This is a genomic window from Bradyrhizobium diversitatis (assembly GCF_016031635.1).
GTDB lineage: Bacteria > Pseudomonadota > Alphaproteobacteria > Rhizobiales > Xanthobacteraceae > Bradyrhizobium > Bradyrhizobium diversitatis.
Window position 1 is genome coordinate 1 of record NZ_JACEGD010000037.1, and the last position, 54,988, is coordinate 54,988.

At 64.0% G+C, this 54,988-nt stretch carries 56 protein-coding genes and 1 pseudogene (1 of these 57 cut by a window edge); 27 read left to right on the forward strand and 30 right to left on the reverse strand.

What is annotated here, in order from left to right; translation table 11 throughout:
* Together H1B27_RS31340 and hutU are read left to right on the forward strand one after the other, a co-directional pair.
* Positions 1-214: pseudogene (locus tag H1B27_RS31340) on the forward strand (histidine ammonia-lyase); the annotation flags it as partial.
* Positions 215-224: 10 nt separating this feature from the next.
* Positions 225-1,892: a urocanate hydratase gene (gene hutU / locus H1B27_RS31345; protein ID WP_197968700.1), complete on the forward strand. Its 1,668-nt coding sequence runs from the start codon at positions 225-227 to the stop codon at positions 1,890-1,892.
* A gap of 260 nt (positions 1,893-2,152) precedes the next feature.
* Here hutU and H1B27_RS31350 read toward each other — a convergent pair whose 3' ends face one another.
* Positions 2,153-2,788, reverse strand: a complete 636-nt coding sequence (locus tag H1B27_RS31350; RefSeq protein ID WP_197968701.1) for a TetR/AcrR family transcriptional regulator — start codon at positions 2,786-2,788, stop codon at positions 2,153-2,155.
* 254 nt (positions 2,789-3,042) lie between these two features.
* Here H1B27_RS31350 and H1B27_RS31355 point away from each other — a divergent pair, with 254 nt between their 5' ends.
* From H1B27_RS31355 to H1B27_RS31390, 8 genes are read left to right on the forward strand one after another with little or no spacing between them, the layout of a single operon-like run.
* Positions 3,043-3,903 (forward strand): FAD binding domain-containing protein, encoded by an 861-nt coding sequence (locus tag H1B27_RS31355; RefSeq protein ID WP_197968733.1) that lies wholly within the window; start codon positions 3,043-3,045, stop codon positions 3,901-3,903.
* Positions 3,900-4,421: a (2Fe-2S)-binding protein gene (locus tag H1B27_RS31360; RefSeq protein ID WP_197968702.1), complete on the forward strand. Its 522-nt coding sequence runs from the start codon at positions 3,900-3,902 to the stop codon at positions 4,419-4,421. The genes H1B27_RS31355 and H1B27_RS31360 overlap by 4 nt, the downstream gene beginning before the upstream one ends.
* Positions 4,418-6,793 (forward strand): xanthine dehydrogenase family protein molybdopterin-binding subunit, encoded by a 2,376-nt coding sequence (locus H1B27_RS31365; RefSeq protein ID WP_197968703.1) that lies wholly within the window; start codon positions 4,418-4,420, stop codon positions 6,791-6,793. The genes H1B27_RS31360 and H1B27_RS31365 overlap by 4 nt, the downstream gene beginning before the upstream one ends.
* A 22-nt stretch (positions 6,794-6,815) precedes the next feature.
* A complete protein-coding gene (locus tag H1B27_RS31370; protein WP_197968704.1) occupies positions 6,816-8,057 on the forward strand; it encodes an ABC transporter substrate-binding protein in 1,242 nt (413 codons plus the stop codon).
* 11 nt (positions 8,058-8,068) lie between these two features.
* Entirely contained in the window at positions 8,069-8,944 is an 876-nt protein-coding gene (locus tag H1B27_RS31375; protein WP_197968705.1) for a branched-chain amino acid ABC transporter permease, read from the forward strand.
* Complete coding sequence (locus tag H1B27_RS31380) at positions 8,941-9,939, forward strand: branched-chain amino acid ABC transporter permease (protein ID WP_061883497.1); 999 nt, start codon at positions 8,941-8,943, stop codon at positions 9,937-9,939. The genes H1B27_RS31375 and H1B27_RS31380 overlap by 4 nt, the downstream gene beginning before the upstream one ends.
* Positions 9,936-10,691: an ABC transporter ATP-binding protein gene (locus H1B27_RS31385; RefSeq protein ID WP_061883496.1), complete on the forward strand. Its 756-nt coding sequence runs from the start codon at positions 9,936-9,938 to the stop codon at positions 10,689-10,691. Before H1B27_RS31380 ends, H1B27_RS31385 begins: the two co-directional genes overlap by 4 nt.
* Positions 10,684-11,403, forward strand: coding sequence for an ABC transporter ATP-binding protein (locus H1B27_RS31390; RefSeq protein ID WP_197968706.1), 720 nt, complete (start codon positions 10,684-10,686; stop codon positions 11,401-11,403). Before H1B27_RS31385 ends, H1B27_RS31390 begins: the two co-directional genes overlap by 8 nt.
* A 102-nt stretch (positions 11,404-11,505) precedes the next feature.
* On the opposite strand, the gene H1B27_RS31395 is transcribed toward H1B27_RS31390, so the two are convergent.
* The 3 genes from H1B27_RS31395 to H1B27_RS31405 form a co-directional block, all read right to left on the reverse strand.
* Positions 11,506-13,515, reverse strand: a complete 2,010-nt coding sequence (locus tag H1B27_RS31395) for a putative bifunctional diguanylate cyclase/phosphodiesterase (RefSeq protein ID WP_197968707.1) — start codon at positions 13,513-13,515, stop codon at positions 11,506-11,508.
* Positions 13,516-13,810: 295 nt separating this feature from the next.
* Positions 13,811-14,089 carry a TonB-dependent receptor plug domain-containing protein gene (locus H1B27_RS31400; RefSeq protein ID WP_197968708.1) on the reverse strand — a complete coding sequence of 93 codons (279 nt, stop codon included), beginning with the start codon at positions 14,087-14,089 and terminating at the stop codon, positions 13,811-13,813.
* Positions 14,090-14,152: 63 nt separating this feature from the next.
* A complete protein-coding gene (locus H1B27_RS31405; protein ID WP_197968709.1) occupies positions 14,153-15,268 on the reverse strand; it encodes a hypothetical protein in 1,116 nt (371 codons plus the stop codon).
* Between the two features lie 219 nt (positions 15,269-15,487).
* Here H1B27_RS31405 and H1B27_RS31410 point away from each other — a divergent pair, with 219 nt between their 5' ends.
* Both H1B27_RS31410 and H1B27_RS31415 read left to right on the forward strand, forming a co-directional pair.
* Positions 15,488-16,456: an IS1595 family transposase gene (locus tag H1B27_RS31410; RefSeq protein WP_197968734.1), complete on the forward strand. Its 969-nt coding sequence runs from the start codon at positions 15,488-15,490 to the stop codon at positions 16,454-16,456.
* Positions 16,457-16,781: 325 nt separating this feature from the next.
* The gene (locus H1B27_RS31415; RefSeq protein ID WP_197968710.1) at positions 16,782-17,084 is read left to right on the forward strand and encodes a hypothetical protein; all 303 of its coding nucleotides are present in this window, start codon (positions 16,782-16,784) and stop codon (positions 17,082-17,084) included.
* A gap of 84 nt (positions 17,085-17,168) precedes the next feature.
* Here H1B27_RS31415 and H1B27_RS31420 read toward each other — a convergent pair whose 3' ends face one another.
* Entirely contained in the window at positions 17,169-17,339 is a 171-nt protein-coding gene (locus H1B27_RS31420; protein WP_197968711.1) for a hypothetical protein, read from the reverse strand.
* A 15-nt stretch (positions 17,340-17,354) separates the two neighbouring features.
* Between H1B27_RS31420 and H1B27_RS31425 the strand changes: the two genes are divergently transcribed.
* Positions 17,355-18,236: a hypothetical protein gene (locus H1B27_RS31425; RefSeq protein ID WP_197968712.1), complete on the forward strand. Its 882-nt coding sequence runs from the start codon at positions 17,355-17,357 to the stop codon at positions 18,234-18,236.
* Between the two features lie 161 nt (positions 18,237-18,397).
* On the opposite strand, the gene H1B27_RS31430 is transcribed toward H1B27_RS31425, so the two are convergent.
* Together H1B27_RS31430 and H1B27_RS31435 are read right to left on the reverse strand one after the other, a co-directional pair.
* The gene (locus H1B27_RS31430) at positions 18,398-20,974 is read right to left on the reverse strand and encodes an autotransporter family protein (protein ID WP_246515840.1); all 2,577 of its coding nucleotides are present in this window, start codon (positions 20,972-20,974) and stop codon (positions 18,398-18,400) included.
* Positions 20,971-21,567 (reverse strand): hypothetical protein, encoded by a 597-nt coding sequence (locus H1B27_RS31435; protein WP_197968713.1) that lies wholly within the window; start codon positions 21,565-21,567, stop codon positions 20,971-20,973. Before H1B27_RS31435 ends, H1B27_RS31430 begins: the two co-directional genes overlap by 4 nt.
* A gap of 187 nt (positions 21,568-21,754) precedes the next feature.
* On the opposite strand from H1B27_RS31435, the gene H1B27_RS31440 reads away from it, so the two are divergent.
* The gene (locus H1B27_RS31440; protein WP_197968714.1) at positions 21,755-22,564 is read left to right on the forward strand and encodes an ABC transporter substrate-binding protein; all 810 of its coding nucleotides are present in this window, start codon (positions 21,755-21,757) and stop codon (positions 22,562-22,564) included.
* Here H1B27_RS31440 and H1B27_RS31445 read toward each other — a convergent pair.
* On the reverse strand, positions 22,538-23,236 hold the full coding sequence (locus tag H1B27_RS31445) for an ABC transporter permease (protein WP_061883489.1): 699 nt from the start codon (positions 23,234-23,236) through the stop codon (positions 22,538-22,540). The two genes, H1B27_RS31440 and H1B27_RS31445, sit on opposite strands and share 27 nt — an antisense overlap.
* 296 nt (positions 23,237-23,532) lie before the next feature.
* Between H1B27_RS31445 and H1B27_RS31450 the strand changes: the two genes are divergently transcribed.
* The 4 genes from H1B27_RS31450 (at position 23,533) to H1B27_RS31465 (ending at position 27,878) form a co-directional block, all read left to right on the forward strand.
* Positions 23,533-24,384, forward strand: coding sequence for a 3-hydroxybutyryl-CoA dehydrogenase (locus H1B27_RS31450; protein WP_197968715.1), 852 nt, complete (start codon positions 23,533-23,535; stop codon positions 24,382-24,384).
* Positions 24,385-24,664: 280 nt separating this feature from the next.
* On the forward strand, positions 24,665-25,129 hold the full coding sequence (locus H1B27_RS31455) for a group III truncated hemoglobin (protein WP_061883487.1): 465 nt from the start codon (positions 24,665-24,667) through the stop codon (positions 25,127-25,129).
* Between the two features lie 242 nt (positions 25,130-25,371).
* A complete protein-coding gene (locus H1B27_RS31460) occupies positions 25,372-26,025 on the forward strand; it encodes a QcrA and Rieske domain-containing protein (protein WP_197968716.1) in 654 nt (217 codons plus the stop codon).
* Positions 26,026-26,153: 128 nt separating this feature from the next.
* Positions 26,154-27,878, forward strand: coding sequence for a methanol/ethanol family PQQ-dependent dehydrogenase (locus H1B27_RS31465; protein WP_197968736.1), 1,725 nt, complete (start codon positions 26,154-26,156; stop codon positions 27,876-27,878).
* Positions 27,879-28,196: 318 nt separating this feature from the next.
* On the opposite strand, the gene H1B27_RS31470 is transcribed toward H1B27_RS31465, so the two are convergent.
* From H1B27_RS31470 to xoxF5, 7 genes are all read right to left on the reverse strand, one after another.
* Positions 28,197-28,457, reverse strand: coding sequence for a hypothetical protein (locus tag H1B27_RS31470; RefSeq protein ID WP_197968717.1), 261 nt, complete (start codon positions 28,455-28,457; stop codon positions 28,197-28,199).
* A 54-nt stretch (positions 28,458-28,511) separates the two neighbouring features.
* A complete protein-coding gene (locus tag H1B27_RS31475) occupies positions 28,512-30,824 on the reverse strand; it encodes a xanthine dehydrogenase family protein molybdopterin-binding subunit (protein WP_197968718.1) in 2,313 nt (770 codons plus the stop codon).
* 1 nt (position 30,825) lies between these two features.
* Positions 30,826-31,278, reverse strand: coding sequence for a (2Fe-2S)-binding protein (locus H1B27_RS31480; RefSeq protein WP_061883483.1), 453 nt, complete (start codon positions 31,276-31,278; stop codon positions 30,826-30,828).
* Positions 31,279-31,902: 624 nt separating this feature from the next.
* Positions 31,903-32,466: an S-(hydroxymethyl)glutathione synthase gene (gene gfa, locus H1B27_RS31485; protein ID WP_061883482.1), complete on the reverse strand. Its 564-nt coding sequence runs from the start codon at positions 32,464-32,466 to the stop codon at positions 31,903-31,905.
* A gap of 33 nt (positions 32,467-32,499) precedes the next feature.
* A complete protein-coding gene (locus H1B27_RS31490; protein WP_061883481.1) occupies positions 32,500-33,609 on the reverse strand; it encodes an S-(hydroxymethyl)glutathione dehydrogenase/class III alcohol dehydrogenase in 1,110 nt (369 codons plus the stop codon).
* A 61-nt stretch (positions 33,610-33,670) separates the two neighbouring features.
* A complete protein-coding gene (locus H1B27_RS31495) occupies positions 33,671-34,162 on the reverse strand; it encodes a c-type cytochrome, methanol metabolism-related (RefSeq protein WP_028177982.1) in 492 nt (163 codons plus the stop codon).
* 122 nt (positions 34,163-34,284) lie between these two features.
* Positions 34,285-36,090 carry a lanthanide-dependent methanol dehydrogenase XoxF5 gene (gene xoxF5, locus H1B27_RS31500; protein ID WP_061883479.1) on the reverse strand — a complete coding sequence of 602 codons (1,806 nt, stop codon included), beginning with the start codon at positions 36,088-36,090 and terminating at the stop codon, positions 34,285-34,287.
* 513 nt (positions 36,091-36,603) lie between these two features.
* Between xoxF5 and H1B27_RS31505 the strand changes: the two genes are divergently transcribed.
* A complete protein-coding gene (locus H1B27_RS31505) occupies positions 36,604-37,572 on the forward strand; it encodes a helix-turn-helix domain-containing protein (protein ID WP_197968719.1) in 969 nt (322 codons plus the stop codon).
* 60 nt (positions 37,573-37,632) lie between these two features.
* On the opposite strand, the gene H1B27_RS31510 is transcribed toward H1B27_RS31505, so the two are convergent.
* The 4 genes from H1B27_RS31510 to H1B27_RS31525 all read right to left on the reverse strand — a co-directional run bounded on the left by H1B27_RS31510 (position 37,633) and on the right by H1B27_RS31525 (position 41,765).
* Positions 37,633-38,634, reverse strand: coding sequence for a Bug family tripartite tricarboxylate transporter substrate binding protein (locus tag H1B27_RS31510; RefSeq protein WP_061883477.1), 1,002 nt, complete (start codon positions 38,632-38,634; stop codon positions 37,633-37,635).
* Between the two features lie 172 nt (positions 38,635-38,806).
* The gene (locus tag H1B27_RS31515; RefSeq protein ID WP_197968720.1) at positions 38,807-39,736 is read right to left on the reverse strand and encodes a type 2 periplasmic-binding domain-containing protein; all 930 of its coding nucleotides are present in this window, start codon (positions 39,734-39,736) and stop codon (positions 38,807-38,809) included.
* Positions 39,733-40,089 (reverse strand): c-type cytochrome, encoded by a 357-nt coding sequence (locus H1B27_RS31520; RefSeq protein ID WP_061883475.1) that lies wholly within the window; start codon positions 40,087-40,089, stop codon positions 39,733-39,735. Before H1B27_RS31520 ends, H1B27_RS31515 begins: the two co-directional genes overlap by 4 nt.
* Before the next feature lie 11 nt (positions 40,090-40,100).
* Entirely contained in the window at positions 40,101-41,765 is a 1,665-nt protein-coding gene (locus tag H1B27_RS31525; protein ID WP_061883474.1) for a methanol/ethanol family PQQ-dependent dehydrogenase, read from the reverse strand.
* A gap of 344 nt (positions 41,766-42,109) precedes the next feature.
* Between H1B27_RS31525 and lanM the strand changes: the two genes are divergently transcribed.
* The 5 genes from lanM (at position 42,110) to H1B27_RS31550 (ending at position 44,768) form a co-directional block, all read left to right on the forward strand.
* On the forward strand, positions 42,110-42,508 hold the full coding sequence (gene lanM / locus H1B27_RS31530) for a lanmodulin LanM (protein WP_061883473.1): 399 nt from the start codon (positions 42,110-42,112) through the stop codon (positions 42,506-42,508).
* A gap of 139 nt (positions 42,509-42,647) precedes the next feature.
* Positions 42,648-42,983: a hypothetical protein gene (locus H1B27_RS31535; protein ID WP_061883472.1), complete on the forward strand. Its 336-nt coding sequence runs from the start codon at positions 42,648-42,650 to the stop codon at positions 42,981-42,983.
* 216 nt (positions 42,984-43,199) lie between these two features.
* Positions 43,200-43,280 (forward strand): pyrroloquinoline quinone precursor peptide PqqA, encoded by an 81-nt coding sequence (gene pqqA / locus H1B27_RS31540; protein ID WP_008562446.1) that lies wholly within the window; start codon positions 43,200-43,202, stop codon positions 43,278-43,280.
* 219 nt (positions 43,281-43,499) lie between these two features.
* Positions 43,500-44,369, forward strand: a complete 870-nt coding sequence (locus tag H1B27_RS31545; RefSeq protein WP_197968721.1) for a DUF6662 family protein — start codon at positions 43,500-43,502, stop codon at positions 44,367-44,369.
* A gap of 189 nt (positions 44,370-44,558) precedes the next feature.
* Positions 44,559-44,768 (forward strand): hypothetical protein, encoded by a 210-nt coding sequence (locus H1B27_RS31550; RefSeq protein ID WP_028181807.1) that lies wholly within the window; start codon positions 44,559-44,561, stop codon positions 44,766-44,768.
* 21 nt (positions 44,769-44,789) lie between these two features.
* Here the strand turns inward: H1B27_RS31550 and H1B27_RS31555 are convergent, their stop codons facing one another.
* From H1B27_RS31555 to H1B27_RS31575, 5 genes are read right to left on the reverse strand one after another with little or no spacing between them, the layout of a single operon-like run.
* Positions 44,790-45,137, reverse strand: coding sequence for a hypothetical protein (locus H1B27_RS31555; RefSeq protein WP_197968722.1), 348 nt, complete (start codon positions 45,135-45,137; stop codon positions 44,790-44,792).
* Positions 45,138-45,163: 26 nt separating this feature from the next.
* Positions 45,164-45,955, reverse strand: coding sequence for a pentapeptide repeat-containing protein (locus H1B27_RS31560; RefSeq protein WP_197968723.1), 792 nt, complete (start codon positions 45,953-45,955; stop codon positions 45,164-45,166).
* 48 nt (positions 45,956-46,003) lie between these two features.
* A complete protein-coding gene (locus H1B27_RS31565; protein ID WP_061883469.1) occupies positions 46,004-46,744 on the reverse strand; it encodes an ABC transporter ATP-binding protein in 741 nt (246 codons plus the stop codon).
* Complete coding sequence (locus H1B27_RS31570) at positions 46,734-47,471, reverse strand: ABC transporter permease (RefSeq protein WP_197968724.1); 738 nt, start codon at positions 47,469-47,471, stop codon at positions 46,734-46,736. Before H1B27_RS31570 ends, H1B27_RS31565 begins: the two co-directional genes overlap by 11 nt.
* Position 47,472: 1 nt before the next feature.
* On the reverse strand, positions 47,473-48,420 hold the full coding sequence (locus H1B27_RS31575) for an ABC transporter substrate-binding protein (protein ID WP_197968725.1): 948 nt from the start codon (positions 48,418-48,420) through the stop codon (positions 47,473-47,475).
* 138 nt (positions 48,421-48,558) lie between these two features.
* Between H1B27_RS31575 and H1B27_RS31580 the strand changes: the two genes are divergently transcribed.
* Positions 48,559-48,918 carry a hypothetical protein gene (locus tag H1B27_RS31580; protein ID WP_061883635.1) on the forward strand — a complete coding sequence of 120 codons (360 nt, stop codon included), beginning with the start codon at positions 48,559-48,561 and terminating at the stop codon, positions 48,916-48,918.
* A 119-nt stretch (positions 48,919-49,037) separates the two neighbouring features.
* Here the strand turns inward: H1B27_RS31580 and H1B27_RS31585 are convergent, their stop codons facing one another.
* Together H1B27_RS31585 and H1B27_RS31590 are read right to left on the reverse strand one after the other, a co-directional pair.
* Positions 49,038-49,856, reverse strand: coding sequence for a quinoprotein dehydrogenase-associated SoxYZ-like carrier (locus tag H1B27_RS31585; RefSeq protein ID WP_197968726.1), 819 nt, complete (start codon positions 49,854-49,856; stop codon positions 49,038-49,040).
* 53 nt (positions 49,857-49,909) lie between these two features.
* Complete coding sequence (locus H1B27_RS31590) at positions 49,910-50,833, reverse strand: quinoprotein relay system zinc metallohydrolase 2 (RefSeq protein WP_061883633.1); 924 nt, start codon at positions 50,831-50,833, stop codon at positions 49,910-49,912.
* 128 nt (positions 50,834-50,961) lie between these two features.
* On the opposite strand from H1B27_RS31590, the gene H1B27_RS31595 reads away from it, so the two are divergent.
* Together H1B27_RS31595 and H1B27_RS31600 are read left to right on the forward strand one after the other, a co-directional pair.
* Positions 50,962-51,846, forward strand: a complete 885-nt coding sequence (locus tag H1B27_RS31595) for a substrate-binding domain-containing protein (RefSeq protein WP_061883466.1) — start codon at positions 50,962-50,964, stop codon at positions 51,844-51,846.
* On the forward strand, positions 51,843-52,403 hold the full coding sequence (locus H1B27_RS31600) for a PQQ-dependent catabolism-associated CXXCW motif protein (protein WP_061883465.1): 561 nt from the start codon (positions 51,843-51,845) through the stop codon (positions 52,401-52,403). The genes H1B27_RS31595 and H1B27_RS31600 overlap by 4 nt, the downstream gene beginning before the upstream one ends.
* 55 nt (positions 52,404-52,458) lie before the next feature.
* Here the strand turns inward: H1B27_RS31600 and H1B27_RS31605 are convergent, their stop codons facing one another.
* From H1B27_RS31605 to pedB, 4 genes are all read right to left on the reverse strand, one after another.
* Entirely contained in the window at positions 52,459-52,761 is a 303-nt protein-coding gene (locus tag H1B27_RS31605; RefSeq protein ID WP_061883464.1) for a copper-binding protein, read from the reverse strand.
* 125 nt (positions 52,762-52,886) lie between these two features.
* Complete coding sequence (locus tag H1B27_RS31610; RefSeq protein ID WP_061883463.1) at positions 52,887-53,495, reverse strand: hypothetical protein; 609 nt, start codon at positions 53,493-53,495, stop codon at positions 52,887-52,889.
* The gene (pedC, locus tag H1B27_RS31615) at positions 53,492-54,340 is read right to left on the reverse strand and encodes a lanthanide ABC transporter permease protein PedC (protein ID WP_197968727.1); all 849 of its coding nucleotides are present in this window, start codon (positions 54,338-54,340) and stop codon (positions 53,492-53,494) included. Before pedC ends, H1B27_RS31610 begins: the two co-directional genes overlap by 4 nt.
* On the reverse strand, positions 54,337-54,988 hold the 3' portion of the coding sequence (gene pedB / locus H1B27_RS31620; protein WP_197968728.1) for a lanthanide ABC transporter ATP-binding protein PedB/LutE. It continues 158 nt past the right edge of the window; only the last 652 of its 810 coding nucleotides appear in the window; its start codon lies beyond the right edge, outside the window; it ends in the stop codon at positions 54,337-54,339. Before pedB ends, pedC begins: the two co-directional genes overlap by 4 nt.

The following is a 54,988-nucleotide window of genomic DNA, read 5'->3' on the forward strand; positions in this document are numbered from 1 at the left end:
CGCCGCGCAAGGCATCACGCTGCGTGCGCCGCATGCAACGAGCGCACCGCTGGCTGCCGTCATCGCCGCCTTGCGCGAGCAGGTCCCCTCGCTGGGTACAGATCGCTACATGGCTGGCGATCTCGCCAAGGCCGCGGCGCTGGTCGAGGCCGACGCGCTGCCGGCTGCTGCGCGCGCGCAGCTTCCCACCGATCCGTTTCCGAGACTCGCCTGAAGAGGTCCGCATGAACCATCGACTGGACAATGATCGCACCATCCGGGCCCCCCGCGGCAGCGAGATCAGCGCCAAGAGCTGGCTGACGGAAGCGCCCTTGCGCATGCTGATGAACAATCTCGACCCTGACGTCGCGGAGCGTCCGAGCGAACTCGTCGTCTATGGCGGCATCGGCCGCGCCGCGCGCGACTGGGAGAGTTTTGACCGCATCGTTGCGGCCTTGCGCAAGCTTGATGGCGACCAGACGTTGCTGGTCCAGTCGGGCAAGCCGGTCGGTGTGTTCCGCACCCATGCCGACGCACCGCGGGTGCTGATCGCCAATTCCAACATCGTGCCGCATTGGGCAACGCTCGACCATTTCAACGAGCTCGATCGCAAGGGCCTGATGATGTACGGCCAGATGACGGCGGGCTCCTGGATCTATATCGGCAGCCAGGGCATCGTGCAGGGCACCTACGAGACCTTCGTCGAGGTCGGCCGGCGTCATTACGGCGGCAGCCTCGCCGGCAAATGGATTCTCACGGCCGGCTTGGGAGGCATGGGCGGTGCGCAGCCGCTCGCGGCGACCATGGCCGGAGCTTCGATGCTCGCGGTCGAATGCCAGCCGAGCCGCATCGAGATGCGCCTGCGCACCGGCTATCTCGATCGCCAGGCCGCAACGCTCGACGAGGCGCTCGCGATCATGGCGGACGCCGCGAAGACGAAGAAGGCGGTCTCGGTCGGCCTGCTCGGCAATGCCGCCGAGATCTTCCCGGAGCTCGTTCGCCGCGGCGTCAAGCCCGACATCGTCACCGACCAGACCAGCGCGCACGATCCGATCAACGGATATTTGCCGAAAGGCTGGACGCTCGCTGAGTGGGAGGCCAAGCGCACCTCCGATCCGAAGGGCGTTGAGCGCGCCTCAAAGACCTCGATGGTCGAGCACGTCCAGGCCATGCTGGATTTCCACGCGCAGGGCATTCCGACGCTCGACTACGGCAACAACATCCGCCAGATGGCGCAGGACATGGGCCTGAAGAATGCCTTCGATTTCCCCGGCTTCGTCCCTGCCTATATCCGCCCCTTGTTCTGCCGCGGCATCGGACCGTTCCGCTGGGCTGCGCTCTCGGGCGATCCCGAGGATATCTTCAAGTCCGATGCCAAGGTCAAAGAGCTGATGCCCGACGACAGGCATCTGCACAATTGGCTCGACATGGCCAAGCAACGCATCAAGTTTCAGGGCCTGCCGGCGCGGATCTGCTGGGTCGGCCTCGGTGATCGCCATCGCCTCGGCCTCGCCTTCAACGAGATGGTGGCGCGCGGCGAGTTGAAGGCTCCCATCGTGATCGGCCGCGATCATCTCGACAGCGGCTCGGTGGCGAGCCCCAATCGCGAGACTGAGGCGATGAAGGACGGATCGGACGCAGTCTCCGACTGGCCCCTGCTCAATGCGCTGCTCAATTGCGCCAGCGGCGCGACCTGGGTGTCGCTGCATCACGGCGGCGGCGTCGGCATCGGCTATTCCCAGCACGCCGGCATGGTGATCGTGGCCGACGGCACGCCGGAAGCTGCTAGGCGCATCGAGCGCGTGCTCTGGAACGACCCGGCCAGCGGCGTCATGCGCCACGCCGACGCGGGCTACGAGATCGCGACCGACTGCGCCCGTGACAAGGGGCTCGATCTGCCGAGCTTGGCATAATGGCTGTAGCTCTACCTCTCCCCTCTGGAAGCGGGGCTATCGCATTTGACTTGTGGTGATGGCTTGCGCGCACGCCTCGTCCTTCGAGACGGCGCTTACGCGCCTCCTCAGGATGAGGCTCATCAGCATCAGTGCCCGTTGAAACGGCTGCCGCGCACTGCGCCCTCATCCTGAGGAGCCCGCCTCAAGCGGGCGTCTCGAAGGATGGCCGCAGGGAAAAGCTCTCATATGCGATAACCCTGCCTCTGGAAGGGGTGAAGTCAAACGCCGAGCCGGGGCGTATTGCTTACCAGTCTTGGCATCGTCGTCTTCGCGCCGTCCATGAAAGTCTGGACGGCGTCTCGGACGATGGCGCCGAGATCGGGCGGGATCGGCGTCGCGTAAATGAACTTGCGGATCGCGAGATAGAAGATGCGGCCGTGCAGGCCCCAGAACAGCTCGGTCTCGCGTTCGCTCAATGGGTGAGCTTTTGGGTCGGGCAACTTCAGCTCATGACGCAGCTCGGCGGCCGCCGGCTCGATGACCTCGCGGCGGACGATGTCGAGATAGCGGCTGGTGATGCCGAACGACTTCATGCCGGAGAACACGAAGATCCGCACCCAATTGTACTCGAACACGCGTTCGACATAGTCGAGATAGAAACGCGTGAGCCGGGCCTCCAGCGGCAAAGTGCGGTCGCGGATCATCGGCCCCCAATCGGGTGACCAGCGGCTGAGATAGACTTCCTGGTAGACCCGCTCGATCAGCGCCTCCTTGCTGGGGAAGTGACGGTAGATCGCCGAATGCGTGATGCCCATGCGCTTGGCGAGCTCGCGGGTCTGGCCTTCGAAGCCGCGCTCCGCAAAGAACCGGATCGCCTCGTCCACGATCGCGCGCTCCCGATCCGCCGCGCGCATGTTGCGGCGCTTTGGCGCAGACTTGTTGCCTGTCTCGGTCCGCTTGTGGACCGGTCGTTTCGCGGTTCTCTGCGCTTTTCGGGCCATTTCGTCGCTGAATCGTGCGTCTCGGTGCCTTCATAGCCCAAGGCGCATTTGTGACCAAATGGTCATTTCCTGTTGACCGCCTCCCGGCGGCGTGTCAGGATTTTGAGACCAGATGGTTACAAATCTGGCTCCCGGCTGATGAGCCGATGGATTTCGAGGAAACGGCAGTGAAGGCGAGGGCTTTCAGCTATTTTCGTGCTGCGACGATCGACCAGGCGCTGGACGCTCATGCGCGCGCCGGGGACGATGCGCGTTTCATCGCCGGCGGCCAGAGCCTCGTGCCGGCGCTGTCGCTGCGGCTGCAGGCGCCGCGGCTGCTGATCGACATCACGCACATTGCCGAGCTGCGCGGCATCGGGCGCGAAGGCGCCTATTTGCGCATCGGCGCACTGACGCGCCACTGCGAGATGCTGACCGAGCCGCTGATCGCGGAGTTTGCTCCGCTGCTGCATGCCGCCGCACCCTTCGTCGCCCATCCCGCGATCCGCAACCGCGGCACGTTCGGGGGCAGCGTCGCGCTGGCCGACCCGGCCTCCGAATTTCCCGCGATGACCTTGGCGCTGGATGCCGAGATCGAGATCGCAGGTGCCTCGGGCAGGCGGCGCGTGAGGGCCGATGAGTTCTTCATCGACCTGTTCGAGACGGCATTGCAGCCCGGCGAACTGATAACGGCCATCTACGTTCCGCTGTTCAAGGCCGATCAGCGCTTTGTGTTCGACGAGCTGGCGCGGCGGCGCGGGGATTATGCGCTGGTCGGTTGCGGCATGCTCGCGACTTTCGCGAGTGATCGGATCGACGACATCCGCATCTCCTTCTTCTCCGTCGGCAATAGGCCGACGCGGGCGAAAGCCGCTGAGGCGGCTTTGATCGGCTTCGGCCTCGATGCGGAACATATCGCTGCCGCGCAGGCCGCGCTCGCGGGTGATCTCGCGCCGCCCGAGAACGACGAGGTGCCGCCTGCGATGCGCCTGCACCTCGCCCGCGTGTTGCTTGGCCGCCTGCTTGGACGTCTCGGTGAGGGCGCATGAGAGGCTTTGACGAAACCCTGCTGGACGAGGCCGATGAGACTGTGCGGGTCCGCTTCGTCGTCAACGGCCGCAAGGTCGCCTGCGAGGTTGCTCCCCGCGAGACGCTGGTTGATTGCCTGCGCGACAAGCTCGAGCTGACGGGCACGCATGCCGGCTGCGAGATGGGAGCCTGCGGCGCCTGCCTGGTGCAGGTCGACGGCCGCGCCGTGCACTCCTGCCTGATGTTCGCGGTGCAGGCCGACGGCGCCAGGATCGATACGATCGAAGGGCTCACCGACAGCGGGGCGATCGCCGACCTCCAGGCCGAATTCCATCGCCGCAACGCGCTGCAATGCGGCTTCTGCACGCCAAGCATGCTGATCAACGCCTACGAGCTGCTCTCGCAGGTGGCACAACCGAGTCGCGAGCAGATCCGCGACGCGCTGTCGGGCAATTATTGCCGCTGCACCGGCTATGAAGCCATCGTCGATGCCATCGACGCTGTCGCCAAAGCACGCAGCGCCGGAGGCGCGAGATGACGGCGCCGCTGACCTCGCTCGACCGCCCGAACTCCTACATCGGCCGCTCCCTGCCACGGCCGAATGCCAAGCGCCTGCTCGCCGGGCGCGGGCGCTATGTCAGCGACCTCCGTCTGCCGCGCATGCTCTATGCTGCGTTCTTGCGCAGTCCGCATGCCCACGCCAAGATCGTCTCGATCAGGACCGACGAGGCGCGCGCGCTGGAAGGCGTGCATCTCGTCGCGACGGGGGCGGATCTCGCAAAGATCTGCACGCCCTGGACCGGCACGCTCGATCATTTCAAGGGCATGACCTCCGCGCCGCAACTGCCGCTGCCGCTGGATCGCGTGGTCTGGGCCGGACAGGCAGTGGTCGCCGTCGTCGCCGAGAACCGTGCGACTGCCGAGGATGCGCTGGAGCTGATCGAAGTCGATTACGAGGATCTTCCTATTGTCGTCGACATCGACGTCGCACGTGAGGCCGGCGGCCCGCTGGTCAATCCCGGCACCGCGAGCAATATCTGCTTCCGCAGCCAGATCGACAGCGGCAAAGTGGATGACGCCTTCGCGCATGCAGCCCATGTGGTGGAGGAGGAGATCACCTTCGGTCGCCATACCGCGGTGACGCTGGAGCCTCGTGCGATCGTCGCCGACTACGATCCCGCCGCCGGCATGCTCACCGTGCATCATGGTACCCAGACGCCCTACCAGTTCCAGGACCTCTATTCGCGGCACTATGGCATCCCGGAAGCGCGTGTTCGCGTGATCGCGACCGACATCGGCGGCTCCTTCGGCATGAAGCTGCATGTCTATCACGAGGACATGGCGGTGGTCGGCCTCTCGATCCTGCTCGGCCGCCCCGTGAAGTACGTCGCCGACCGCATCGAGTCGTTCGTCTCCGACATTCACGCCCGCGACCACCGCGTCCGCGCCCGCATGGCGCTCGACGCCAAGGGCGAGATTCTCGCGATGGACGTGCTGGATCTGACCGCGATCGGCGCATTCTCGACCTATCCACGCACCAGCGTGGTCGAGGGCAACCAGGTGATCCGCCTGATCGGCGCGCCCTACCGCTTCAGGAACTACCGCGCCACGCTGGAGGTGATCTTCCAGAACAAGGTGCAGACCAGCCAATATCGTGCCGTCGGCCATCCCATCGCCTGCGCCGTTACCGAGCGCATGGTCGATATGGCGGCGGTGAAGCTCGGCCTCGATCCTTTCGCCATCCGCGCGCAGAACGTGATCCCCGACGATGCCTATCCTCAGACCTCGCCGACCGGTTACCGCTTCGAGGCGCTGTCGCATCAGGCCTGCCTGAAGCGCCTGCATGAGCTGATGAACTATGAGGGCCTGCGTGCCGAGCAGGCGGAGTTGCGCAAGCGCGGCATCTATCGCGGCATCGGCATTGCCACCTTTGTCGAGATCACCAACCCCAGCCCGGCATTCTATGGCGTCGGCGGCGCGCGCATCTCCTCGCAGGACGGGGCGATCGTCAGCCTGACGCCGTCGGGCGAGGTGCGTTGCCTGATCTCGGTCACCGAGCAGGGGCAGGGCACCGAGGCGATCATCAGCCAGATCGTGGCCGATCAGCTCGGCCTTGCGCAGGAGCACGTCAAGGTCATCACGGGGGATACCGAGGTGACGCCGCATGGCGGCGCCACCTGGGCCTGCCGCGGCGCCGGCATCGGCGGCGAGACCGCGCTCCAGGCCGCGCGCGCGCTCAAGCGCAACATTCTGGAGATTGCGGCGCTCATCCTTCAGGAGCAGCCGTCGGCCCTCGACATCGTCGATGGCGATGTCGTGGACGCAGGCACGCGGAACCAGCGCATGCCGATCGCGGAGATCGCGCGCATTGCCTATTTCCGCTCCGATACGCTGCCGCCGGGCACGCAGGCGCAGCTCACCGTCAGCCATCATTTCGCGCCGCAGGGCTATCCCTTCGCCTTCACCAACGGTGTCCAGGGCTGCTCGCTGGAGGTCGATGTCGACACGGGCCTCATCAAGCTCCTGAAGCATTTCATCGTCGAGGATTGCGGCCGCGTCATCAACCCAATGCTGGTGGACGAGCAGCTGCGCGGCGGTATCGTGCAGGGGTTGGGCGCGGCGCTGCTCGAGGAATGCCGCTACAGCGAGACCGGACAGCTCGTGAACGGCTCGCTCGCAGACTACCTCGTGCCGATGCCGATGGAGATGCCCGACATCGTCATCGCCCATGTCGAGACGCCGACCGCCGACACCGAGCTCGGTGCCAAGGGGGTCGGCGAGGCCGGCACCGCGGCAGCGTCCGCCTGCGTGCTCAATGCCGTCAACGATGCGCTCGCGCCGTTCGGTGCCGCCGTCAATTCGATTCCGATCACGCCCACCAAAGTCCTGAAAGCCCTGAAGCGTTTCTAGAAAAAAACAGTTGGAGGAAATCATGCCAAAATCCGGTTCGACCCCGAAGATAACCCGCCGCACCGCGCTCGCCGGCCTCTCGGCCGGCGCGGCCCTGCTCGCCATGCCGCGGCTCGGCCGCGCCGCCGACGAGACGATCCGCATCGGCTTCCCGACGCCGCTGACCGGGCCGTTCGCCGCCGAAGCGCGCGACCAGGTCAAATGCGCCGAGCTCGCGGTGAAGCTCGTCAACGACAAGGGCGGCATTGCCGACCGCAAGGTCGAGCTGCTGGTGCGCGACGACAAGCTGAATGCCGGTGAAGCCGCGACCCGCACACTCGAGCTGATCGAGAAGGACAAGGTCCATGCCGTGGTTGGCGCGCTCTCCAGCGCGGTGCAGCTGGCGGTCAACGAGGTCACCCGCGCTCGCGGCGTGATCTACGTTTCGATCAGCCAGTCCGACACCATCAATGAGGCCAAGGATTTCAGCAAATACACCTTCCACGAGGCGCTGAACCCGCACATGACGACATCAGCCGTGGCGCGGCAGACCCTGAAGAAGGGCATGAAGGTCGCCCATCTCGTCGCCGATTATGCCTACGGTCACGAGATGCTGCGCGGCTTCAAGCGCGCGCAGGCCGCGATCGGTGCGGACAGTGTCGGCGAGATCCTGCATCCGTTCGGCGCCGCGGACTACTCCACCTTCATGCCCCGCCTGATGTCGATGCGGCCGGACGTGCTCTGTATCTCGAATTTCGGTCGCGACCAGGCCAATGCGATCAAGCAGGCCGTGGATTTCGGCGTCAAGCAGCAGATGAAGATCGTCGTGCCTGTCATCCTGCACAATCAGCGTCTCGCCGTCGGCCCTGACGTGTTCGAGGGCGTGGTCGGCGGCGCCAATTATTACTGGGGCCTGGAGACGCAGAGCAAGTCGGCAGCCGCCTTCAACACGGCGTTCAAGGCTGCCAATGGCGGCGCGATCCCGACCGACTATGGCGCCTACGGATATTCCGGCGTCGGATCGTTGCTGGCTGCCATGCAGGCCGCCGGCGGCACCGACACCGACAAGGTCGTCGTTGCCCTGGAGAAGCTGCAATACGATTTGACCAAGGGTCCGCAGCACTACCGCAAATGCGACCACCAATCGGTGCAGTCGGTGCTGGTTCTGGAGTCCAAGAAGAAGTCCGCCATGGCAAATGAGAACGACCTGTTCGCGATCCTGGCCAACGACGCGGGCGCCGACGACATGCTGCGCAGCTGCAGCGAGCTCGGCCACGCGACCTGAAGCCTGTCACGATGGACCTGTCGCTGATCATCATGCAGCTTCTCTCCGGGATCGCCCTTGGGGCGGTCCTGGTGATCACTGCGCTTGGGCTGACGATCGTGTTCGGCATGCTCGGGGTGGTGAATTTTGCCCACGGCGCGCTGTTCATGATCGGGGCCTATGCGGGGCTGTATCTGGCATCGCTCACCGGAAGTTTCTGGTGGGGGCTGCTGCTCGCCCCCATCTTGATCGGCGCCTTCGGCATGCTGATCGAGTTCGTGCTGATCAGGAGACTGTATGGACGCTCGATCGACGACCCGCTGCTGCTCACCTTCGGCCTCAGCTACATCCTGGTCGAGGGGGTGCGCATCGTGTTCGGCAGCGACGGTATTCCTTTTCCGACGCCGCCGCAGCTGATCGGCGTGCTCGATCTCGGCATCGGTTTCTTCCCGCGCTACCGCCTGTTCGTCATCGTGCTGGTGGCGGTGGTGCTGCTGGTGCTCTGGCTGACGCTGGAGAAGACCCGCGTCGGTCTGATCGTGCGCGCTGGCGCGCGCGACCCGACCATCATGCAGGTGCTCGGTGTCGATATTGGGCGGGTCTGGCTCGCGATCTTCGGGCTCGGCGTCGGGCTTGCCGCGCTCGGCGGCGTGCTCGCCGGCCCCATGCGCAGCGTCAATCCCGAGATGGGCTCGCTGGTTCTGGCGGAAGCCTTCGTGGTGACCGTCATCGGCGGGCTCGGCTCGATCGTTGGCGCGGTCGTCGCCGGTCTCATGGTCGGCGTATCCATCAGCATGGTGGCGCTGTTCGCGCCGGAGATGGCGACCATCGTCATGTTCGCGCTGATGGCGGTGGTGCTGCTGATCCGCCCGCAAGGCCTGTTCGGTGTGAGAGGGAGGACGGCGTGACGCTACGTTCGAGCGGCGAAGCGGTCGCCAAACCTGCCTCCAGCGGGCTCGGCTGGCTGCTCGACCAGCGCGTGCTCCTCTCGATTGCCGTGCTTGCCTTGCTGCCCTGGCTGCTGCCGTCGAAGGCGCTGGCCGTCAACGTCCTGATCTACGGCGTCGTGGTGATGGGCTACAATCTGCTGTTCGGCTACACCGGGCTGCTGTCGTTCGGCCAGGCTGCGTTCTTTGGTGCAGGCGCCTATTTCACCGGCATCGCGATCGGACGCTACGGCATACCCTGGTTCGCCGCCGTACCGATCGCCGTACTCCTCAGCACCTGCCTGGCCGCCGCGATCGGCATCGTCTCGACGCGCACCCGCGGCATCTACTTCTCCATGGTGACGCTCGCCTTGGCGCAACTCGTCTACTACGTCGCGCTCCAGGCGGCCTCCTTCACCGGCGGCGAGAATGGGCTGCGCGGCTTCACGGTCGACCGCATCAGTCTGTTCGGCCTTCAGGTCAATTTCCTCGATCCCGTCAACAAGTATTACGTGCTGATGGCCTTCGCGGCGTTGGCGATGTGGTTCCAGTCGCGCATCCTGAACTCACCTTTCGGGGCCGTCATCGAGGCGATCCGCGAGAACGAGCAGCGGGCACGGGCCTGCGGCTATGACGTCGAACGCAGCAAGCTGGTCGTGTTCATGCTATCGGGTGCGATCTCATCGCTCGGCGGCTGCATGCTGGCACTGCATCTGTCCATCGTGCCGCTGGACATCCTGCACTACCAGACCTCGGGCATGATCGTGATGATGGTGCTGCTCGGCGGCGCCCGCAGCTTCTTCGGGCCCTTCGTTGGTGCTGCCAGCTTCCTGATCCTGGAGGACGTGATCTCGCTCTGGACGCCACATTGGCAAATCTTCGTCGGCGCGATCTTCGTGCTGTTCGTGCTGTTCCTTCCCAAGGGCATCTGGGGTACGCTGCTCGATGCGCTCGGCGTCGGAAAGGTGCGGCGATGAGCGGCGAGCTGCTTCGCGCCGAAGGCATCGGCAAACGCTTTGGCGGCTTCGTCGCGCTCGAAGACATCACCGTTTCGTTCGCGGCCGGCCAGCTCACCTCGATCATCGGTCCGAACGGCGCCGGCAAGAGCACCTTCTTCAACATCCTCTCGGGCGCGCTGACACCGACCTCGGGCAAGCTGCACTTCAGGGGACGTGAGCTGAACGGGTTGCCGCAGCACCGCTTCGTGCATCAGGGCATCTCGCGCTCCTACCAGATCACGAACATCTTTCCGGATCTGTCCGTGCACGAGAACGTGCGCGTGGCTGCCCAGGCGCTGATCGTGAGCTACGACATCTGGCGCAACCGCGCCCGGCTCGCTGAACTGGATTCGCGCGCAGACGCCGCGCTCGACGCAGTCGGGCTGCTGGCCAGGCGGAACGGATTGGCGAAATTCCTGTCGCATGGCCAGCAGCGCGCACTGGAGATCGCGATCGCACTGGTTTCCGAGCCGGAATTGCTGCTGCTGGACGAACCGACTGCCGGCATGGGGCCGGAAGAAACCAAGGACATGGTCGCTCTGCTCGAGCGCCTCGCCGAGAAGCGCACCGTGCTCCTGGTGGAGCACAAGATGAAGATGGTGCTGGGACTCAGCAAGCGCGTGGTCGTGCTGCATCACGGCCGCCTGCTGGCGGACGGCGCGCCCGACGAGATCAGGAGCAATCCGGAGGTCCGCCGGGTCTATCTCGGACAGAGTGAAGGCTATGGCTGAGACCGCGCTGCTCGAAATCGACGATCTCCATGCCTGGTATGGCGCAAGCCATATCCTCCACGGCATCTCCCTGCACGTGAACCGGGGTGAGGTGGTCGCCCTCGTCGGCCGCAACGGTGCCGGCAAGACGACGACCTTGCGGGCGATGATGGGCCTGATGCCGAAGGCGGCGGGCCGCGTGCGCTTCGCAGGCAGGGAGCTGTTGCCGCTCCGTGCGCATCAGCGCTTCCACCTCGGCCTCGCTTACGTTCCCGAGGAGCGCCGCATCGTCCCCGGCCTGTCCGTGCGCGAGAATTTGCGGCTCGGTCTGGTCGCGGCCGGCGGCGATATCGAGGAGCGCACGGCGATCGACGAGATCGCCGAAACCTTCCCGCGCCTGAAGGAACGTCTCGATCAGGAGGGCGTGACGCTCTCGGGCGGAGAACAGCAGATGCTGGCGATTGCGCGCGCGCTGATCGCAAAGCCGAAGATGATCCTGCTGGACGAGCCCTCGGAGGGCATCATGCCTGTTCTCGTCGAGGAGATGGGCGTGCTGTTCCGCCGCTTGCGCGACGAGGGCAAGACGCTGCTGCTGGTGGAGCAGAACGTCGAGTGGGCGCTGCGGCTGGCTGACCGCGCCGTCATTATTGATCAAGGCGAGGTCGTGCATCAAAGCAGCGCGGCGGCGCTGCTCGCGGACAAGGATATCCAGGAGCGCTATTGCGCGGTGTGATTATAAAGCGCGATGAGATTGGATCAATCGTTCATCGCGGTTTAAGTTGTGTTTGAGCATGATCTCTTCGGAAAACCGCTGCGCACTTTTCCGGATCATGCTTCAGGCCACGACCTTCGCCCCGGTGCCTTCGAGGCGCTGGCTTTCCTTCGCCAGATAGTCGCCGATCGCATCGGCCGGCATGGGCTTTGCGAAATAGTAGCCCTGGATGAAGTCACAGCCGAGCCGGCGCAGGCTGTCGAGCTGGGCGCGGGTCTCGACTCCCTCGACGACGCAGGCGATCTCCATGTCGTCGCACAGGCCCGTGAGCGACTTGATGATCTTGTGGCTCACTGGATTGTCGTTGATGTCGGAGACGAAGCTGCGGTCGATCTTGATCTTGTCGAGCGGCAGCCGGTGCACATGGCTGAGCGAGGAATAGCCGGTGCCGAAATCGTCCAGCGAGACGCCGCAGCCCATCGCCTTCAGCGTCGCGATCGACTGCTGCGCGCGCACGAAGTCGAAGGTCACGGCGGTCTCGGTGATCTCGAAATCGATCCGGCGTGGCGGCATTCCGCTCTTCTCGATGATGGAGATCAGCGGCAGGATGCCTTCGGCCGCGCAGACGTCATGGGCCGAGAGGTTGAACGAGAGTCGAATGTGGTCGGGCCAGGTCCTGGCGGTGGCGAGTGCGCGCACCAGCAGCGCCTGGGTCAGCGGCCGGATCAGACCGATACGCTCGGCGGCCGGAATGAAATCGGCCGGGGAAACCATGCCGAGCCGAGTGCTGTGCCAGCGCGCGAGAACCTCGAACCCGGCGGTGTACTCGCTCATGGCGTCGACGATCGGCTGGAACACCAGATCCATCTCGGTGCTGAAATCGGCCGTGCGCAGCAGGTTCTCGATGACTCCGCGACTGCGGATCTCGGCCTCGAGCTCGCTCGAGAAGATCACGGTGCGGCCGCGCAGATTGCGCTTGGCGTGATAGAGCGAGTAGTCGGCGCACTCGTATAGTGCTTCCGACGTGGCCGCAGAGTCCGGAAACGATGCGAATCCGATCGAACACGACAGCCCGGTGTGGGCGGTATCGAGCTGGTAAGGCAGCTTGACCTGGCCGCCGATGCGTTCGCCCAGCCGCATCAGATCCGCATCGTCTGGGTCGCCGCACACGATGAGGCCGAACTCGTCGCCGCCGAGCCGGGCGAACTCCACGCGCTGCGGGCCAAAGCCCTCGCAGACCTCGCGGATGCGCCGGCCCGCCTCGATCAGGACGCGGTCGCCGACCGAGTGGCCGTAATTGTCGTTGATCGGTTTGAACCCGTCGAGATCGATGATGCCGACCGCGACGCGAACGTTCCTGCGCTCGGCATCTGCGAAGGCACTCGACAATTCGGCGAAGAAGCGGCGGCGGTTCGGCAGCTCGGTGAGGGTGTCGAGATTGGCAAGTCGAAAGTTCTCGTCCGAGAGCGCCTGTGTCGCCGCCTGTTGCGCCAGCAACGATTTGCGGCTGGCGACGAGATCGGCGAAGTCGCGATAGTAGATGAACAGCACCGTTACCATCGCGCCGGAAACCAGGAGGTTGTTGACCGCGATCGCCTTCAGCGTCGGCTCGCCCGTGGCGAAGAAGAACAGCACATAGGGCACGTCGACGATCAGCGTCACGATCAGCGCTGCCGAACGCAGATGCATCAGCGTGAAGATGCAGCCGATCACGGTGACCGCCATGTAGAACGCGACCTGGCTCTTGGCGAAGGGATCGCCATAAGGGTAGAGTGCGAAGGACCAGGCGGTGAAGCCGGCGCCGATCGGCAAGGTCAGCCAGTTGGTGGCGCGCAGATTGCGCAGGATGTCGGCATCGCTGCGCACGCAGCGGCGCTGGCGCAGCCACCAGAAGGTCCGCAAGCCTGCGAGCACGGCAAGCGCGCTCGGCACGATCATCGTCAGCCAGTCCGGCGCCACGTTCACATACGTATAGGCCACCGCGATCGTGTTGCTGATAAGGATGAAGTAGAGCAGCGGGATCTGCTTGGAGAACGCGTCGAACTGCGCACGCGTCAGGTCCGGGTTATCGGCCGGTACGCGAAACAGCCGCGTTGCGGCGGCAAGATGAGACTTCAAATCGGCAACAGGCATTGAAATACGAGCCCCGGATCCCCTGAAAACGCGGGCGATCTTGCACGGCGCGGGTAAAGGGCGCGTTAGATCGGGCGGCGCGCGGAAGGCCAGCACAGGTTGCGCGCTACCTCAGGACTTTCCGGCCGCGTGCAATTGGTGAGGCCGCGTTAAGGGTATCCAGCGCCAAGGGCAAGTGTTCTCGGCCAAGCTGTCCGCCGCAGCTACAGCCCGCTGACCATGGTGCTGGCCGGTGCGCGCGTCCCGGTGCTTGTCGTTTTGATCGGCCGGTTGCCGTCGCTCGAACGTGTATGCTTCAGCGCCCGATCGTCACGCCGGCGGTCGAGCGCATGGCGTCCCGAAGGCTGGTTGCCTTCTTGTCGTCGAGCACCTGCCGCGTCAGCACGGTGGTCTGGCCGGGCGTGTCGAGGATCGTCTCTCCGCGCGAGGAAGAGAGCCGATCGGCCTTATAGGGCGCGGCCGGATCGGTGGCGGGAATGGCCGTGGCTGCGGGACGCGGCCGTTTGCCGGCGGCGAGCGCTGGCTGTGAGATGGAGAAGGCGATCACGACCAGAAGCAACGGCCTTGCGCGCATGTGCGATCTCCCATGTCGGGACTTCAGGCTAGCACATCGGGAGCGTGGTCGCAGAAGAAAGGATCAGGCGAGAACAGCCTGACGCTCCCGCGTCGGTTCACGGACGCGGTCGATGTTCCGCGGCTCGGCGAGTCGCGTAAAGCTGCGATGGCTCGCCTGCGCAGGTGCCTCGACGATGACGCCCTCGCAGACGATCTGTCCGCCGAGCATCCTGAATTCCAGCTTGTCGTAGCGCGGCATTGTCTCGCCGGGTGCCGGCGGCAGCAGCCCGACGCTTCCCTGGATGTTCAGCGTGGCCTCGCCGTTGCCGTGAAGCCGCGGATTCCACATACGGATTCCGGTCTCCGCCCAGCGCTGCCGGATCAGCGCGGCGCGGTCGGCGGGCTCCGCGGCTCTCGCGCGAGCTTTCGGTGCGCTGCGGATCTCCGGAGCAGGAGACTCGAGCGGCGGAGCCGGTTCGATCTCGATGGCGACGCTGGCTGACTCGTTGGCCGCCGTCGCAACGGCTGTGGCGAGCGGGACATCGTTTGCAGGGGGCGGCGCGACCTCGACGACGAGCGCCGGGTCGCTGTCGGCTCCGGCTTCAGAGACAACAGCCGCGACGCTCTCGACGACGACCGGGATCGCTTCGACGGCGACCGTTTCGACCTCGGCGGAAACGTCGGGCGAGGGGGCAGCCTCGATAACGGCATCAGGGATGTCAGTCGAAGCGGTCGCAACGTCTGATGATGAAACCACAACCTCTTCTAAGACGACGGAAACGATTTCGGCGGGAGATGCATCGCCAATGGTGGCGAGATCAGCGTCCGCAACCGGCTCGTTCTCCGCGTCGGTCGGTGAAATCAGGACCTCCTCGGCGACTGGCGGCGTCTCGGGCGCCTCGACTTCCGTCACTGCCTCCGGAGGTGAGTCGTCGCTGATACGGATATCGTCGGACGGATTCTCCGCGACGACAGACACAGCCGTATCCGCGGCCGGAGCCTGGGTGGCGGGGGCAGCGTCGTCGCGCACCGGGTCGGTGCTGATCTCGGTGGTTGGAGCTTGAGCAGTGGCGGCGGCATCTTCGATGATGGCGGCCGAAGCACCTGTGGTGACCGGCGCGAGGTCAATGCTGTTGCTGTGCGGCAAGGGCCGAAGTCGGGTAAACGCCCAGTTCACCGCAGGGATGCGGCGCAGCAACGATATCAGTCTCGAAAGCACTGGGAGTTGTCCAAGGTGTACTCGGCGTGAGGCAATCGCTGATTCGCCAGCAATGTGAAAACCTGCCCCGGCCGTCACACCCGTGTCAATGTAGGGAGGACCAATGGCGATTATATACTTGACACCACAAGGCACGAAATGTAGAAACGGGCATCAACTCGGAACGAGCCCATGCCCGCCGCCAAGCCGCCCATCAAGATCGCCAGCTTCAACGCTCCCCACTTCCAGAGCGTTGAGGCCGCGCGGGCCTATCTTGAAGCCCTTCGCTGGGGTTCTGAGCGCGTCTGTCCGCACTGCGGCACCGTGAACGCTTCCTTTGCGACCAAGAAGCCCGGCGTCTACCGCTGCGGCTCCAAGGGCTGCCGCAAGGACTTCTCCGTCACCACCAAGAGCGTGATGGAAAGCAGCCACATCAAGCTCAACGTCTGGCTTCAGGCGTTCTATCTGATGGCGTCGAGCAAGAAGGGCGTTTCGGCCCATCAGCTCCACCGCACGCTCGGCATCACCTACAAGTCGGCTTGGTTCCTGTCCCATCGTATCCGTGAGGCCATGCGCGCGGGCGGCTTGCTGCCGCCCATGGGGAGTAGCGGCAAGCCGGTTGAGGTTGACGAGACGTTCTACGGCTTCCTCGAAGGTCAGCCGAAGAAAGGCCGTCGCGATTGGTCCAACAAAAACGTCATTCTCACGCTTGTGGAGCGCGGTGGTTCTGCCCGCAGCTTCCACATCGATGGCACGCGCACCGGCGACATCATGCCCATCCTCCGCGCCAACCTAAGCCGTGAGGCCAAGCTGATGACGGACGAGGTCCCCGCGTACAAGGTCATTGCCGACATCGAAAAGCTGGACCACGAAACGGTCAACCACAGCAAAGACCAGTACGTCCGCTATTGGAACGAGGTGACGGACAAGAAGGACGGCAACGGCAAGCCCGTTGTCGAAACCACTGTCATCACCACCAACACGGTCGAAGGCTACTATTCGATCTTCAAACGCGGCATGAAGGGCATCTATCAGCGCTGCGCTGAGAAGCACCTGCACCGCTATCTGGCGGAATTCGACTTCCGCTATTCAAACCGCTCCGCGCTCGGCGTTGAGGACGGGGAACGTGCAAACCTTGCCGTCAAAGGCGCGGCTGGCAAGCGTCTGACGTATCGTCAATCTCACTAAGACCGATCTGTCACGGCTGGCGCGGCGCTTTGTAAAGTGGCGTGCAAAGAAGTATCCACAGCCTAAGCGCAAGCCCATACGCGTTAAATACTGGCGCACCCGCTGATATCCACAGCACTGGACAAATGCGGAACTTTTGGGACTCCCGCGCGAATCACTGGTAAATTGCAACCCGAGTCGGGAGGCGCTCCGCCAAGAGCAACCTCCCGATCCTGCCAATTTCAGCTAGGGGCTGACGGCAGGCTTTGGTCGGTAACAAGCAGGACTATAACTCCTGACTCGCCCATATCGTCAAGTCGGCCCCTTATTTTAGGAAGGGGCCAGAATGGCCATCTTCACTATCACGTTCCGCATTCATCAGGATGCGGGTTATTCCGACCGTTACAACTCGACTGTCGAGGCGATCAAGAAGGTTTGCCACGGTGAATACTGGGACGAACCTACGTCGTTCTTTCTATTCGAGAACCCCAGCAGTTCGGCAAAAATCGCGGAATACGTAGCTGCAAATTCAAAGTTTGCTACGGACCGTGATGTTTTGCTCGTAACCAATCTTTCTCAGAACGGTTACGCAACAGCTGGCAAGGTCAAGAATCCTCAGACCCTGAAGAACCTGATGGGCAAGCGCTGAAATAGTGCTGATGCACATCTACGGGTACACGAAGAAGCCGAGCGGCGGCTAGCACAAGACGCAATCGGAATGTTTTCATGCCCTTCAACCCTTGGAATCCCGGCTTAGGCCGGGCTTCTTCTTCGGGGTCTTCTTCACCTTCGGCTTTTCCTTCAACGGCTCATGTGGCGTCTTGAGCGCGCCACGTAGCGTAGCCTCGAAACGCTCTTGGATTTCTTTTTCGCTGAATTTGTCTGAATTGTCCTTAGCGCCCATGCACGGGGGATCCCTATGGCCAGCTACAAAGATAAGCTGAAATATATAACGCCACCGGCCATTCCCAAGTGCATCTTTTGCGGAGCCCCTCCGCCCCTAACCGGCGAACACATATTCCCACGATGGTCTCACCAATATTTGCCGACGACGACCGAGAAAAACTATGAGTCTCTGCGCGGCATCCGAAATCCAATCGACAGCAAACACTATGAGATCAAGAAACCTGGCGACATAAGACATTGGAAAGTCCAATGTGTCTGCTCTACTACCTGCAACAACGGGTGGATGCGCCGCGAAATTGAGGATAGTGCAAAGCCCCATCTCATCCCCCTCATCAAGGGGGAAGAATGCCGCATTTTTCCAGCCGCGCAGACTCGTATCGCGGCATGGGCAGTCCTGAAAGCAATGGTTGCGGAGTGGACAATAAAGGGCCACGCCACAACCAATCACATGCAGCGAAAATATCTTATGCGACACTACATTCCTCCCCAAAAGGGTTGGGGAGTCTGGATCGGGCACTTCGTCAGCGATAGATCCAAAACCGCGCGGTATTATCCCCTATGGGAGGCGCATCCCTACCTTCTTATGCCCGACCGATTGGCCGCTAGGCGTCCAGATAAGGTGGCCACCTACTTCAACAGTCAGTCGTCCACGCAGGTCATCGGCCAGCTCTTTATTCACGTCCTCCGTTCGCCGATGCCAAATCTCATCCCGCGATGGCGATTTGCGCCGCCTGACCGCGGGAGCCTTTTGCGCATCTGGCCGCAGAGCCAAGCGAGCGTGGTTTGGCCGCCCAAGTCCATGAGCGACATGGACGCTGTTTACACATCCAATGCATTCATGAACTTCATCCTCGGCATCCAGCGCCGGGAGCGAGAAACCCCCACGCAAGCTTAGATCGGGCGCGCCAGCGGATGGCGCCGAAGCACCGCCCGCAGCGTCAAAACTAGATCCTGTACCGTGTGGTGTAAAGTATATAATCCCCGGACCAATTGCAGAACATCCGCGCATCCAATGCGCATATGGCGACGCCATCGGATCGAGATTGCGCCGCAAGCTTACCAAACGATGCGGAAGCCGCCGGTGCCCCTGTAGCCGTGATTGTCAGCGGGATCATCAACGCTCGCGCGGTAGGTGATCTCGCCGAACACGGCATAGCGGCCGTTCGCCCATCCATAAGTGCCGCCGCCGCCGATGCTGCCCCACAGGCGGTCGTGGCCGCTCGCGAATCCGGTGCCGGCGACATCGATCCTGGTGCCGCCCAGGAACTCGTAGTGCAGATTGCCGATGGCGTAGAGGTCGGAGCGGACGATGCCCGTGCCGTCGTTCCAGGTGCGCTGATGATTGAGCGACAGCCCGAGACGGCCGAGCAGGCTGTCGGCATTGCCGAGCGAGACCAGCGCGCCGAAGCGGTCGGTGAACGCATCGAAGCCGACCTTCGAGTAGGCAAGCTGCGCCTGCGGCGCCAGCCAGAAGCCGTTGCCGATCGCGATGCGCTTGCCGCCCTCGACACTGAAGGCGTATCCGAAGCCTTCATTGCCATGCGTCATGCTGCCCACAAGCGCCGATGACAGGTCGCTGCGGTAGAACATGGTCTGCGCCTGTCCGTCGACATAGAAGCCATCATGGCCGTACCAGGTCGCGGTGGCGCCGACGCCCGTTCCTTGTGCACGGATGCGGCCGTTGCCGAACACTGAATTGACGAAGGCCGTGGTCAGGCCGTATTGCGCAGTGAGGCCGACGATCAGCCGGCCGCGCGCGTTGTCGAGCGCAACGCCGTCGAGGCCGACCTGCGCTTTCATCTCGTCGGAATCATAGGTCGAGCCGGTCGTGTTGGACGGCCGCAGCTTGGACTGCCCGCCCTCGATGCAGCCCCAGAAGGCCGATTGCGTCCATGAGCCGTCCGTGGTCTGCGCGGTATCGATTCCCGCGCGCGCCATCGCCTCGCTGCCGCCCCAGTAACGGTTGCCGACGCGCTCTCGAAGGCTCGGCGCTTGATTCATGCCGAGCAGCACCTGTGCGTAGTTCTCGTACAGGGGGACGCCGGCCTGATAGAGCGGTCCGGCGGCGGCCGGCCCCAGTGGGTCGATCAGGCTGGAGCGCAGATACCAATCGCCGTCCGCCGGCGTACCAACTCCGTTCTTCTGCAACGTGTAGGCATAGGCGCCGCCGACCAGAGCCTGCTGGCCGTTGATGACGTAGTCGCCCTGCAAGGCAAAATTGCCGTTCGAGGCACCGGCGATGTCGATCACCTTGATGCCTTCCACCGTTTGCGCACCGCTGCCGCCGATATTGGCGATGCGCAGGGTGGATGTGCCAGACGTGGCTCCCTGCACGACCAGTCGATCAGTGATCGAGCCGTCGCCGCCGAGCGCGGTGTTGAGCAGAACCGTGCCGCCGTTGCCGGTGTAATTGCCGGTCACCGTCAGCGTCGTCCCCGGCGCGCCGCCGGTTCGCACCAGGCCGGCATTGTCCAGCGATGCGATTGTCTGGTTGAAGCCGTCGAGGTCGAATGTTCCGCCGGCGGCCGCGACATAGGCGGACGCGGCGCTGAAGGCGCCCGCCGCGCCGGCGCGCAGCGTGCCTCCGGCGATGGTGGTTGCGCCGGTGTAGCCGTTGGCGCCGGAGAGCGTCTGCACGCCACCTGTCACCGTCAGGCCGCCTGTGCCATTGATTGTGCCCGCGAACGTGTCAGTTGCATTCGTGATCGCCAGCGCCTTCGTACCGAGTGCGACCGTGCCAGTTCCTGCCAGGCTCCTGATGTGGGAGGTGCCGACGATGCCCGAAATGTCGAAGGTCGCGTTGGCCACGATGCGGCTTGAATTGGCGAGTGCATCGTCGGAGCCGGCGCCCGCCAGCGCGAGCGTGCCTTGCTGAATCACCGTTTGCCCGGTGAACGTACTCGCGCCACCCAATGTGAAGGTCCCGACGCCTGTTTTCGTGAGCCCGCCGACACCGCTGAATCCGAGCGTGCCGACGTCGAACCCGTTGGTGTCGAATGTCAGCCCGCCTGCGGCGATGCTGTGCTGGCTGACTGTTCCGCCGAAGAAGCTCGCATGGTTGGTTATCGCGCGCACGACGGCGTTGTCGTAGGTCGCCTGACTGGCTGCACTGTTGACCGAAACGCTGCCCGTCTGCAGCGTGCCGCCGCTGATGTTGAGAATGCCTGTGCGTCCGGCGGCTGGCGTGGCGAGGATGATTCGATTCGTCGCGACGACGGTCGCGCCGTCCGTAATGTTGACGATGCCTGTGCCGGAGGTGCCGACGGTCACCGCCGTGGTGTTCCACCGCGAGCCTCCCCCCGTCACTGTGATGATGGCTGTACCATCTGGGAGATCGCCCATCGAAACACTGCCAGTGCTCGTCAACGTGCTGCCGTTCTGGATCGTGAGGCTCGTCGTGAGGCCGGCAGCCGTGCGAACAGTCATGTTGCCGGTCGCACCGACCGCGCCAGGGTTGACGCCGAGGACCACGGTTGAACCGGGCGCAATGTTGACGGCGCCCCCGGCAACCGGGGGAGTTCCGCCCGTCCAGTTCGTGCCCACCGTCCAGTCATTGCTGGTCGCACCGGTCCAGGTCTGCGCCGCCGTTGCGCCCGGCAAGAGCATCGAGAGCGCGGCCGCCGAGGCGCTCATTGACAGCAGGCGAAGGAACGCAGATCGCTTGCCTCCGAAGGACGAAGGGCGATGTGGATGTCTGCCCTGATCGCCGTTCGATTGCCGTGAAGACGTTGCAGCCCCGATGCATTCGCGCATGGCGCACAGCCCTTGTTGTCTTGCTGTGCCCCGGATGGCAGATTGCCAAGCATCATCGACAGCGGATCGTGGTTGTTACGGTATGTGGCTGCCGGTGACCGGTCAATGCAGATCATTGCCGCGCATTGGGAAGGATGCGCAGTGTGTTTCCGGTGCAACGTCAGGTCGTCAAAGTTAGTGGAGCAGTAACCACGCCAGATCTGTTGGATGCGCGACGGCATGTTGCAGGATTGCGACCCGCGATCTTGCGCGCGCGCTTCATAGAGTGCGCCGAACAGGAAGCGAGCCGAGACTCGCCGCGCCCTCCAGGGGAGGATGGGGGCCGCGCGTGCAGGAAAAGGTGAAGGGGCACTCGCATCCGCCCGGGTTGCGAACCGCCACAGCCGCCGATGTTGTAATAATACCCCTGTTTTGCCCGACGCCGCAAGCGCGTCTTCGGCAAGACCGAAAATCCTCAAGCCTTTCAACCCCATCGCTACTGTGCATGGGGTTGTTTTCTCGCTCTTTATTTTGCGGGCGCGCCTGGCCTGCGCCGGCGCGCTTGTTCTGCCAGACGAGGTGCACCGCGCGCATCAACTCTCGTTGCGGCCTAATGTCGGGGTTCCCGTCGTCGTTGCCCGCGGCTATTGAGGACCGTCATTGTCTGGTCGAGGACGGCGCATGAGGAAGCTTGCCACCATCGGAGCGGTTCTGCTCTGGTCCGCCATTGCATTCGCACAGGATCGCACCATCACTGTGGCCTCGACGACCTCGACGGAGCAGTCGGGGCTGTTCGGCCATTTGCTGCCTCTGTTCTCTAGGGACGAGGGCATCAGCGTCAAGGTCGTCGCCGTCGGCACCGGCCAGGCGCTGGATATCGGGCGGCGCGGCGATGCCGACGTGGTGTTCGTCCATGACCGTGCTGCCGAAGACAAGTTCATGTCCGAAGGGCAGGGCGTGAAGCGCTTCGACGTCATGTACAACGACTTCGTCATCATCGGCCCCAAGAGCGACCCCGCGAAGATCGCCGGCGGCAAGGATGTCGCGGACGCGCTGCGCAAGATCGCGGCGGCCAAGGCGCCGTTCATCTCGCGCGGCGACAAGTCCGGCACGCATGCGGCCGAGTTGAGGCTATGGAAAGAGGCTGGCGTTGACCTCAATGCCGGCAAGGACAACTGGTACCGGGAAATCGGTCAGGGCATGGGCCCTGCGCTGAACATGGCCTCGTCGTCGAACGCCTATCTTCTGTCGGACCGCGGCACCTGGCTGTCGTTCAAGAACCGTGGCGAACTCGCCATCCTGACCGAGGGTGACAAGCGGCTGTTCAACCAGTACGGCGTCATGCTGGTGAATCCTGAAAAGCATCCGAGCGTGAAGGCAAAGGACGGGCAGGCCTTCATCGACTGGCTGGTTTCGCCGAAGGGGCAGGACGCGATCGCCGGGTACAAGGTCGGCGGCGAGCAGCTATTTTTCCCCAACGCGTCCCACTAGCACGAAGGCGACGGTCGATACCGCGATGCTGAGCGCCAGCAGGATCAGCCCGAGTCCGAGCGCCAGCGGCAGGTCGCCCTTGCTGGTTTCCAGTGCGATCGCCGTCGTCATCGTGCGGGTGAAGCCGCGGATGTTGCCGCCGACGACGATGATGGCGCCGACTTCCGCAATGGCGCGCCCGAACGCCGCGAGAAAGGCCGTCAGCAGCGAGGTTCGCCCGAGCGCGAACAGCAGGCCGATGCTGCGCAGTGTCGATAGCCCGTCGATCCGCGCCAGGTCGCCATACTCCGCCCACAGCAGGCTCGCCGGCCGGTGCACCAGCGCCACCACGATCGGCGTGGCGAGCAACGTCTGCGCAATCACCATGGCGGCCGGCGTGAACAGCAAGCCCGCCGCCCCGAGCGGACCGGACCGCGACAGCAGGAGATAGAGGGCGAGCCCGACCACGACCGGCGGAAGGCCGAGCAGCGCATTGGTCACGACGATGATAACCTGACGTCCCCGGAAGCGGGTGATCGCAAGCAGGGCTCCCAGCGGTGCGCCGATCAGGAGCGCGACGATGCTGGCGGTCAGGCTGACCCGCACCGACAATGCGACGATGCCGAGCAGCTCGGCGTCGGCCTCGGCGATCAGGGTGAGGGCGGAGCCGATAGATCGTGCAAAGTCGTTCATCCGGCCTCAGGCAACTCCGTTCCGCGGGGCTCCCGCGACGTGCGTTCTGGCCGTTGCGGCTGCCATAATCAAGACCCGACTGGGCTGCCGCGGGAGGGCATGGAGGCCGCAAACCGGCCTCCGGGCGCCCGAGGCCGGTGTTTGAAGCCCCTCAGGCGCTTTATTCCGTCCATGAATGCTTTAAGGGAGGGGCAGGATCGGGTCGCAGCCGTCTTGCGGCGGTGCTAGACCTGATGCGGAAACAAAGGCGCCGGGCCATGCTGGCATCGGCTGCAGCATGAGAAGGATGTGACGCAATGATCCAGACGGTTGGCATCATCGGGGCAGGGACCATGGGGAACGGCATCGCGCAGGTCTGCGCCGCGGCCGGGCTTTCGGTCGTGATGGTCGACATTTCCGATGCGGCGGTGAACCGCGGCCTCTCGACCGTCGGCGGCAGCCTCGAGCGCTTGGTCAAGAAGGACAAGATGTCGGCGGCCGACCGCGAGGCGACGCTCAAGCGCATCACCGGCACCACCGACCGGTCGAAGCTGTCGGATTGCGATCTGGTCATCGAGGCCGCGACCGAGAACGAGGAGGTCAAGGTCAAGATCCTGCAGGATCTCTGCGCCAAGCTGTCGCCGCGCACGCTGGTCGCGACCAACACGTCGTCGATCTCGATCACCAAGCTCGCTGCGGCGACCGATCGTCCCGACCGGTTCATCGGCATGCACTTCTTCAACCCGGTGCCGGTGATGGCGCTGCTGGAACTCATCCGCGGCTTGCAGACCTCGGACGACACCCATGCCAAGGCGCTCGATTTCGCCAAGCGCGTCGGCAAGGTGGCGATCACGGCGAAGAACAGCCCGGGTTTCGCCGTCAACCGCATCCTGTGCCCGATGATCAACGAAGCGATCTTCGCGCTCCAGGAGGGCATCGCAACGGCGGAAGAGATCGACGCCGGCATGAAGCTCGGCTGCAACCATCCGATCGGGCCACTGGCGCTCGCCGATCTCGTCGGGCTCGACACCATGCTTTCGGTGATGGAGGTCTTTTACAAGGGCTTCAACGATCCCAAATATCGGCCGGCCCCGCTGCTGAAGGAAATGGTCGATGCCGGCCATCTCGGCCGCAAGACCGGGCAGGGTTTCTACACTTATACAGCCTGATGAAGGCATTGGCGGCGGGCACCAGCGCCCGCCGCCAGATCCCGCAATTTGCGCGGCGACAAAGACGCCGCGCGCAACTGGCCCGACAATGTCGTAGGTGCCCTTCCTTTTCCCCTTGTGGGAGAAGGTGGCGCGAAGCGCCGGATGAGGGGTCGTCTCTGCAAGCGCAACTGCTTGAGGAGCACGCGGAGAGAACCCCTCACCCATCTCAATCGCGCGGAGCGCGATTGATCTACCCTCCCACAAGGGGAGAGGGGAAGAAGGAACGGATAGCAAGGACATGTCGGATCGACTGAAGGCCGAGCGCGAAGCGGCGGCCGCGCGGCGGAGCCTGTTGACCCAGGATGCGATCGAGCGCACCGGGATCACGGAGGAGATGATCGGGGAGCTCGTCACCCGCTTCTACGGACGCGTGCGCGAGGACGCGCTGCTTGGTCCGGTCTTCGCCACCGTGCAGAATTGGGACGAGCACCTCGCCAAGCTCCGGGATTTCTGGTCCTCGGTCGTGCTGATGAGCGGCCGCTATCATGGCTCGCCGATGCGGGCGCATCTGCCGCTGAATCTGGTGGGAGATCATTTCGACCGCTGGCTCGATCTGTTCGAACAGACCGCGCGCGAGGTCTGCCCGCCGGCGGCGGCCGCGTTGTTCATCGACAAGGCGCGTCGTATCGCCGACAGTTTCGAAATGGCGTCGGCAACCGTTGCGGGCCGCATCGCTTCGCCGCGTCACGTGCTCAGATCCTGAACACAGATGCCCGCCTGAGAAACGCGCGGCTCGCATCCCGCGATGGCGCGCTGCACCAATTCCAACATCATCGGTCTGATCTGCAAAATCATCATGCGGTTCGCGTGATGCGATGTAGAATTTGCGAAAACGCGCTTGCTCGCTGGGATTGATTCAATCAAAGAGAGTGAAGCCACATTGATGCACTGCGGCGCCAAGTCTTCGCCTTCATTTCGGCAGAGTTCCAGCGCCTGCTAGCGGGCATGGCTCGCGCATCGTTCGATACCCATTCATCATCCTCCGAGAATGCTGCTGAACCCGACGTCGAAGCGGACGCCGAACAGACACGGCGATCCGTGCTGCTCGGTGCGCTGGCGGCGACGGCGTGCCTCGGCTGCTCCCCGCCGGCGCGTGCAGGCGAGGATCCGCCCGGCGCCGACGAACGGCCGCAGAAGGGCGACCTGCTCGTCTTCTCCGAAGGTGACCAGGAAGGAAAGCTCGTTACCGCGGCCGATCTGCATGCCGGCGGACCGCCGGTCCATGCCTGGCCGAAGGATCCCAACACATCGGTGGTGCGCAGCGCCTCGCGGCTCAACGAGATCCTGATCATCAAGCTCGATCCCGCCGAGCTCGACGAAAAAACCCGCGCGCGTGCTGTCGACGGCATCATCGCCTATTCGGCGATCTGCTCGCATGCGGGCTGTCCTGTCACCGCCTGGGTGAAGAGCGATGTCGGCGACAAGGAGGTGTTCAAGTGCATGTGCCACAATTCCGAATACGACCCTCGCGCGGGCGCGCAGGTCGTGTTCGGACCGGCGCCGCGACGGCTCGCGGCGTTGCCTCTGACACTGGCTGACGGATCACTCAGCGTCGCCGGCAATTTCGTCGGAAAGGTAGGTGGCGCGCAGCCAGGATGATGGACGTTGCGGGCCATGCCCGCGTCACGAGAGGCCGCCTCCGCCGATGGGCGGACGACGGGACGAACGACAAGAATTCACAACAAGAATTCAAACGGATGAAAAGGGGAACGTCCATGAAAACTTCCATGGCAAGGAAGCAATGGTTACTGTCCGGCTTCGTCGCCTTCACCTGCCTCGCCTCGACCGCCGCCGTATCGGGCCCGATCGAGAACTACACACCGGTCACGGCGCAGCGGCTGGAGAATCCGGAGCCGAGCAATTGGATGCTCTATCGGCGCACCTATGACGGGCAGGGCTACAGTCCGCTCGACCAGATCAACACCTCGAACGTGAAGAGCCTCACGCCGGTCTGGACCTTTGCCACCGGCGTGGTCGAAGGTCATCAGGCGCCGCCGATCGTCAACAATGGCGCGATGTTCGTGACGACCCCAATGGGGCAGGTGATCGCGCTGAACGCGAAGACCGGCGACGAATATTGGCGCTACAAGCGGCAGCTTCCTGACGATCTGTTCCAGCTGCATCCGACCAACCGGGGCGTCGGCCTGTGGGAGGACAAGCTCTACCTCGCCACCACCGACGACCATGTGGTCGCGCTCGATGCCAAGACCGGCAAAGTGCTGTGGGATACCAAGGTGCAGGACTACAGGAAGGGCCAGTATCTGACCCTGATGCCGTTGATCGTGGACGGCAAGGTCATCGTCGGCGGCTCCGGCGGCGAGTTCGGCGTGCGCGGCTATATCGTGGCTTATGATGCCAAGGACGGCAAGGAGTTGTGGCGGACCTACACCATCCCCGGCGAAGGCGAGCCCGGTCACGACACCTGGCAGGGCGACGACTGGAAGAACGGCGGTGGATCGGCCTGGATGACCGGAAATTACGACAAGGAGACCAAGACGATCTATTGGGGCGTCGGCAATGCGGCGCCGTGGCCCGGCGAGACCCATCCCGGCGACAATCTCTACACTGCGTCGGTGCTCGCGCTCGATCCCGGCACCGGCAAGATCAAGGCCTATCACCAGTATCACCAGAACGATTCCTGGGATTGGGACGAGGTCGAGGCCCCGATGCTGATCGATCTGCAACGCAACGGTCGCACCATCAAGAGCTTGGTCCATCCGGGACGCGACGCGATCTTCTGGGTGCTCGAGCGCACGCCGACCAAGATCAACTATGTCGCAGGCTGGCCGTTCGTCTATACCGACGTCTGGAAGGGCATCGACGAGACCGGCAAGCCGATCGTGGATCCCGCGCACAAGCCAGTCATCGGGAAACGCGTCGAGTTCTGTCCGTCGCTGTGGGGCGGCAAGGATTGGCCGTCGGCCGCCTATAGCCAGAAGACCGGCCTCGTCTACGTGCCCGCCAACGAGAATTTCTGCGGCGGATTCACCGGCGAGAAGGTCCCGCTCAAGCCGGGCGAGCTCTGGCTCGGCACCAAGCCAGAGGACATCGGCCTGAAGACGAGGCCGGGCGCGGATCATTTCGGCGAGCTTCAGGCCTGGGATCCCGCCACGGGCAAGAAGGTGTGGCAGCACAACTTCCCGAAGTCGCAGCTGTTCGGCTCGGTGACGGCGACGGCGGGCGATCTCATCTTCGTCGGCGGCACCAACGACCGCAACTTCCGAGCCTTCCACGCCAAGACCGGCGAACTTCTGTGGGAACAGAAGACCAACTCCGGCATCGTCGGCATGCCGGTGTCCTATGAGATCGACGGCACGCAGTACATCGCGATCCAGTCGGGATGGGGCGTGGACGCACAGCGCATCCAGGACGCGCTCGTGACCAACAATATCGGCATCGAAGCCAATGTGCCCCAAGGCGGGGTCATCTGGGTCTTCGCGCTGAAGAAATAGCTCCGCGGGCGGATCGAAAGTAGCGGAGCAGCAAGGGGGGTGGTGAATGCGGCGGACGGCAACGTCCGCCGCATTTTTATCGTGATGGACAGCGTCGCGCGCGCCTTTTTTTCCCTTCTCCCCCTTGTGGGAGAAGGTGGCGCGAAGCGCCGGATGAGGGGTTTTCTCGACGCGCAAGACCGTTTGCGAGGTTAGAGACCCCTCACCCAAGAGAGGCTGTGACGACTTGCGTCGCTGCCCTCTCCCACAAGGGGAGAGGGCACATCAACTGGCACCGCCGACAGTGGTCGCCACGATGGTGTGCACACAAGGCCCTCGCTACTTCCCTTGGCGCTCGACCTTGTCCTTTTCCTTCTGGTTCATCTCACGGATCTTCGGATCCGTGTTGTGCTGTCCCGTCGTCTGCGTGGTCGAAGCGGGCGGGGCATTGGCGTTAGGGAGCGAAGTCTGGTCCGGCGTGGCGGGGCGCGTGGCCGTTGTCGGCGGAGTCGTGCTGTCCTGCGCGAACGCACCGGTGGCGGTCAAAAGAAAGGCGCCCGACAGCAACGAGACTGCGAGCGCCCTTGAGATGTTGGTCATCGATCTGCTCCTGTCAGATCGATGCAAACGGCGCGAGGCCGCTTGTGTTCCGTCTCACGCTTCCAATTGCTTGCCGATCGGAAGCGAGCGGATGCGTTTTCCCGTCGCCGCGAAGATCGCGTTAATCAGGGCCGGTGCGAACGGGGGAACGCCGGGCTCGCCGACACCGCTCGGCGGCGTGTCTGATGCGGGCGGCACGATGTAGACGTTGGTCACGACAGGAGAATCGTCCATCCTGACGACCTGGAAGTCGTCAAAATTCTTCTGCTGCACCTTGCCGTCCTTGAAGGTGATCTCGCCGTATTTGGCGAGACTGAGCCCCATGATCGCCGCGCCCTCGATCTGCGAAGCGATGCGTTCGGGGTTGACATAGGTGCCGCAATCGATCGCGGTGTCGACCCGCGGCACGGTCAGCTTGCCCTTGTCGTCGATGGCGACCTCGACGACGGTCGCGATGTAGCTGACGAAGCTGCGGTGCACGGCGATGCCGAGACCGTGGCCCTTCGGCACCTTGCGCCCCCACTCGCCCTTCTCGGCGACCAGTTCGACCACCTTGCGCAGGCGCGCGGTGTCGATCGGGTAGCTCTCCTGGGGCTCGCCGTAGTTCCAGAGGTCCTTCACGTTCGGCTTGACGATGCGGGGCGAGCCGATCAGCTCGAGCAGCATGTCTTTCTGGTCGCGGCCGGTTGCCTGCGCGATTTCTCCGACCATCGATTGCACCGCGAAGGCGCGGGGAATGTTCGAGACCGAGCGGAACCAGCCGATGCGGGTGTGCGCGGCTGCTTCCGGATTCTCGCAGGAGATGTTGGCGATCTCGAACGGCATATCGACGAGGCCCATGCCGATCTCGAACGGGGCCTGATGCACTGTGCCGGCGGCAAAGGTCGAGGCGATGCTGGGAGCCACGCTGCGGTGGCGCCAGGCGATCACCTTGCCGCTCTTGTCGAGACCGGCCTCGATCCGCTCGACCGAGACGGTGTGCACGAAGCCGTTGTGGAGGTCGTCTTCGCGCGTCCACTGCACCTTCACCGGCGCGCCGAGCTCTTTGGACAGCAGGGCGGCCTCGAGTGCAAAGTCGCATTTCGACTTGCGACCGAAACCACCGCCGAGCAGCGTCACGTTGACGGTGACGTTGCCTTCGGGGATCTCCAGCGTCTTGGCGACGTCCTCGCGGGTGCCGCCGGGACTCTGCACCGGCGCCCAGATCTCCGCCGTGTCGCCCTTGACATTGGCAACCGCGACCGGCGGCTCCATGGCGACATGGGCGAGATGCGGGACGTAGTATTCGCCGACGATGACCTTGTCGGCCCCCTTTAGGGCGGCGTCCGCATCGCCCTCCTTGCGCAGGACGAGGCCGGGCTTGCGCGAGGCCTCCTCAAGCTCCTTGCGATAGGCGACGGAGTCGTATTTGCCGTTCGGACCGTCGTCCCATACCAGCTTCAACGCGTCGCGGCCCTTGATCGCCGCGCCGGTGTTGCGCGCGATCACGGCGACGCCGCCGAGCGGCTGGAACTTCGAGGGCCACGGCCAGCCGCGCACCTGCATCACCTTCTCGACGCCGGGAATCTTGAGAGCCGCCTCCGGATCGAACGAGACCAGCTTGCCGCCCGTGACGGGCGGGCGCGCGATCACGGCATACTTCATGCCGGGCAAGCGGACATCCGCGCCGTAACGCGCCTTGCCGGTGGTGATGTCGTGGAGATCGACAATGCCGACCTGACCCTTGCCGAGATAGCGGAAGTCCTTGGGGTTCTTCAGCTTGAGGCCTTCGATACTCGGCACCGATTCCTTGGCCGCATCCGCTGCGAGCTCGCCGAAGCCCAGCTTGCGGCCGCTGGCACTGTGGACGACCTCGTGGTTGACCGCCTTGACCTCGGTCGCCGGTACGCCCCAGCGCTTGGCCGCGGCCTGCTCCAGCATGGTGCGGGCGGAGGCGCCGATCTGGCGCATCGGCATCAGATAGTGCCGCGTGCTGCGCGAGCCGTCGGTGTCCTGGTTGCCGAACCTGACCTCGTCGCCATGGGCCTGCTGCACCTTGACCCTGGACCAGTCGGCTTCCATCTCCTCGGCCACGATCAGCGGCAGGCTGGTGCGCACGCCGGTGCCCATTTCCGAACGGTGCCCGATGATGGTGACGATACCATCCGGGGCGACCGAAACGAACACGCGCGGATCGACCACGACACCGTGCGGCATCTGGCCGGCACCGGTCTCATAGGCGAGCGCCTGGCGCGACATCACGGGGGCGGCGAGGACGAAGCCACCGGTGACGCCGAGCCCCTTCAGGATGCTGCGGCGCGAAACCTTCTCGACCCTGATATGCTTCTCGAAGCCGCGAAGCTTGCGGGGATTGTCGATGAAGTTCATGTCACACTCCCGTCGATGCGAGATGGACGGCGTTCTCGATGCGCTGGTAGCAGCCGCAGCGGCAGATGTTGCCCGACATCGCCTCGCGGATCTGGTCATGCGAGGGTTTCGGGTTGTCCATCAGGAGGGCTGCAGCCTGCATGATCTGGCCGGCCTGGCAGAAGCCGCATTGGGGCACGTTGACCTGACGCCAGGCCTTCTGCACCGGGTGATCGCCGTTGGGATGCAATCCCTCGATCGTGGTGACCTCGCGTCCGGCGACGTCGTTGATGGACGTGATGCAGGCCCGCACCGCCTGCTTGTCGACGATGACCGTGCAGGCGCCACACAGAGCCTGGCCGCAGCCGTATTTGGTGCCGGTCAGCCCGGCCTCGTCACGCAGGAACCAGAGTAGCGGGAGGTCCGGGTCGCCGTCCCAGCTCTGTTCCTGGCCGTTGATCTTCACCTTGATCATGATCGTCCCTCGCTCTTCATAAGCATGCCAAATTCAAAGTCCGCCGACGCCGGTGGCGACGGTTCGTGCGTCGTCTCGCCGCATTCCGCCGTCGTCCCGCGCGGGCAAATCCCGGAGGCAGGCAGGAGCGCGGATAGCGATGTCTGGATTTGCTCGATACTCCCGTCTTCTTCTTGATTGATTGTACTTCGCGCAGCATCGTGACGGCGCGACCGTAGCAGGGATCGCTCCGACCCGGCGTTCACAGCCGAGTGTTCTCACCGGGAAAAGATTGCATCGGTGGTTTGTCAAAAGCAGGGCGCGGTCATTGCGCTACGCGCCTCTGCCACGGTCCCAAGCAAAAAAGCTTCGTCCGCCAGGAACTGCGCGGACGAAGCAGGATGCCTCAGTCGAGGGAGGAAGAAACGCAGGCTTCGCGAGCTTCAAGCAGGAAGCGGGCAGCCTGCGCAGTCATTCAGAGACCAGGACTGAGGAACTGATGGCCCTCATACATGTCTGGTGCAGAAGCGGCAGCATCACCGCGCTGGTCCCGGGACGGCGGCCGGTCCGGCTCGCTGGCGGCAGGCGCCAACGAGCGGATGGGGGGACCGGCGAAGGTTCGGCTGGTCCGATCAGGCGGCCTTCTCAGGCGGCTTTGGCTTTCGCCACATGGGTCGCGATCGCGTCCATCAGTGCCGGCGACAGGCAGTCATAGGGCTCGAGCCCGATCTCCTTCAGCCGCGAGCGGATGCCTGACATCTGCTCGGGCTTCACGCCCGATTCGATCACCGAGGAGACGAAGGCGGCGAATTGCGGCGCCTGCGAGCCCTGCTCCTGGAACAATTCGGGATGGATGAAGTCGAGGCCGTAGAACGGGTGGTTCTTGTTCTCGATGCGGCCGTACATGTGCGTGCCGCAGGCCTTGCAGGCGTGGCGCTGGATCACCGCCGAGGGGTCGACGATCTGGAGCTTGTCGCCGTTCTCGAGCACGGTGACGTTCTGGCGCGGCACCACGGCGACGACGGAGAAGGTCGCGCCCTGCGGTTTCCAGCACTTGGTGCAGCCGCAGGCGTGGTTGTGGGCGACGTCGCCCTTGATGCCGACCTTGACCGGATGGTCCGTGCATTTGCAGACCAGCGTGCCGCCGGCGAAGTTGCCGCTACCTTGCTTGATGCCGTTGTCGATCGAGGGATGGAGTGCAACAGTCATGGGTCGATCCTCCTTGGTGTGATGTCTTTCGAGCTAGAACACGACGACTGAACGGATGGATTTGCCCTCGTGCATGAGATCGAAGCCTTTGTTGATCTCTTCGAGCTTGAGCACGTGGGTGATCATCGGATCGATCTGGATCTTTCCGTTCATGTACCAGTCGACGATCTTCGGCACGTCGGTGCGGCCGCGCGCGCCGCCGAAGGCGGTGCCGCGCCAGTTGCGCCCGGTAACGAGCTGGAACGGGCGGGTGGCGATCTCCTTGCCGGCTTCGGCAACGCCGATGATGATCGAGGTGCCCCAGCCGCGATGGCAGGCTTCCAGCGCCTGGCGCATCACCGTGGTGTTGCCGGTGCAGTCGAACGTGTAGTCGGCGCCGCCATCGGTGAGGCCGACGAGGTGCTGGACGATGTCGCCAGTGACCTTCTTCGGGTTGACGAAGTGGGTCATGCCGAACCGCTTGCCCCACTCCTCCTTGGAATCGTTGATGTCGACGCCGATGATCTTGTCGGCGCCGGCCATCTTGGCGCCCTGGATCACGTTGAGGCCGATGCCACCGAGGCCGAACACGATCACGTTGTCGCCGGGCTCGACCTTGGCGGTGTTGACCACGGCGCCAACGCCGGTGGTGACGCCGCAGCCGATGTAGCAGCTCTTGTCGAACGGCGCGTCCTCGCGGATCTTGGCAACCGCGATCTCGGGCAGCACGGTGAAGTTCGAGAAGGTGGAGCAGCCCATGTAGTGGTAGATCGGCTTGCCCTTGTAGGAGAAACGGCTGGTGCCGTCAGGCATCACGCCCTTGCCCTGCGTCGCACGGATCGCGGTGCAGAGATTGGTCTTGCGGCTGAGGCAGCTTTTGCACTGCCGGCATTCCGGCGTGTAAAGCGGGATGACGTGATCGCCCGGCTTCACCGAGGTCACGCCGGGGCCGATCTCGCGGACGATGCCCGCACCCTCATGCCCCAGGATCGACGGGAAAATGCCCTCGCTGTCGAAGCCGTCGAGCGTATAGGCGTCGGTATGGCAGATGCCCGTCGCCTTGATCTCGACCAGGACCTCGCCGGCCTTGGGTCCCTCCAGATCGACCTCGACGATTTCGAGCGGCTTCTTGGCCTCGAAGGCGACGGCGGCACGTGTTTTCATCGTAAGACTCCTCAGATTCTCATAGGACGCCAAGAGGTGGTCTCGGCAGTCCTCGTAACGTTCATTTGTTGCCCATGCAGGCGTCTTCCGCCTTCTTGTACGCCTCTGTCTTCTCCTCCTTCTTGGCGGGACGCTGCCGGCCCCATGCTTCGGTGGAGCGGGCGCGCAGATAGACGTACAGGTCGTCCATGTAGCAGGCGACGTTCGGGTTGTCGCCGAAAGCAGGCATGACGTTCTCCTGCGCGGTCGAGATGTTCTTGCGACCGGAGGCGACCACGCCCAGGAAGTCGCCATAGCTCATGCTCTTGACGGAATCCTTCAGCGCCGGCGCGTAGGTGGAGCCCATGCCGTCGGGGCCATGACAGACGTGGCAGTCGGAATGATAGCGGCGGTATCCGGAATAGGTGAACCAGTCCACGGTGCCGTCGGCCGAAATCTTGTAGGTCGGAACCCCTTCCTTATCGAGCCACTTTCCGTCGTCTTCCTTTTTCACTGCGGTGGGGTCGCCCGGACCGTCCGCGACCGCAATTCCTCCGGACGCAACCAAGATCATCGCAGCAATGACAGAGCAGATTTTACGCAAGAGATTTTTCCTCGAGGAGCCCGGTGGGACCCGGTGGGAGACGAGCCGGCGCGTGGAGTTGATCCACGCGCCGGAGCGATGCAGAGCGAGGCCTAGTTCGGCAGCGAGAACACGGTCAGCGTACCGCCGAGTGCCGTGTAGTTGCTGAGGGCCGCGTAGCCGCCGACTGCGCCGAGACCTGCGGTCGGATCGGTCAGACCTGCCGCAAGGCCGATGCCGGCCCAGCCACCGACGCCGGAGAGCACGGCAACGTACTGCTTGCCGTTGTTCTCATAGGTGGTGACGTTGCCGATGATGCCCGAGGGAGTCTTGAACTTGTAGAGCTCCTTGCCGGACTTGGCGTCGACCGCCTTCAGGTAGCCTTCGAGCGTGCCGTAGAACACCACGCCGCCTGCCGTTGCGAGCGCACCCGACCAGACCGAGAACTGCTCCTTGTTCGACCAGACGATCTTGCCGGTCTTGTTGTCCCAGGCGATGAAGTTGCCCATGTGGCTTTCGCCCTGCGGCGGATACATCGAGAGCGTCGCACCCACATAGGGCTGACCTGCGGTGTAGCTCACCTTGAACGGCTCGTAGTCCATGCAGACGTGGTTGGTCGGAACGTAGAACAGCTGCGTGTCCGGCGAGTAGGCCGCCGGCTGCTCGTCCTTGGTGCCGAGCGCGGCCGGGCAGATGCCCTTCGTGTTCTTGTCCTCTCCGCCGTGCTCGGTCGAGTATTGAGCGACGACCTTGGGACGGCCGTAGGTCGGCGAGTTCTTGTCCATGTCGACGCCGCTGGTCCAGTTCACCTTGGGGTCGTACTTCTCGGCAACCAGCAACTCGCCGGTCTCGCGGTCCATGGTGTAGGCGAGGCCGTTGCGGTCGAAGTGCGTCAGCAGCTTGCGGGGCTGACCGTTGATCTGCTGATCGGTGAGGATCATTTCGTTGACGCCGTCATAGTCCCACTCGTCATGGGGCGTCATCTGGTAGACCCACTTCGCCATGCCGGTGTCGGCATCGCGCGCGAAGATCGTCATCGACCATTTGTTGTCGCCGGGACGCTGCTTCGGGTTCCAGGTCGAGGGATTGCCCGACCCGTAATAGACGAGGTTCAGCGCGGGATCGTAGGAGATCCAGCCCCAGGTGCAGCCGCCGCCGATCTTCCACTGGTCACCCTGCCAGGTCTTCAGCGATGAATCCGCGCCGACCGGCTTGCCGAGCGCCGTCGTCTTGACCGGATCGACCTTGATCTGGTCGTCCGGACCTTCAGAATAGGCGCGCCAGGCCTGCTTGCCCGTCTTGAGGTCGTATGCGGTGAGGTGGCACTGCACGCCGAACTCGCCGCCGGAGATGCCGACCATGACCTTGTCCTTGACGACCAGCGCGGCCGATGTGCCGGTCTCGCCCTTCGCGGGATTGCCGTTGGTGGCCGACCAGGCCACCTGGCCGGTCTTGGCGTCGAGCGCGACGAGGTTGGTGTCGGCTTGATGCAGGATGATCTTGCCGTCGCCGTAGGACAGGCCGCGATTGACCGTGTCGCAGCACATCACCGGGATGACGTTCGGATCCTGCTTCGGCTCGTACCTCCAGACGATCTTGTTCTCGTTGGAAAGGTCAATGGCGTAGACCTTGTTCGGGAACGGCGTGTGGACGTACATCATGTTGCCGATGATCAGCGGGCCGCCCTCGTGGCCGCGCAGCACGCCGGTCGAGAAGGTCCAGGCGACCTGGAGCTTGCCGACGTTCTGGGCGTTGATCTGGTTCAGCTTGGAATAGCGGGTGTTGGCGTAGTCGCCCGCCGGCATCACCCAGTCCTTCGGGTTCTGCGACATCTTGATCAGCTCGTCGTTGGCTGACGCGCTGCCGACGGCGAGAGCCGCCGCGGAGCCGAGATAGGTCGCCAGTAGCACCTTGCGCATAGTCATTCCTCCGTTGGTCTCGTTTATTGTTTCCGAAGCATTGCTCGACCGCCGGGCTTCTCGTCCGGCGTTTGCTCGTGCAGGGCGGTCACGATTGGGACCAGAAACGATGCTGTGCTGTTTCCTCCTCCTGATGAGAGCCACGGGTCCACGTGCAGGAGCGGCCCGTTCTTATTGTTCCTGCCGCAATCCCTAACGACTTCGCCATTGGGAAACTTGCCCAAGAGAGAAGCCGGTTTGCTCGACAGCGCACGGGGGCAAAGATTTTGATTTTGCAGTAGCGAATTCAGCCGTTTCCGCGCCGCGGCGGGCCGCGCTCAACGGCCAGGTTCCCCTTGACGGCGCTGCAACGAAGGCGGAGGATTAAGTTTCAAGAGTGGCAATGGAACGGTGGCGCTTGTTCCACAAGATCGCTCAAATTCGAGGTAAACGTCACGCAATCACGGCCGAGGGCTCCGGCAGCGCTGGTCGCGATTCGCGTCGAATCTCCGGATCAAACCAGTGGCTGGATTAATGTCCGACACCATTCACACGCTCTCGACGACCGGTATGACGCCGAAGCGCCAGATCCAGAGCTGGATCGACGGGCTGACGAGCCTGTGTGGGCATTTCGATGTCGATCCGCTGGAGGCGTCCTCGCTGGAGGGTCGCATTGACTACACCAGCGTCTCGCGCCTGAAGCTCTGCCAGATCGAGGTCAGCCAGCATCGCATCGCGCATACGCTGGCGCGCGCCAAGGCCAATGAGCATCCCTACATAAAAATTCACTTCCAGACCTACGGGGTGTCCTATTTCGAACAGGAAGGCCGTCACATCGAAATCAATCCCGGCGACATCATCGCCTACGATGTCTCCTGCCCGCATTCGATCATCAGCCCGGCCTTCACGCGTCATGACGTGGTGATCGTGCCGAAGGCCCTGCTGCGAGACCGCGGATTCCCATCGCAGCGGATGCCTGCCTGCAAGCTCTCCTCAAAAACAGGCACGGGGCGGATCGCCCATGATTTCGTCCACGCGACGTTCGACGAGGCGGCGAAGCTATCGGCGAACAGCGCGGTCGGCGTGGCCGATTCGCTGATCGACCTGTTGCTGCTGCCGCTGCGCGAAGCCGACACCATGTTCGATCGCGTCGGACCCGAAGCGATGTATGTGCGAGCGCAGTTCTTCATCCGCGAGCACCTGCGCGATCCGGATCTGTGCATCGACCAGATATCGGCCGAGCTCGGCTGCTCCAAGCGCTATCTGCACATGCTATTCTCGGAGCGCGGTACGACGGTGAGCGACTACATCTGGCAGGCGCGGCTGCAGAACTGCCGCCAGGAGCTCGAAGCCCACGCCGGCAAGACCATCACCGACGTCGCGTTCTCCTGGGGCTTTTCCAGCTCGTCGCATTTCAGCCGGGTGTTCCGGAAATATTTCGGCGTGGTGCCGTCCTCGATCCACAAGGCACAGCAGGGCACCGTGGCCTCGGGCGAACATTAGGCGTGGTTTTTCAGAAGGCGGCCGGAGAGGCCATCCTCCTGATACGCCCCGGCTGTCTGGTCAGGCCGGCTCGAGGCCCAACGACTTCGCGCTCTCGATCCAGATCGGCAGTTCGCGCTGGTACAGCGCGTTGGTCTCCTTGAAGCCGATCGCGGGCTCGAGCACGAAAGTCGCGAGAACCTCCTTCACTTTCTGATCGTTGTTGGCGGCGACACAGAGCTCGGCGAGGCGATCGACCACCGGCTGTGGCGTCGCCTTCGGCACGGCCCATCCGGTGAACCCGCTCACGGTGAAGAATTTTGACGTAGCGCCCTGTTCGGGCAACGTCTTCACGTTCGGGATCGCGTCGACCTTCTTCGAATGCACGGCGAAGACGGTGCCGCGGTCGCTTTGCAGCACCGATTGTGCGGCCGTGTAGCTGCCCATGGCGGCATCGAGCGTGCCTTCGAGCATGCCCGTCCACATCGGCGCTTCGCCGCGATAATGGACCGGCTCGATGTTGAGGCCGTACTGCTTGTTGAGCTCGTTGATCGTCATGTGCGGGGCCGAGCCCGCGCTGTAGGTGCCGAAGTTCACCTTGCCGCTCTTGCGCGCGAAGGCGACGAAATCCTCCAGCGTCTTGACTCCGGTTTTCGGGTTCGCCACCAGCAGCAGGCCGGCGCCGGGAATGACACTGACGAGCGTCAGATCCTTGTCCATGTCGTAGCCGGGATTTTTCATCACCACCCGGTTCATGATGTAGGTCGTCGAGATCGAGCACAGGATGGTGTGCCCGTCGGGCTCGGCGCGGGCGACCTCCGCCGTGCCGATCGCGCCGGAGGCGCCGGGCTTGTTCTCGACGACGACGGTCTTGCCGACCTGCTTGGAGATGAACTCGCCATAGGCGCGCGCGAGCAGGTCGGTCTGGCCGCCGGCCGGATAGCTGCAAATCATGCGAATCTGCCGCGCCGGCCAGGTACCTTGTGATGCGCCTTGCGCCGAGGCGCCGCGTACGACGAATGGCATCGCCAGTGTAGTGGTACCGGCGGCGATGAAGTGGCGGCGATCGAGTTTGGCGGACATGATTCTCTCCCAGATCTCTGCGGAACCTACTGCATCAGGCTGGCGCCGGGCATGGCAGGCAGGCGAGACAGATTGGCGCACGATGCGTGCGCAGCGCGCAGGGAGTACGTGCCCGGGCGCAGGCTCTGCGGAGCGTCACTGCGTGCCGTCCGGGACATCAGCGTGCTTGCAATCACCGCTGAATGATCTGCGTCCAGACGTCGCCCAGAATCGCTGGCTCCCGCGGCGGCAGATAGGTGAGGCCGGCCTGCTTGCCGAATTCGGCGATTTTGCCTTCGGTAGCAAGCTGGCCGAGCGTCTTGTTGACGGCCTCGACCAGCGCGCCATCGCTGGCGAGCCCGACATAGCCGCGATTGGCTCCGATCGGGTAATAGTAGCCGGACGCCGTGATCGCCGTGTCGGGGTGCGCGGCGCGATGGGCGTCGAAGCGGGCAAGATCGATCAGGGTCGCGTCATGGTCGCCGCGCTCGAGCGCGCCCAGGAGATCGTCGCGGCCGGGGACGAGGTGCGTGATATTCTCGATCAGGCGCCCTTTGTCGAAGGTCATCAGGATGGCATCGCCGAGCGATCCGCTGTCGATGACGAGACGCAGGCCGGCGAGATCGCCGATGTCGCCGATCTTGCGGCCACGGGCCTGCGGCCCGAGCACCACCGTCATTGGCGAATAGATGTAAGGCTGGCTTGGCGCGAGCACGCCGAGCGCGACGCGACGCCGCCGGTCGTCGCGCGTAGCTCCGGCGAAATCCGGCAGGCGCGCCGTTTTAATCCCGGGCACGACCAGCGAGTCCTGCGTCAGCGCATAGCCGCCGACCAGCGAGCAACGCCCATCCGAGAGCAGCGCATTGGCCTCGAGCTGCGGGCTGGAATCCTCATCGAGCCTGCTCTCGAACCACTGGATCGCGAGCGGCCGTCGCAGGCGTTCGGCCACGGCGCGCGCCAGCAGCACGTCGAAGCCGGCATCCGGCTTGCCCTTTCGATGCACCGACAGCGGTGGCCGGTCCTCGTCGAGACAGACCTTGAGTGGATCCTCGGCCGCGCCCGCAACGAGAGGCGCCGCCGCGAGGATCGCGGCAACGCTCCAGATGGAGAGGCATCGTCTCATGGCTTTCTCCGGCTGGAGACGAAGGCCCAGAGGTTCCCGATCTCGTCGTCGCTGAGAATGTCGGCCCAGGGCGGCATCTTGTTGTTCTTGCCGTTCTTCACCGTGGTGACGAAGCGCGTTTTGTCGTCGGGAATGGCACGCAGGTCCGGCGTGACGGTGCCGGAGTTCATCAGATTGGGGCCGTGGCAGTGCGAGCATTTCGAGGCGTAAGTCGACTTGCCATGGTCGATCTGCGCCTGCATGGAATTGCCAGTGGTGTTGTTATCGGCACGACCGGCCGCCGCAAGCGCGACCGACAGCACCGCGACGGCGGCGATCATCGCCGCCGTCTTATGAGAGATCACTTTCAGCATCGTACCCGTGGTTACTGCTTGACCGCAAAGACCCACAGCGAGCCGCCGGGCGGCACGTTGGCAAGCCGCTCGTCGCCGGAGAACAGCGAGTAGACGCCGCCATAGCCGCTCGTCACGGCGACATATTGCACGCCATCCTGCTGCCAGGTCACCGGCTGTCCCTCGATGCCGGAGCCGGTCTGGAACTGCCAGAGCTTCTTGCCGGTGTCGGCGTCGAAGGCCTCGAACTCGCCGGTCAGCGCGCCAGAGAACACGACGCCTCCGGCCGTCGAGAGTACGCCGGAGAAGCGCGGAATGTCGCTCGGCGCTTCCCATTTCGATTTGCCGGTCATGGGGTCGATGGCCTTGAGATGGCCGCGCGGCCCGTCTCCGTATTCCCAGAGGTCGGTCAGGTCCATGCCGAGGTACCATTCACCCTGCTTGTAGGTGACTGGCTCGGTCTTGTACCTGCCGCCGAAGGCGAGCGTGTTGGCATAGGCAAGGCCGGTCTGCGGATTGAACGACATCGGCTCCCAGTTCTTGCCGCCGAGGATGGACGGATAGACCGTCACCTTCTTGCCCTCGCGTGCGTCCTTGGAAACGTCGGTCTCGATCGGACGTCCGGTCTTCATGTCGATCCCGGTTGCCCAGTTGACCTTCACGTAAGGGTTGGCCGCGAGCAGCTTGCCGTTGGTGCGGTCGAGCACGTAGAAGAAGCCGTTGCGGTTGGCATTCATCAGCGTCTTGGTCGGCTTGCCATCGATGTTCACGTCGGCGAGCACCATCTCGGCCACGGCGTCGTAGTCGAACGGATTGTTCGGCGAGAACTGGTAATGCCATTTGATCTTGCCGGTCTTCGGATCCAGTGCCAGCACCGAGCAGGTGTAGAGATTGTCGCCGGGGCGCACCGCCGAGTTGAACGGGCCGGGATTGCCGATGCCCCAATAGATCGTGTTCAGCTCGGGATCATAAGACCCGGTGATCCAGGTCGAGCCGCCGCCGAGCTTCCAGGTGTCGCCCTTCCAGGTGTCGCCGCCGGGCTCGTCGGGCGAGGGGATCGAATGGGTGCGCCAGAGATGCTTGCCCGTTGCCGGATCCCAGCCGTCGATGAAGCCCCTTGTGCCGAATTCGGCGCCGGAGATGCCGGTGATGACGACGCCGTCGGCAACGAGAGGGGCCACCGTCATCGAATAGCCTTCCTTGATGTCCGCCGCCTTCTGCCGCCACAACTCCTTGCCGTTCTTGGCGTCGATGGCAATCACGTGGGCATCGAGGGTCGTACGGAACAGCTTGCCCTCATGAATTGCGACGCCGCGGTTGATGATGCCGCAGCAGACAATTCGCGGCGTCTCCGCCGGATATTCGATCTTGCTCTTCCAGATCTGCTTGCCGGTCTTGACGTCCACCGCCATGGTCGCGTTGTGCGTGGTCACATAGATCACGCCCTGATAGACAATGGGCTGGGATTCCTCGCTACGGTCGTCATTGAAGCTGTAATTCCAGATCGGGACGAGGTTCTTGACCGTATCCTTGTTGATCTGCTTCAGCGTCGAGAACCGCTGGAGATTGTAGCCCATTCCATAATTGAGAACGTTCGACGTGTCGGTCGCGCCCTTGACCAGCTGCTCGGTGGTTTGTGCATTTGCACAGGTTGACGCAAGCATGACGAGGCCTGCGGCCATCGCAAAGCGTTTCATCCGTTCCTCCCAATATGCGCGCCTTTTGACGCTGCGATTGCAACACTCCGCCTGAAAGCAAAACACGTCAATACGAAAGTCGTAAGTGCCGTGCCGATATCGTCGGACGCGGGTGTCGGTCACCTTACGGAAACCTTGCGAAAGCAACTTCCACTTGTGCTGAGACGCTGAGAAAATTCCGCGCTACGAAGCGGTCCCGGGGTGCAGGCGTGCCGGCGCACGGCCGGGTTGTCCCGGGTTGTGGTGCGCGCAAGTTGCAAGTCCGGACTTGAACCAAGGCCCGCTTGCGGATTTATGTCGTTCATGTCCCCGTCGATTCGGGGCTCATCGTCAGGGAGGTCTAGATGATTTCGAGTCGTTCAATTGCCCTTGCCCTTTCGCTTACGATTGCATTGTCGGCCGGTCCGGCGTGGTCGGCCTCCGGCAACGCGGTCAAGTTGTTCGACACCGACAATGACGGCACGCTCGATCTTGCCGAGGTGAAGAAGGTGGCCGCCGCAATGTTCGCAAAGCTTGATCCCGATCATGACGGCACGCTTGATGCGCGCGAATTGCGCGGACGGTTGTCGGCGAAAGAGCTCGCCGCCGCCGATCCTGACCGCGACGGGACGCTTACGCTCGACGAATATCTGTCCGTGGTCGAGCAACGCTTCAACGCGGCGAATCCCGACAAGGACGGAACGCTGGATGCGAAGGAGCTGAACTCGCGCGCAGGCCGCACCCTGCTGCGATTGTTACGGTGAGCGGGGCAATCGGAACTGACGTGACGAGGGCCGCATTTGCGATCATTCCGGCCTGACGCTCGGGAACATCGGGCTGTTCGGCCTGTTTTCTCCGCAACGTCCTGCCTGGCGCCGGGGCTGCGCGGCAGGCGAAGAGGAGATGCAGATGAACACAAAACGTTCCGTTCTTGCTGCCTGCGCCATCCTGACATTGAGCGCCGGCGTTGCCGTCGCCGGCCCGTGCAACACCGGTAGCGCCAGCACCGACAAGGATGCCGGCTCTGGTCCGGTCACCGTGGGCTCAGCTCAATCGCACTCGTCCAGCTCAACGAGTGATACCAGCCAGCATCCGCCGACCAGCACGATGAATCGTGCAAGCGGTGAAACGCCGGCTTCGTCCGAGGATGCTCAGCGGCAAATGCAGAGTGAGCCGACCGCGGCCCAGCGCGCCGAAGGCGCCAAGCCGAATACCGAAATGGCCGACAAGGGCTGCTGACGGCACTGTCGATCAGACGCGCGGTGCATTGCACAAGTTGTTGTCTCGCTGGTCGTGCTTGACCAAGAGGGAACTGGCTTTGTCCGAGAGAGAAATGCAGTGGCGAAGAATCGACACAGATGCGCTCGGCAGTCCAATCGAAGCTTGAACTGCACCTGACGCAGCCCTACGTTTTGCGCCGCGCGATGTCGCGCTCAATACCTTGGGAGACCCCGAATGGCTTGGAAAGCTCCGAAGATCGTGGAAGTGCCGGTCGGCATGGAAATCAACATGTACGCCTGCGCTTCGCGCAAGTAAGACTGACGACCTGCCGCGGCTTCGATGGCGAGCGCCGTCGAAGTCGCGGCAGTGTCGGATTTCGGCTTGGCCCCATCGTGCTTCGCGATGGACGCGAAGCGGCACGTGCAGGCTTCGACCTCTCCACCAAAATCTCGACCGTGCTCTGCCGCTCTGTGCTACGCTGATGCTCGGCGAGCGTTGCTGCCGCATCACAGCGGCGCGCCTTCGGGGCAGGGGATGGACGGCAGAACCTGTAAGTTCTGGATGGTGATCGGGTGCGCGATCGTGCTGGCGCCGGCGCGCAGCAGCGCCGAAGAAGGCTTTGATACCGAGCACATTTTCGGCTTCATGATCGGCACCGATGTCGGCAATGTCGGCGAGCGCGAATTCCAGACTCAAACGACAGGGCGCTTCGGCAAAGGCGGGGCGGCGTATCGCGCGCTCGAGCACGAGGTCGAGATCGAGGTGGTGCCACTGCCGAATTTTCGTATCGAGCTCGGCGGCACCGCCAGCTTGCACGACATCACCGGCGTCCCTGATATCGACGACCGCCGCCAGTTCAACTTCCAGGGCGCCTCGCTCGACCTGCGTTATCGCCTGCTCGATCGCAACCGCGCCCCGTTCGGCTTCACTATCGCTGCCGAACTGCACGGCGACCGCATTGACGAGACCAGCGGCGCGAAAGGGCGAATGTACGGCACCGAGTTCACGCTGGCATTCGACCGCGAACTGATCCCGAACTTCGCCATCGGCGCCCTCAACCTGATCTACCAACCGGAATGGGCACGCCTCGAGGTTGGAGGAATATCCGAGAAGAGCTCAACGATCGGCGCTGCGTTTGCTGGCCTGGCGCGCGTGCGGCCGAATGTGCTGCTCGGTGGCGAGTTGCGCTATTTCCGGCAATATGAGGGGATCGGCCTCGGAGAATTTGCAGGCCAGGCCCTGTTCGTCGGCCCCACCGCATATTTCCAGCTATCCGAGCGCTCGCGGCTGACCTTGAGCTGGAGCATGCAGGCCTGGGGACGTCCGGCCGGATCGGGCGGCAAGCTGGACCTCGTCAATTTCGAGCGGCACCAGGCCAGGATGGTGTTCGGGATCAACTTCTAGCTGCGAGATCGTCATGGGGCGGGGACAAGGCCGGCCATGACCTCTGGAGAATTCGGCGTTTTGCGTCGCAAGGCAGCAAGGGATGGAGGCAGTTCCCATCACCATTCCTGACCTCCGCCTGAAACTTCCCCCTCCTTGCAACGTAATCTTTCGTGCTAATCTCCAGCGCCCCTTGCGAGAGGATCCGGCATGAACCCGATTGACCTGGTGGTGACTGTGTGTGCGGTGCTCTCGCCTGCGACCTGCGAGGAGCAGCATCTGGTGTTCAACTATTCCGGCTCGCCCCGCCAATGCGTGATGGCCGCGCCGCCCTATATCGCGCAATGGGTCAGCGAGCATCCGAAGTGGCAGGCGGTGCGTTGGCGCTGCGAATATCCACACCCCAACGACAGGGCATAGGGCGAAGGATCTGTTCGAGCGCTACTTCGTGCAGTCCTTCAGATCCTTGTCGGCAATCGAGAACACGGCGTCCGCCTTGATCTCGATGTCACGGACGATGCACTGCCGCGCGTCGGGATAGCTGACCTTGGCGTCATAGCGGCCGGGCTCGACACCGGTGATGCGCAGCCGCTCGTCGTGATCGACCTCCTTGTCCTTGTCGTTCAAGCACTGGTTCGGACCCCAGTCGGTCTTGCCGGCTGGCGCGAGCTGGAAACCGGAGATCGTCTCCGTCGTCAGGTTCCAGAGCCTTACGCCCTTGCCCTTGGTCTGCGCGGCGGCCTCGCCGACAAGCGTCGACAACGCGATCAGAGCCAGTACCCAACGCATCGAGCAGTCCTCCCACAGGCGCGCCGTCATTCCCTGATCAGGCGTTCGCGGTTCTTTGCCTTGTCGAAATTCTTGGCGCGGTCAAGGCCGTTCGGCGCGATCAGCTTCGCCGAGGCGAGATCGGCGCCGTCGAAATCGGCGTCGATGACGATCGCGCCGGTCAGATCGGCTCCGCCGAGTTGGGCGTTTTTCAGTGATGCACCGCTCAGGTCGGCGCCCCTGAGGACCGCGAATTCAAGGTCGACGCGTGACAAATCGGCGTTGCGCGCGTTCAGCCGTTCCAGATTGGCGGATCTCAGCACCGCGCGCATCAGCCCCATCGACTGATTGCGCATGTCGGCACCGAGATGCGCATCCGCGATCGACGCGCCGACCATGCTCGCGCCGGTGAGATCTGCCGTGATGCGCGCACCAGTCAGATCGGCGCCGTCGAGGCGAGCACGTGCCATCTGTGACGCGAACAAATTGGCGCCCTTCAGGCTCGCGCCCGTGAGATCTGCATCCAGCAGCCACGCCTGATCGAGGATCGCCCCATCAAGGCGGGCACCGGCGAGTTTCGTCTTGTTGAGCCGTGCCGCACGGAGAATTGCGTTGGCCAGGTCGAGACCACTGAGATCGAGCCCGGATAACCGCTTGCCAGTCAAATCGGCGGGGGCGCCGCTCGCTTTGGCCAGCGCGGCCTCGACCTCCTGCCGGCTCATCTCGGCGGAGACCATCGCGGGTGACGTCAGATCTAGATCGCGCATCATGTCCTGCGCGCGCGTCGTTGTCGCGAGCAGAGCAAGGCCAAGTGCCGTCAGGGCGATCCTTCGCTTCATCAGCAGACTCCGAAGCAACCCAATTTAGCACGGGCCTCGCGCGGTTGCCTATGAGACATCCCGCCCGGCGTGAACGTCGCCCTGTTCCGCTTGGATGCGCCGTGCAAGCTCGGTCCTGATCGCCGCAATCTCGGCTTCGCTGCGCGCGGCGCGGGGGATGGCGATCGGAAGCTCCTGTACGATCCGTGCGGGGCGCGGCGACAAGAAGAACAGCCGGTCGCCGAGCCGGATCGCATCGTCGAGACTGTGGGTGACAAGCAGCGTCATCATCGGACGGCTCGCGACCAGCGTTGCGATCTCGTCGCGCAAACGGCCGGCGAGCGCATCGTCGAGCGAGGCGAGGGGCTCGTCGAGCACCAGGAGATCGGGCTCAACCGCGAAGGCACGGGCGAGTGCGACGCGGCGGGCAAGGCCGAGCGACAATTCGCCGGGGAAGTGGCTGCGATGCGCTTCCAGCTCCAGGATCCGGAACAGCTCCGACAGCTTCGCGTCGGAAACCTCCGGGGCCGCAAGCCGTACATTCTGCTCGACCGAGCGCCACGGCAGCAGCCGCGGCTCCTGGAATACCATGCCGATCCGCGCCTCTGGCGGTCGTGCGACGCGGCCTGCAAAGTCGTGGTCCAAGCCGAGGATGATGCGCAGCATCGTGCTCTTGCCGCAGCCGGACGGCCCGATCAGCACGCCGACCTCGCCGGATTGAAGCGCGAACCGGACCGGCGCCAGCACCTCGTGCGTTTCGCCGGCGGCACTCCTGAAGGACTTGCCTGTGATCTCGACCTCAAGCCGCACGGGGCCGCCACCGGTTTGCGCGGGCTTCGAACGGCTGCACCAGCAAGGTTTCGATGACGAGCACGACGGCGGCGAAGGTCAGGGAATAGGCCAGCAGCCGCGGCGTGTCGAACAGCTGGAAGGCGACGCCGATCTCGAAGCCGACGCCGTTGGGACGACCCAGGAGCTCGGCGACCAGCACGATCTTCCACACCAGCGACAGCCCGGAGCGCGCGGAGGCCGCGATATAGGGCGCAAGCTGCGGCAGCACGACGTGGCGGAAGGCGCGCCAGCGCGGCATCGCGAACACGCTCGCCATCTCGTCGAGCGAGCGGTCGAGCGCGCGGGCGCCCTCGCGCAAGGTGACGATGGCGGTCGGCAGCTTGTTGATGGCGATCGCCGCGATCGCGGCGGCCTCGGTGAGCCCGGCCCAGATATAGGCCAGCACGATCACGACCAATGCGGGCAGGTTGAGCAGCAGGATCAACCAGGGATCGCCGAGCCGGTCGGCGAGCTTGACTCGGCCCATCAAATAGCCGATCGCGCTGCCGAGCGACATCGCGAGTGTGAAAGCGAGCGCGACGCGCGCCAGCGTGGCGCCGAGATGCAGGAACAGCGCGCCGCTTGATGCTTCCGCGATCATGACGTGGAGCACGGCCGGCGGGGAGGGCAGCTTCGCGCCACCGACGAACAGCGCGGCGGTCCACCAGGTTGCGAGGAACAGGGCGAACGAGAGCAGACGCAGCACCTCAGTCTCCGGGGACTGCGTGATAGAACGTGCCGGGGTCGAGCTCGGCCGCGGGGCCAACGAGATCGCGGCCGCCGATCTCGGCCAGCACGCGGTAGAGCACGCGTGCGTCCTTTTCCTCGTCGTCGATGCTCCGGCGCGGAATGCCGTCGCGGTAGCGGTCGCGGTAGGTCTTGAGCACGGCCGGATCGCTGGTGCCGGTGAGCGGCGCGACCTTGTCCCAGGCCGCATCCGAGGTCGCCAGCAGCTCTTTGGCCTTGCGGGTCATCGCGATGAAGCGCGCCACGGCGTCGCGATGGCTCGCGGCCCAGCTCTCGTCGAAGACATAGCCGACGGCGGAGACAGCACCTTTGGCACCGAGCTTCGGCAGGATGTCCTCGACACCCGCGAGGCGACGAAAACCCTTGGCTTCGAGTTGGGCGCAGAAATTCCAGAAATTGAGGCTCGCGTCCATCTCGCCGTCGAGCGCCTTCGCGGCGATCAGGGGCGGCGCGCCATAGACGATGGTTGCCTCGGACTTCAGGTCGATCCCGTCCTGTTTCATGCGCGCCTGGAGCAGCAGCCAGCTTTTGTCGATCGCCCCGCCGGCGACGGCGAGCTTGCGGCCCTTGAGGTCGGCGAGCGTCTTGATTGGAGAAGCCGCCGGAACCATCACCGCGCCCAACGCACTCGAATAGGGATAGAAAGTGAGCTTGGCGCCCAGCGCACGCTCGCGCGACACCCATAGCCAGTCCGACAGGATGATGTCGGCGCTGCCGGCACGCATCGCGATCTTGCCGGCCTCGGTGCTCGCGAGCTCGGTGACCTCGAGCGACAGGCCGGCCTCCTTGTCGAGACCGCTCGCTCGGATTGCGGCCAATTCCCAGGAGAATGTTCCGGTCTTCTGCACCGCAAGGCGGATCGCGTCCGCGGCGCGGCTGGGCGCGGCGAGCGTCAGCGCCAGCGTCATTGCGAGCGCCAATGTTCGACCAAATGCCCTTGTCACACCCAGTGCTCTCATCACCTTGTGAGCCGTTTCCTCTGACGGAATGCTTTTCAGGACAATACGCATAGCATAGCCTTGGTCGCAACCAGCGGGAGGATGCGCATGAATCTGGCGGGACAGCTACGACCGATTGTCGCCGCATTGGTGATGCTGGCTGCGGGCGCGTGCGTGGCACGGGCCGAGGAGGTCAATGACTATCCCACCTCGGCGCGCGCGGAGTATGTCTATGGCTGCATGAAGGCCACCGGCGAGACGCGGGCTGCGATCGAGCAATGTTCCTGTTCGATCGACGTGGTGGCTTCGATCATACCTTACGAGCGCTATGTTACCGCCGAGACCGCGCTCAGCATGTCGCAGGTGCGCGGCAATCTCGGCGTCCAGTTCCGCACCTCGGAGCAGGCGAACTCGGCGGTGAACGATTTGAGGCGCGCGCAGGCGGAAGCCGAGGTGAGGTGTTTCTGACAGTGCATGATGAGCAGCCGTATTCGTCATGCCCGGGCTTGTCCCGGGCATCCACGTTCTTGGATAGGCCCGCAGTTCGTGGATGGCCGGGACAAGCCCGGCCATGACGATCGAGAGACTCACGTCCCCGGCTTCTCCACATCCCACTCGTTGCGGAACACGTGCCCGTCCGTGTCCTTTGCTTCCGCGCGGAAGCGCTTGGCGCCGTTGGATACGTACGTGAAGCGCAGGTTGGGATCCTCCGAGATCGAGATCCCGCCTTCCATCGACAGCACGGGGCTGTCGTCCTGCGTCAGCTTCAACTGGTTGATGAAGAAAGCGGGAATGTAGAGCTGCGTGACCTGGTCCATCTGCAGCCCGGAATTGTTGGGATGACCGATCATGACCTGCGCCTCGCGGACGCGGCTCGCCGGCGCGTCCTCGCGGGCGAACTGGCGATAGCGCATCTGGCCGAGCCGGTTCCGGGCTTCCTCGACGTTCTTGCCCGCCGGTGCCGAGCAGCCGCCGGAGGCTTTCACGTAAGTCTTGGACACATAGAGCTGACCGTCGCTGAGCTCGGCGACCGCGTGGACATCGGTGTAGTTGTTGACGCGCACGCGTGTCGAGATCTCCGTGACATTGGCGTCGGGCCCGAGTTCGAACTTCGCCGCCATCGGCGCCGGATTGCGGTCGATCACCAGCGTGATCGAACGGATGCGCCGCGCATCGCCGGGCGACAGCTTGCTTCGCAAGGTGACCGGCACGATCGCCGCATCCTCGGCGCGGTAGGGCATCTCGATGCCGATGACGGCGCTGCCGTCATTCATCGGACGGCTCTTGAAGATGTCCTGCACCAGGCCGGGCCAGGGATCATAGGCCTCTTCCGCCTTCGCCGGCATCGCGAAAGCGAGGCCGAGCAGGAGGGCGGTGAGGGGCAGGCGGCGTGTGCATCCCGTCATGGTCATGATCCCGCGCGGACGAAACGATCGTCGGTGACAGCCTAGCGCGCCCGCTACTCCCATTCAATTTCAGAGAATGCTGCAGTTGCGTTGCGGGCGTTGTAGTCGTCGAACAGCTGCCAATGCGGCCGTTCCGACGCGGCCGCCTTGTCTGCGGCGGCTCGGATCGGCTCGCCCTTCTTGTTCAGCGTGCGGACGTCGGACAGCAGCGTTGATAGGTAGCGCCGTTCATCGATCAGCGCGGCGGGCCAGTCGCTCACGGGGCCGTGACCGGGAACGACGCGTAGCGCCGGGATGGCCTCAAGCCGGTTCAAGGTGTCGAGCCAGCCGCGGATGCTGCCGTCCATGACCGGAATGTGGCGGAGAAAGACCAGGTCGCCAGCAAACAGGGTCCTGGTCGTCTCGTCGTACACGATCAAGTCGCTGTCGCTGTGTCCGGCCGGCCAAGCACGCAAGCTCAGGCGGCGCGATCCCAGATCGAGCGTCATCGTATCGGTCACGAGCAGGGTCGGGGCGATGATCTTGACGGGATCGATCAGCTCGCTGCCCATGATGCGGCGGAAATTGTCGAGATAGAACGGCCCGCGCGTCGCGAGCGCCTGCGGCAGCCTGCTGTGCCCGACGAAGCTCGCGCCCTCCGCAACGAAGGCGGCATTGCCGAAGATATGGTCGGGATGGCCGTGGGTGTTGATGACATAGCGGATCGGCTTGGGCGTGCGGGCCCGCACAGCGGCCAGCAGCGCCTCGCCTTCGCGAAGGCTGCCGCCGGTGTCGATCACGGCCACGGCCTCATCGCCGACGATGAAGCCGACATTGGCAATGTTACCTTCGTTCTCGCGGGTCATCAGGGCGATGGTCCCGGAGTGCACGAAGATTCCCGGTGCGACTTCGCTCACAGGCAATTCGGCTGCGCAGGCGCGTGCTAGCGTCGCCTCGAGCAGGAACCAGGCTGCGATCATCAGAGCGATGCGAGACACTTTTTTCTGCCTCATTTCAAGGGGGTCGTCTCGTTGCACTGCAACAAGTTGGGCCAGCGCAACGTTGGCACAGGTGGCACGTCATGCGTTGCATGGATAACATCCAACCAAAACGAGGAGGAAGCGCGATGACGGAGGCCGGACGACATCGTCGCTGGTTGTTTTCACTGTGGGTCGTGGTCGCATCCTGTGCGTTCGGCGATGCCGCCATCGCGCAGACCAGCGAGACCGGCGATCTCTCATTCGAATTGGTCGATCCCAAGGTGCTGCGCGTCTGTGCCGATCCGCGCAATCTGCCGTTCTCCAACGAGAAGGGCGAGGGGTTCGAGAACAAGCTCGCCGAGTTTCTTGCGGACAAGCTCCAGAAGAAGCTCGACTACGTGTTCTTTCCGCAGGCCACCGGTTTCGTGCGGATGACGCTGGGCGCGCATCGCTGCGACGTCATCATGGGTTTCCCGCAAGGCGACGACCTCGTGCAGGGTACCAATCCCTACTACCGCACGAGCTATGCACTGGTCTCGAAGGCCGGCAGCGGGCTCGAGGACGTTGACACGCTCGAGGACCCCAAGTTGAAGGGCAAGCATGTCGGCATCGTCGCCGGCACACCGCCGGCGACCAACATGGCGCTGGCCGGCCTGATGGGCGATGCAAAGCCCTATCCGCTGATGATCGACACGCGCTTCGACAATTCGGCACAGGCCATGATCAATGACCTCGCCGCCGGAAAGATCGACGCCGGCGTGTTGTGGGGGCCGATGGCCGGCTACCATGCGAAGAAGGCCGGCTCTTCGCTCCATGTCACGCCGCTAGTGAAGGAAACCACCGGGCCGAAGCTAGTCTATCGCATCGGCATGGGCGTGCGCCCTGCCGACCAGAACTGGAAGCGGCAGCTCAACAAGCTGATCCAGGAGAACCAGGGCGAGATCAACAAGATCCTGCTCGATTTCGGCGTACCGCTGCTGGACGAGAGCGACCGGCCGCTCGGCGCGGAGGCGGCCAAGAAGACGCCATGAGACGGCCGCTTGCCGCTGCGATTGTCGTTGCTCTGCTCCTGGCACCGGCGTCGGCGCGGCAGCAGGAGCCGTTCGAGCCCGAGGGTTATCGCACCGACAATTATCGCGCGCCGGTGCCGGCGACGCTTGCCGGCGCGCGCGTGCTGACGACCGAGGAGGCGGAGGCGATATGGCGCGCAAACAGCGGCGCGTTCGTCGACGTGATGCCGCGCCCGCCGAAACCGAACAACCTTCCCGAGGGCACGGTGTGGCGCGATGCGCCGCGCCGGAACATTCCGGGCAGCATGTGGCTGCCTGACACCGGCTACGGCACTCTGCCGCCGGCCATGGATGACTATCTCCAGCGCGGCCTCGCGCGCGCCTCGCGCGGCAACAAGGCCGCATTGCTCGTGATCTATTGCCTCGCCGATTGCTGGATGTCCTGGAACGCCGCCAAGCGTGCGCTGGCTTACGGCTATTCCAACATCGCCTGGTACCCAGACGGCACCGACGGCTGGGAGCGCGCGAAGCTTCCGACCGATGAGGCGCAGCCGGAGCCGCGGCCCGAGCAACATTGATCAGCGAAGATGCGCTTCCTCTCTCCGCAAGCGGAGAGAGGTCAAGCGCAGTGCTCTATTTCTGCTTCTGCAGTTTCGTCAGCGTGCCGGTGCCGTTCGTCTCGGTGGCCGTATAGTTCACCCTGTCGCCGGCATGAACGGCGTCCAGCATCGCGGCATCCTTGGTTTTGTACTCCTGGAGCGCGCCGGCGCTGCCGGCGCTGGCGCCGACCGTCCCCTTCTGCGTCTGCTGGATCGAGATCGTGCCGTTGAGCCGGTCGATTCGCGTGATCGTTCCGGTCATGTCTTCGGCAAAAGCGCTGGATGCGAGCAAGCTAAGGGCCGCGGCGCCCGCGAAGATGAATCTTGTGGTTCCCATCGAGGCCTCCCGACGTATGGGGTTCACTTCGACAAGGCATCCCGGATCGATTTGGTTCCGGCAGATAGCTCGCCAAAAGGTTAACGATTGCGGAACTTTCGCGAAAGCCTTCAGCGAGGCTGCCGCTATTCCATTTCCTGCTGGATTACGCGGCCGAGCGCGAACAGGCGCTGGTCGATCGTGGTTGGAACCTCGCAGACGAAGCGCACCACCTTGGTACGGTCCTCGAAGATGCGGGTCTTCCAGATCAACTCGTTGCTGAGCGCCTCGACCTTGGCCTCGTCGCGGGGTGTCGCGCCTTGCAGGGTGTGGAGTTGGAGCGTTTCCTCGCGAATCTTGTCGGCGGCCTCGCGCTGCTTCCGGCTGACGCGTTCGAGCCCGTTCATGACCTGCGAGCGCTGAGCATTGAGCGTGTCGAACAGGCCGGCAAATAGCAGCTTCGCATTCGCCGTCTTGTCGGAACCGGAGGCGGCCAGAAACTCCTTCACCGATGTCTCGGCTTCGTCCAGCGGCGTCTTGCGCGCCGCCAATTTTGCGACCAGCGCGCTGACCCTGGCGTCGTCCTTCCATTTGTTCTGGACATCGTCGAGCGGCGGACCGGCCCACACGGCGGCCAGCGAGATCTCCGGCACCTTGGCCTGGGTACAGGGCCAGTCCGGATAGCGCGGATCGGCCGCGCGCGCGGTCGTGCCGGACAGCGCGATTACCAGGGCAGCCAGGAGCCAGACCTTCATCCTTCGCCTCCCGCAGGCCCGCGTCGCGCCAGCCCGCGCGAGGGATCATAGGCCAAAATCGCTCCGACCATGAAGACGATTGTGCAGCTTGCAACCACCGTCAGCGAGATCCAGTTAATCTGCCCGTACAGCGCGAAGCGGATCAGCTCGACCGCATGGGTGAACGGATTGGCCTCGCAGAGATAGTACAGGTAAGGGCTGCCCTCCTGCACCCGCCAGAGCGGGTAGAGCGCGGAGGAGGCGAAGAACATCGGGAAGATCACGAAGTTCATCACCCCGGCGAAGTTTTCCAGCTGCTTGATGCCCGAGGAGATCAGCATGCCGAGCGAGCCCAGCATCAGCCCGGACAGGATTAGCGCCGGCAGCACGGTGAGGTAGCCCTGGGGCGGCGGGGTGATGTCCCAGAGCCAGGCGATCAGCAGGAATGCGTAGACCTGGAGCAGCGACACAGCGGTGCCTGCGAGCAGCTTGCAGAACAACAGGAATCCGCGCGGCAGCGGGCTCACCAGGAGCGTGCGCATGTTGCCCATTTCGCGGTCATAGACCATCGAGAGCGAGGATTGCATGCCGTTGAAGAGCTGGATCATCGCCATCAGCCCAGGTGCGATATAGACCTCGTAGAGGATGTAGGTCTCGTAGGGCGGGATGATGGAGATGCCGAGCACCTGGCGGAAGCCGGCGGCAAAGATGAACAGCCACACCAGCGGGCGCACCAGCGCCGAGACGAAGCGCTCGCGCTGATGCAGGAAGCGCAGCCCCTCGCGCCAGATGATGCCGGTGAGGCAGGTCAGGTAGTCCTGGACCGAGAAGCCGCGCGGGGTCTCGCGCGTGGTGATGCTGCTCATGCGCCGCCTCCCGGCATCACTTGCGCGCCGGTCAGGCGCATGAAGGCGGTGTTGACGTCCTGCGCGCCGGCCTCCGCGACGACGCGGCTCATCGGCCCCTTCGCCAGCACCTTGCCCTGGTGCAGCACTACGAGATCGTCACCGGCGTTGATCTCGTCGAACAGGTGCGTGGCCCAGAGCACCCCGATGCCCTGCTCGGTCACGAGCTGGCGGACATGGCTGATGATGTCGGCGCGCGCCTTGACGTCCAGGCCGACCGTAGGCTCGTCCAGCAACAGCAGCCGCGGCCGGTGCAGCAGCGCCCGCGCGATCTCCAGCCGCCGCATCTGGCCGCCCGAGAGATCGCGGACCTTGCTGCCGGCGCGCTCTTCGAGCCCGATGCGGCCGAGCAGTTCGGCGCTGCGCGCGGCGGCCTCGCGGCGGCTGATGCCGTGCAGCGCAGCGTGATAGAGCAGGTTCTGCGTCAGCGACAAATCGAGATCGAGCGTACGCGGCTGGAACACGACCCCTAACAGCCGCAGCGCCTCGCCGGGGCTCTTGCTGATGTCATGACCGAAGATGGCGACACGGCCGGACTGGATGCCGAACAGGCGCGTGACGAGCGAGAACAGCGTGCTCTTGCCGGCACCGTTCAGCCCAAGCAGTGCA

Coding starts and splice junctions, on each gene's coding strand:
- hutU (WP_197968700.1), top strand. CDS start 225: ATGAACCATCGACTGGACAATGATCGCACCATCCGGGCCCCCCGCGGC.
- H1B27_RS31350 (WP_197968701.1), bottom strand. CDS start 2,788: ATGCGCGCGGCGGATCGGGAGCGCGCGATCGTGGACGAGGCGATCCGG.
- H1B27_RS31360 (WP_197968702.1), top strand. CDS start 3,900: ATGAGAGGCTTTGACGAAACCCTGCTGGACGAGGCCGATGAGACTGTG.
- H1B27_RS31365 (WP_197968703.1), top strand. CDS start 4,418: ATGACGGCGCCGCTGACCTCGCTCGACCGCCCGAACTCCTACATCGGC.
- H1B27_RS31370 (WP_197968704.1), top strand. CDS start 6,816: ATGCCAAAATCCGGTTCGACCCCGAAGATAACCCGCCGCACCGCGCTC.
- H1B27_RS31375 (WP_197968705.1), top strand. CDS start 8,069: ATGGACCTGTCGCTGATCATCATGCAGCTTCTCTCCGGGATCGCCCTT.
- H1B27_RS31385 (WP_061883496.1), top strand. CDS start 9,936: ATGAGCGGCGAGCTGCTTCGCGCCGAAGGCATCGGCAAACGCTTTGGC.
- H1B27_RS31390 (WP_197968706.1), top strand. CDS start 10,684: ATGGCTGAGACCGCGCTGCTCGAAATCGACGATCTCCATGCCTGGTAT.
- H1B27_RS31395 (WP_197968707.1), bottom strand. CDS start 13,515: ATGCCTGTTGCCGATTTGAAGTCTCATCTTGCCGCCGCAACGCGGCTG.
- H1B27_RS31400 (WP_197968708.1), bottom strand. CDS start 14,089: ATGCGCGCAAGGCCGTTGCTTCTGGTCGTGATCGCCTTCTCCATCTCA.
- H1B27_RS31415 (WP_197968710.1), top strand. CDS start 16,782: ATGGCCATCTTCACTATCACGTTCCGCATTCATCAGGATGCGGGTTAT.
- H1B27_RS31420 (WP_197968711.1), bottom strand. CDS start 17,339: ATGGGCGCTAAGGACAATTCAGACAAATTCAGCGAAAAAGAAATCCAA.
- H1B27_RS31425 (WP_197968712.1), top strand. CDS start 17,355: ATGGCCAGCTACAAAGATAAGCTGAAATATATAACGCCACCGGCCATT.
- H1B27_RS31430 (WP_246515840.1), bottom strand. CDS start 20,974: ATGAGCGCCTCGGCGGCCGCGCTCTCGATGCTCTTGCCGGGCGCAACG.
- H1B27_RS31435 (WP_197968713.1), bottom strand. CDS start 21,567: ATGGGGTTGAAAGGCTTGAGGATTTTCGGTCTTGCCGAAGACGCGCTT.
- H1B27_RS31440 (WP_197968714.1), top strand. CDS start 21,755: ATGAGGAAGCTTGCCACCATCGGAGCGGTTCTGCTCTGGTCCGCCATT.
- H1B27_RS31445 (WP_061883489.1), bottom strand. CDS start 23,236: ATGAACGACTTTGCACGATCTATCGGCTCCGCCCTCACCCTGATCGCC.
- H1B27_RS31450 (WP_197968715.1), top strand. CDS start 23,533: ATGATCCAGACGGTTGGCATCATCGGGGCAGGGACCATGGGGAACGGC.
- H1B27_RS31455 (WP_061883487.1), top strand. CDS start 24,665: ATGTCGGATCGACTGAAGGCCGAGCGCGAAGCGGCGGCCGCGCGGCGG.
- H1B27_RS31460 (WP_197968716.1), top strand. CDS start 25,372: ATGGCTCGCGCATCGTTCGATACCCATTCATCATCCTCCGAGAATGCT.
- H1B27_RS31465 (WP_197968736.1), top strand. CDS start 26,154: ATGGCAAGGAAGCAATGGTTACTGTCCGGCTTCGTCGCCTTCACCTGC.
- H1B27_RS31470 (WP_197968717.1), bottom strand. CDS start 28,457: ATGACCAACATCTCAAGGGCGCTCGCAGTCTCGTTGCTGTCGGGCGCC.
- H1B27_RS31475 (WP_197968718.1), bottom strand. CDS start 30,824: ATGAACTTCATCGACAATCCCCGCAAGCTTCGCGGCTTCGAGAAGCAT.
- H1B27_RS31480 (WP_061883483.1), bottom strand. CDS start 31,278: ATGATCAAGGTGAAGATCAACGGCCAGGAACAGAGCTGGGACGGCGAC.
- gfa (WP_061883482.1), bottom strand. CDS start 32,466: ATGACTGTTGCACTCCATCCCTCGATCGACAACGGCATCAAGCAAGGT.
- H1B27_RS31490 (WP_061883481.1), bottom strand. CDS start 33,609: ATGAAAACACGTGCCGCCGTCGCCTTCGAGGCCAAGAAGCCGCTCGAA.
- H1B27_RS31495 (WP_028177982.1), bottom strand. CDS start 34,162: ATGATCTTGGTTGCGTCCGGAGGAATTGCGGTCGCGGACGGTCCGGGC.
- xoxF5 (WP_061883479.1), bottom strand. CDS start 36,090: ATGCGCAAGGTGCTACTGGCGACCTATCTCGGCTCCGCGGCGGCTCTC.
- H1B27_RS31505 (WP_197968719.1), top strand. CDS start 36,604: ATGTCCGACACCATTCACACGCTCTCGACGACCGGTATGACGCCGAAG.
- H1B27_RS31510 (WP_061883477.1), bottom strand. CDS start 38,634: ATGTCCGCCAAACTCGATCGCCGCCACTTCATCGCCGCCGGTACCACT.
- H1B27_RS31515 (WP_197968720.1), bottom strand. CDS start 39,736: ATGAGACGATGCCTCTCCATCTGGAGCGTTGCCGCGATCCTCGCGGCG.
- H1B27_RS31520 (WP_061883475.1), bottom strand. CDS start 40,089: ATGCTGAAAGTGATCTCTCATAAGACGGCGGCGATGATCGCCGCCGTC.
- H1B27_RS31525 (WP_061883474.1), bottom strand. CDS start 41,765: ATGAAACGCTTTGCGATGGCCGCAGGCCTCGTCATGCTTGCGTCAACC.
- lanM (WP_061883473.1), top strand. CDS start 42,110: ATGATTTCGAGTCGTTCAATTGCCCTTGCCCTTTCGCTTACGATTGCA.
- H1B27_RS31535 (WP_061883472.1), top strand. CDS start 42,648: ATGCAGATGAACACAAAACGTTCCGTTCTTGCTGCCTGCGCCATCCTG.
- pqqA (WP_008562446.1), top strand. CDS start 43,200: ATGGCTTGGAAAGCTCCGAAGATCGTGGAAGTGCCGGTCGGCATGGAA.
- H1B27_RS31545 (WP_197968721.1), top strand. CDS start 43,500: ATGGACGGCAGAACCTGTAAGTTCTGGATGGTGATCGGGTGCGCGATC.
- H1B27_RS31550 (WP_028181807.1), top strand. CDS start 44,559: ATGAACCCGATTGACCTGGTGGTGACTGTGTGTGCGGTGCTCTCGCCT.
- H1B27_RS31555 (WP_197968722.1), bottom strand. CDS start 45,137: ATGCGTTGGGTACTGGCTCTGATCGCGTTGTCGACGCTTGTCGGCGAG.
- H1B27_RS31560 (WP_197968723.1), bottom strand. CDS start 45,955: ATGAAGCGAAGGATCGCCCTGACGGCACTTGGCCTTGCTCTGCTCGCG.
- H1B27_RS31575 (WP_197968725.1), bottom strand. CDS start 48,420: ATGACGCTGGCGCTGACGCTCGCCGCGCCCAGCCGCGCCGCGGACGCG.
- H1B27_RS31580 (WP_061883635.1), top strand. CDS start 48,559: ATGAATCTGGCGGGACAGCTACGACCGATTGTCGCCGCATTGGTGATG.
- H1B27_RS31585 (WP_197968726.1), bottom strand. CDS start 49,856: ATGACGGGATGCACACGCCGCCTGCCCCTCACCGCCCTCCTGCTCGGC.
- H1B27_RS31595 (WP_061883466.1), top strand. CDS start 50,962: ATGACGGAGGCCGGACGACATCGTCGCTGGTTGTTTTCACTGTGGGTC.
- H1B27_RS31600 (WP_061883465.1), top strand. CDS start 51,843: ATGAGACGGCCGCTTGCCGCTGCGATTGTCGTTGCTCTGCTCCTGGCA.
- H1B27_RS31605 (WP_061883464.1), bottom strand. CDS start 52,761: ATGGGAACCACAAGATTCATCTTCGCGGGCGCCGCGGCCCTTAGCTTG.
- H1B27_RS31610 (WP_061883463.1), bottom strand. CDS start 53,495: ATGAAGGTCTGGCTCCTGGCTGCCCTGGTAATCGCGCTGTCCGGCACG.
- pedC (WP_197968727.1), bottom strand. CDS start 54,340: ATGAGCAGCATCACCACGCGCGAGACCCCGCGCGGCTTCTCGGTCCAG.